The organism is Amycolatopsis sp. VC5-11, assembly GCF_037034185.1.
Classification (GTDB): Bacteria; Actinomycetota; Actinomycetes; order Mycobacteriales; family Pseudonocardiaceae; genus Amycolatopsis; species Amycolatopsis nivea.
Map to the genome: position 1 here is coordinate 1 of NZ_JBAGKF010000002.1, position 54,120 is coordinate 54,120.

Annotated in this window: 61 protein-coding genes and 1 tRNA gene (1 of these 62 only partly in view); 26 read left to right on the plus strand and 36 right to left on the minus strand. The window is 68.2% G+C overall.

Features of this window, described 5'->3' with window-relative positions:
• Positions 1 to 466: 466 nt before the first annotated feature.
• From WA670_RS07335 to WA670_RS07355, 5 genes are read left to right on the plus strand one after another with little or no spacing between them, the layout of a single operon-like run.
• Positions 467 to 1,021 (plus strand): RNA polymerase sigma factor, encoded by a 555-nt coding sequence (locus tag WA670_RS07335; protein ID WP_037820232.1) that lies wholly within the window; start codon positions 467 to 469, stop codon positions 1,019 to 1,021.
• A gap of 29 nt (positions 1,022 to 1,050) precedes the next feature.
• Positions 1,051 to 1,839, plus strand: coding sequence for a zf-HC2 domain-containing protein (locus WA670_RS07340; RefSeq protein ID WP_336157190.1), 789 nt, complete (start codon positions 1,051 to 1,053; stop codon positions 1,837 to 1,839).
• A 21-nt stretch (positions 1,840 to 1,860) separates the two neighbouring features.
• Complete coding sequence (locus WA670_RS07345) at positions 1,861 to 2,664, plus strand: ABC transporter ATP-binding protein (RefSeq protein WP_336157191.1); 804 nt, start codon at positions 1,861 to 1,863, stop codon at positions 2,662 to 2,664.
• Entirely contained in the window at positions 2,664 to 4,004 is a 1,341-nt protein-coding gene (locus tag WA670_RS07350; protein WP_336157192.1) for a hypothetical protein, read from the plus strand. The genes WA670_RS07345 and WA670_RS07350 overlap by 1 nt, the downstream gene beginning before the upstream one ends.
• The gene (locus WA670_RS07355; RefSeq protein WP_037820237.1) at positions 4,004 to 4,567 is read left to right on the plus strand and encodes a hypothetical protein; all 564 of its coding nucleotides are present in this window, start codon (positions 4,004 to 4,006) and stop codon (positions 4,565 to 4,567) included. The genes WA670_RS07350 and WA670_RS07355 overlap by 1 nt, the downstream gene beginning before the upstream one ends.
• 74 nt (positions 4,568 to 4,641) lie before the next feature.
• Here WA670_RS07355 and WA670_RS07360 read toward each other — a convergent pair whose 3' ends face one another.
• The 5 genes from WA670_RS07360 to efeU form a co-directional block, all read right to left on the minus strand.
• The gene (locus tag WA670_RS07360) at positions 4,642 to 5,052 is read right to left on the minus strand and encodes a PPOX class F420-dependent oxidoreductase (protein WP_037820238.1); all 411 of its coding nucleotides are present in this window, start codon (positions 5,050 to 5,052) and stop codon (positions 4,642 to 4,644) included.
• A gap of 4 nt (positions 5,053 to 5,056) precedes the next feature.
• Positions 5,057 to 6,121: an LLM class flavin-dependent oxidoreductase gene (locus WA670_RS07365; protein ID WP_336157193.1), complete on the minus strand. Its 1,065-nt coding sequence runs from the start codon at positions 6,119 to 6,121 to the stop codon at positions 5,057 to 5,059.
• Positions 6,122 to 6,226: 105 nt separating this feature from the next.
• The gene (gene efeB, locus WA670_RS07370) at positions 6,227 to 7,486 is read right to left on the minus strand and encodes an iron uptake transporter deferrochelatase/peroxidase subunit (protein WP_336157194.1); all 1,260 of its coding nucleotides are present in this window, start codon (positions 7,484 to 7,486) and stop codon (positions 6,227 to 6,229) included.
• The gene (gene efeO / locus WA670_RS07375; RefSeq protein WP_336157195.1) at positions 7,483 to 8,634 is read right to left on the minus strand and encodes an iron uptake system protein EfeO; all 1,152 of its coding nucleotides are present in this window, start codon (positions 8,632 to 8,634) and stop codon (positions 7,483 to 7,485) included. The genes efeB and efeO overlap by 4 nt, the downstream gene beginning before the upstream one ends.
• Positions 8,635 to 8,636: 2 nt before the next feature.
• A complete protein-coding gene (gene efeU / locus WA670_RS07380; RefSeq protein ID WP_037820241.1) occupies positions 8,637 to 9,488 on the minus strand; it encodes an iron uptake transporter permease EfeU in 852 nt (283 codons plus the stop codon).
• Positions 9,489 to 9,756: 268 nt separating this feature from the next.
• Between efeU and WA670_RS07385 the strand changes: the two genes are divergently transcribed.
• A complete protein-coding gene (locus WA670_RS07385; protein ID WP_134732347.1) occupies positions 9,757 to 10,557 on the plus strand; it encodes a murein transglycosylase in 801 nt (266 codons plus the stop codon).
• Positions 10,558 to 11,017: 460 nt separating this feature from the next.
• On the opposite strand, the gene WA670_RS07390 is transcribed toward WA670_RS07385, so the two are convergent.
• Positions 11,018 to 11,200 (minus strand): hypothetical protein, encoded by a 183-nt coding sequence (locus WA670_RS07390; protein ID WP_037820244.1) that lies wholly within the window; start codon positions 11,198 to 11,200, stop codon positions 11,018 to 11,020.
• 206 nt (positions 11,201 to 11,406) lie between these two features.
• Positions 11,407 to 11,811, minus strand: coding sequence for a tetratricopeptide repeat protein (locus tag WA670_RS07395; protein ID WP_037820246.1), 405 nt, complete (start codon positions 11,809 to 11,811; stop codon positions 11,407 to 11,409).
• A 70-nt stretch (positions 11,812 to 11,881) separates the two neighbouring features.
• Between WA670_RS07395 and WA670_RS07400 the strand changes: the two genes are divergently transcribed.
• The 6 genes from WA670_RS07400 to WA670_RS07425 all read left to right on the plus strand — a co-directional run bounded on the left by WA670_RS07400 (position 11,882) and on the right by WA670_RS07425 (position 18,042).
• Positions 11,882 to 12,373 carry a VOC family protein gene (locus WA670_RS07400; RefSeq protein ID WP_037820310.1) on the plus strand — a complete coding sequence of 164 codons (492 nt, stop codon included), beginning with the start codon at positions 11,882 to 11,884 and terminating at the stop codon, positions 12,371 to 12,373.
• A gap of 115 nt (positions 12,374 to 12,488) precedes the next feature.
• Entirely contained in the window at positions 12,489 to 13,775 is a 1,287-nt protein-coding gene (gene eno, locus WA670_RS07405) for a phosphopyruvate hydratase (RefSeq protein ID WP_037820247.1), read from the plus strand.
• Positions 13,776 to 13,968: 193 nt separating this feature from the next.
• Positions 13,969 to 14,334 (plus strand): septum formation initiator family protein, encoded by a 366-nt coding sequence (locus tag WA670_RS07410; RefSeq protein ID WP_078870811.1) that lies wholly within the window; start codon positions 13,969 to 13,971, stop codon positions 14,332 to 14,334.
• Between the two features lie 245 nt (positions 14,335 to 14,579).
• Positions 14,580 to 15,101 (plus strand): DUF501 domain-containing protein, encoded by a 522-nt coding sequence (locus WA670_RS07415; protein WP_183124805.1) that lies wholly within the window; start codon positions 14,580 to 14,582, stop codon positions 15,099 to 15,101.
• A gap of 367 nt (positions 15,102 to 15,468) precedes the next feature.
• Complete coding sequence (locus WA670_RS07420) at positions 15,469 to 17,100, plus strand: lytic transglycosylase domain-containing protein (RefSeq protein WP_336157196.1); 1,632 nt, start codon at positions 15,469 to 15,471, stop codon at positions 17,098 to 17,100.
• 48 nt (positions 17,101 to 17,148) lie between these two features.
• The gene (locus tag WA670_RS07425) at positions 17,149 to 18,042 is read left to right on the plus strand and encodes a LysR family transcriptional regulator (RefSeq protein ID WP_037820253.1); all 894 of its coding nucleotides are present in this window, start codon (positions 17,149 to 17,151) and stop codon (positions 18,040 to 18,042) included.
• A gap of 4 nt (positions 18,043 to 18,046) precedes the next feature.
• On the opposite strand, the gene WA670_RS07430 is transcribed toward WA670_RS07425, so the two are convergent.
• Both WA670_RS07430 and WA670_RS07435 read right to left on the minus strand, forming a co-directional pair.
• Positions 18,047 to 18,781 carry an SDR family oxidoreductase gene (locus tag WA670_RS07430; protein WP_037820256.1) on the minus strand — a complete coding sequence of 245 codons (735 nt, stop codon included), beginning with the start codon at positions 18,779 to 18,781 and terminating at the stop codon, positions 18,047 to 18,049.
• Positions 18,778 to 19,515, minus strand: a complete 738-nt coding sequence (locus WA670_RS07435) for an oxidoreductase (protein ID WP_336157197.1) — start codon at positions 19,513 to 19,515, stop codon at positions 18,778 to 18,780. Before WA670_RS07435 ends, WA670_RS07430 begins: the two co-directional genes overlap by 4 nt.
• Positions 19,516 to 19,695: 180 nt before the next feature.
• Here WA670_RS07435 and WA670_RS07440 point away from each other — a divergent pair, with 180 nt between their 5' ends.
• The 7 genes from WA670_RS07440 to WA670_RS07470 all read left to right on the plus strand — a co-directional run bounded on the left by WA670_RS07440 (position 19,696) and on the right by WA670_RS07470 (position 28,272).
• The gene (locus tag WA670_RS07440) at positions 19,696 to 20,649 is read left to right on the plus strand and encodes a Ppx/GppA phosphatase family protein (RefSeq protein WP_037820259.1); all 954 of its coding nucleotides are present in this window, start codon (positions 19,696 to 19,698) and stop codon (positions 20,647 to 20,649) included.
• A gap of 194 nt (positions 20,650 to 20,843) precedes the next feature.
• Positions 20,844 to 22,472 carry a peptide ABC transporter substrate-binding protein gene (locus WA670_RS07445; RefSeq protein WP_043836577.1) on the plus strand — a complete coding sequence of 543 codons (1,629 nt, stop codon included), beginning with the start codon at positions 20,844 to 20,846 and terminating at the stop codon, positions 22,470 to 22,472.
• 103 nt (positions 22,473 to 22,575) lie between these two features.
• Positions 22,576 to 23,502 (plus strand): ABC transporter permease, encoded by a 927-nt coding sequence (locus WA670_RS07450; RefSeq protein WP_238604232.1) that lies wholly within the window; start codon positions 22,576 to 22,578, stop codon positions 23,500 to 23,502.
• On the plus strand, positions 23,495 to 24,451 hold the full coding sequence (locus WA670_RS07455) for an ABC transporter permease (protein WP_336157198.1): 957 nt from the start codon (positions 23,495 to 23,497) through the stop codon (positions 24,449 to 24,451). The genes WA670_RS07450 and WA670_RS07455 overlap by 8 nt, the downstream gene beginning before the upstream one ends.
• Positions 24,452 to 24,456: 5 nt before the next feature.
• Entirely contained in the window at positions 24,457 to 25,482 is a 1,026-nt protein-coding gene (locus tag WA670_RS07460) for an ABC transporter ATP-binding protein (RefSeq protein WP_037820264.1), read from the plus strand.
• The gene (locus tag WA670_RS07465; protein WP_336157199.1) at positions 25,475 to 26,473 is read left to right on the plus strand and encodes an ABC transporter ATP-binding protein; all 999 of its coding nucleotides are present in this window, start codon (positions 25,475 to 25,477) and stop codon (positions 26,471 to 26,473) included. Before WA670_RS07460 ends, WA670_RS07465 begins: the two co-directional genes overlap by 8 nt.
• A gap of 83 nt (positions 26,474 to 26,556) precedes the next feature.
• A complete protein-coding gene (locus WA670_RS07470; protein WP_336157200.1) occupies positions 26,557 to 28,272 on the plus strand; it encodes a S8 family serine peptidase in 1,716 nt (571 codons plus the stop codon).
• A 41-nt stretch (positions 28,273 to 28,313) separates the two neighbouring features.
• On the opposite strand, the gene WA670_RS07475 is transcribed toward WA670_RS07470, so the two are convergent.
• The 4 genes from WA670_RS07475 to WA670_RS07490 all read right to left on the minus strand — a co-directional run bounded on the left by WA670_RS07475 (position 28,314) and on the right by WA670_RS07490 (position 33,167).
• A complete protein-coding gene (locus tag WA670_RS07475) occupies positions 28,314 to 29,822 on the minus strand; it encodes an alpha/beta hydrolase (protein WP_336157201.1) in 1,509 nt (502 codons plus the stop codon).
• Positions 29,823 to 29,987: 165 nt separating this feature from the next.
• The gene (locus tag WA670_RS07480) at positions 29,988 to 31,379 is read right to left on the minus strand and encodes an alpha/beta fold hydrolase (protein ID WP_336157202.1); all 1,392 of its coding nucleotides are present in this window, start codon (positions 31,377 to 31,379) and stop codon (positions 29,988 to 29,990) included.
• A 165-nt stretch (positions 31,380 to 31,544) separates the two neighbouring features.
• Positions 31,545 to 32,264 (minus strand): ABC transporter permease, encoded by a 720-nt coding sequence (locus WA670_RS07485; protein WP_275294530.1) that lies wholly within the window; start codon positions 32,262 to 32,264, stop codon positions 31,545 to 31,547.
• Positions 32,265 to 32,282: 18 nt separating this feature from the next.
• On the minus strand, positions 32,283 to 33,167 hold the full coding sequence (locus WA670_RS07490) for an ABC transporter ATP-binding protein (protein ID WP_336157203.1): 885 nt from the start codon (positions 33,165 to 33,167) through the stop codon (positions 32,283 to 32,285).
• Between the two features lie 135 nt (positions 33,168 to 33,302).
• Here WA670_RS07490 and WA670_RS07495 point away from each other — a divergent pair, with 135 nt between their 5' ends.
• Entirely contained in the window at positions 33,303 to 34,436 is a 1,134-nt protein-coding gene (locus WA670_RS07495; RefSeq protein WP_205673340.1) for a sensor histidine kinase, read from the plus strand.
• Entirely contained in the window at positions 34,433 to 35,035 is a 603-nt protein-coding gene (locus tag WA670_RS07500) for a response regulator transcription factor (protein WP_037820278.1), read from the plus strand. Before WA670_RS07495 ends, WA670_RS07500 begins: the two co-directional genes overlap by 4 nt.
• Before the next feature lie 41 nt (positions 35,036 to 35,076).
• Here the strand turns inward: WA670_RS07500 and WA670_RS07505 are convergent, their stop codons facing one another.
• The gene (locus tag WA670_RS07505) at positions 35,077 to 36,567 is read right to left on the minus strand and encodes a S10 family peptidase (RefSeq protein ID WP_043836594.1); all 1,491 of its coding nucleotides are present in this window, start codon (positions 36,565 to 36,567) and stop codon (positions 35,077 to 35,079) included.
• A 52-nt stretch (positions 36,568 to 36,619) separates the two neighbouring features.
• On the opposite strand from WA670_RS07505, the gene WA670_RS07510 reads away from it, so the two are divergent.
• The 3 genes from WA670_RS07510 (at position 36,620) to WA670_RS07520 (ending at position 38,870) form a co-directional block, all read left to right on the plus strand.
• Positions 36,620 to 37,303 carry a uracil-DNA glycosylase gene (locus WA670_RS07510; RefSeq protein ID WP_037820283.1) on the plus strand — a complete coding sequence of 228 codons (684 nt, stop codon included), beginning with the start codon at positions 36,620 to 36,622 and terminating at the stop codon, positions 37,301 to 37,303.
• Between the two features lie 84 nt (positions 37,304 to 37,387).
• On the plus strand, positions 37,388 to 38,716 hold the full coding sequence (locus WA670_RS07515; protein WP_043836597.1) for an NAD(P)/FAD-dependent oxidoreductase: 1,329 nt from the start codon (positions 37,388 to 37,390) through the stop codon (positions 38,714 to 38,716).
• A gap of 80 nt (positions 38,717 to 38,796) precedes the next feature.
• A tRNA-Leu gene (locus WA670_RS07520) sits at positions 38,797 to 38,870 on the plus strand.
• A 13-nt stretch (positions 38,871 to 38,883) separates the two neighbouring features.
• Here WA670_RS07520 and WA670_RS07525 read toward each other — a convergent pair.
• From WA670_RS07525 to WA670_RS07610, 18 genes are all read right to left on the minus strand, one after another.
• Positions 38,884 to 40,113, minus strand: a complete 1,230-nt coding sequence (locus tag WA670_RS07525) for a tyrosine-type recombinase/integrase (protein WP_336157672.1) — start codon at positions 40,111 to 40,113, stop codon at positions 38,884 to 38,886.
• The gene (locus WA670_RS07530) at positions 40,113 to 40,289 is read right to left on the minus strand and encodes a helix-turn-helix transcriptional regulator (protein ID WP_336157205.1); all 177 of its coding nucleotides are present in this window, start codon (positions 40,287 to 40,289) and stop codon (positions 40,113 to 40,115) included. The genes WA670_RS07525 and WA670_RS07530 overlap by 1 nt, the downstream gene beginning before the upstream one ends.
• The gene (locus tag WA670_RS07535) at positions 40,261 to 41,631 is read right to left on the minus strand and encodes a replication initiator (protein WP_336157206.1); all 1,371 of its coding nucleotides are present in this window, start codon (positions 41,629 to 41,631) and stop codon (positions 40,261 to 40,263) included. Before WA670_RS07535 ends, WA670_RS07530 begins: the two co-directional genes overlap by 29 nt.
• A gap of 93 nt (positions 41,632 to 41,724) precedes the next feature.
• Positions 41,725 to 41,958, minus strand: coding sequence for a hypothetical protein (locus WA670_RS07540; RefSeq protein ID WP_336157207.1), 234 nt, complete (start codon positions 41,956 to 41,958; stop codon positions 41,725 to 41,727).
• 21 nt (positions 41,959 to 41,979) lie between these two features.
• Positions 41,980 to 42,702: a DUF2637 domain-containing protein gene (locus WA670_RS07545; RefSeq protein ID WP_336157208.1), complete on the minus strand. Its 723-nt coding sequence runs from the start codon at positions 42,700 to 42,702 to the stop codon at positions 41,980 to 41,982.
• Between the two features lie 14 nt (positions 42,703 to 42,716).
• Positions 42,717 to 42,944, minus strand: a complete 228-nt coding sequence (locus tag WA670_RS07550) for a hypothetical protein (protein WP_336157209.1) — start codon at positions 42,942 to 42,944, stop codon at positions 42,717 to 42,719.
• 3 nt (positions 42,945 to 42,947) lie between these two features.
• A complete protein-coding gene (locus WA670_RS07555) occupies positions 42,948 to 43,370 on the minus strand; it encodes a hypothetical protein (protein ID WP_336157210.1) in 423 nt (140 codons plus the stop codon).
• The gene (locus WA670_RS07560; RefSeq protein WP_336157211.1) at positions 43,367 to 43,588 is read right to left on the minus strand and encodes a hypothetical protein; all 222 of its coding nucleotides are present in this window, start codon (positions 43,586 to 43,588) and stop codon (positions 43,367 to 43,369) included. The genes WA670_RS07555 and WA670_RS07560 overlap by 4 nt, the downstream gene beginning before the upstream one ends.
• A gap of 4 nt (positions 43,589 to 43,592) precedes the next feature.
• A complete protein-coding gene (locus WA670_RS07565) occupies positions 43,593 to 43,961 on the minus strand; it encodes a hypothetical protein (RefSeq protein WP_336157212.1) in 369 nt (122 codons plus the stop codon).
• 26 nt (positions 43,962 to 43,987) lie between these two features.
• Positions 43,988 to 44,209, minus strand: a complete 222-nt coding sequence (locus WA670_RS07570) for a hypothetical protein (RefSeq protein ID WP_336157213.1) — start codon at positions 44,207 to 44,209, stop codon at positions 43,988 to 43,990.
• Positions 44,206 to 45,579, minus strand: a complete 1,374-nt coding sequence (locus WA670_RS07575) for an FtsK/SpoIIIE domain-containing protein (RefSeq protein ID WP_336157214.1) — start codon at positions 45,577 to 45,579, stop codon at positions 44,206 to 44,208. Before WA670_RS07575 ends, WA670_RS07570 begins: the two co-directional genes overlap by 4 nt.
• A 100-nt stretch (positions 45,580 to 45,679) precedes the next feature.
• Positions 45,680 to 45,862 carry a hypothetical protein gene (locus tag WA670_RS07580; protein ID WP_336157215.1) on the minus strand — a complete coding sequence of 61 codons (183 nt, stop codon included), beginning with the start codon at positions 45,860 to 45,862 and terminating at the stop codon, positions 45,680 to 45,682.
• 3 nt (positions 45,863 to 45,865) lie between these two features.
• Positions 45,866 to 46,129, minus strand: a complete 264-nt coding sequence (locus WA670_RS07585; protein WP_336157216.1) for a hypothetical protein — start codon at positions 46,127 to 46,129, stop codon at positions 45,866 to 45,868.
• Between the two features lie 7 nt (positions 46,130 to 46,136).
• Positions 46,137 to 46,304: a hypothetical protein gene (locus WA670_RS07590; RefSeq protein WP_336157217.1), complete on the minus strand. Its 168-nt coding sequence runs from the start codon at positions 46,302 to 46,304 to the stop codon at positions 46,137 to 46,139.
• Position 46,305: 1 nt separating this feature from the next.
• Entirely contained in the window at positions 46,306 to 46,470 is a 165-nt protein-coding gene (locus tag WA670_RS07595; RefSeq protein WP_336157218.1) for a hypothetical protein, read from the minus strand.
• The gene (locus tag WA670_RS07600) at positions 46,467 to 46,601 is read right to left on the minus strand and encodes a hypothetical protein (protein WP_336157219.1); all 135 of its coding nucleotides are present in this window, start codon (positions 46,599 to 46,601) and stop codon (positions 46,467 to 46,469) included. The genes WA670_RS07595 and WA670_RS07600 overlap by 4 nt, the downstream gene beginning before the upstream one ends.
• Before the next feature lie 106 nt (positions 46,602 to 46,707).
• A complete protein-coding gene (locus tag WA670_RS07605; protein ID WP_336157220.1) occupies positions 46,708 to 46,878 on the minus strand; it encodes a hypothetical protein in 171 nt (56 codons plus the stop codon).
• A 341-nt stretch (positions 46,879 to 47,219) separates the two neighbouring features.
• A complete protein-coding gene (locus tag WA670_RS07610; RefSeq protein WP_336157221.1) occupies positions 47,220 to 47,603 on the minus strand; it encodes a hypothetical protein in 384 nt (127 codons plus the stop codon).
• A gap of 119 nt (positions 47,604 to 47,722) precedes the next feature.
• On the opposite strand from WA670_RS07610, the gene WA670_RS07615 reads away from it, so the two are divergent.
• Together WA670_RS07615 and WA670_RS07620 are read left to right on the plus strand one after the other, a co-directional pair.
• Positions 47,723 to 48,511: a GntR family transcriptional regulator gene (locus WA670_RS07615; RefSeq protein ID WP_336157222.1), complete on the plus strand. Its 789-nt coding sequence runs from the start codon at positions 47,723 to 47,725 to the stop codon at positions 48,509 to 48,511.
• Positions 48,512 to 49,571: 1,060 nt separating this feature from the next.
• Positions 49,572 to 50,009, plus strand: coding sequence for a type II toxin-antitoxin system VapC family toxin (locus tag WA670_RS07620; RefSeq protein WP_336157223.1), 438 nt, complete (start codon positions 49,572 to 49,574; stop codon positions 50,007 to 50,009).
• 549 nt (positions 50,010 to 50,558) lie between these two features.
• Here the strand turns inward: WA670_RS07620 and WA670_RS07625 are convergent.
• The 4 genes from WA670_RS07625 to WA670_RS07640 form a co-directional block, all read right to left on the minus strand.
• Entirely contained in the window at positions 50,559 to 51,104 is a 546-nt protein-coding gene (locus WA670_RS07625) for an LppA family lipoprotein (RefSeq protein ID WP_336157224.1), read from the minus strand.
• Between the two features lie 78 nt (positions 51,105 to 51,182).
• The gene (locus WA670_RS07630) at positions 51,183 to 51,449 is read right to left on the minus strand and encodes a hypothetical protein (protein ID WP_238604239.1); all 267 of its coding nucleotides are present in this window, start codon (positions 51,447 to 51,449) and stop codon (positions 51,183 to 51,185) included.
• A complete protein-coding gene (locus WA670_RS07635; protein ID WP_336157225.1) occupies positions 51,446 to 53,158 on the minus strand; it encodes a GMC family oxidoreductase in 1,713 nt (570 codons plus the stop codon). Before WA670_RS07635 ends, WA670_RS07630 begins: the two co-directional genes overlap by 4 nt.
• Before the next feature lie 120 nt (positions 53,159 to 53,278).
• Positions 53,279 to 54,120, minus strand: partial view of a PucR family transcriptional regulator gene (locus WA670_RS07640; RefSeq protein WP_238604241.1) — the 3' portion only. 400 nt of this gene lie beyond the right edge of the window; the window shows 842 of its 1,242 coding nt (coding positions 401-1,242); its start codon lies beyond the right edge, outside the window — the gene reads right to left on this strand; its stop codon occupies positions 53,279 to 53,281.

The window sequence follows — 54,120 nt, forward strand, 5'->3', positions numbered from 1 at the left end:
TGCCGTGCCGTGCCGTGCCGTGCCGTGCCGTGCCGTGCCGTGCCGTGCCGTGCCGTGCCCGCAACAGCTGCTCATGCCCCTTGCCCGGAGTCCGCGAATGCCGACGCGGCTTCCAGCCGGCATCAATACTCCCGAGAACCCAGCCGTGCGCTGCTAGCCCCTCAGCCCTGCGCGCCCTCTGCTCACGCGCATCCCACGCACCTGCGCCGTTGCGACCACCAGCCTTTCCCCAGCCACACCCCTCGTGCCAAAGCTCCCCGCCCAACCCCCCACGCCACTACGGCACCTCGCACCTCGGCCACCCCTCCGCCGAATATCCGCCTCACTCGAACGACGGAGCCCCGCCCATCCACCCACGCCCTCCACCACCCCCGCGCCACGATGATGTCCGGCAGCCCGATGAGAAATGTGACCCAGATCACTCATTTTAGAGAACCGTAAGCGCGGAGGTGGCGTCTTGCCGGGTGTGAAGCACAAGCCACCCAGGGAGCCGGACGAGGAACGCCTCCTCCGGCGCACCGCCCGCGGTGATCGTGCGGCGTTCGAAGAGCTCTACCGCCGCACCTCGCCGTGGCTCGCGATACGCCTGCGGCACCGCTGCTCCGATGACCAGATCATCGCGGAGGTGATGCAGGAGACCTACCTCGCCGTGTGGCGCGCCGCGGGTTCTTTCGCGGGCGTCGTCGCCGGCGGTTCCGCCGTGGGCTGGGTGTGGACGATCGCGGTACGCCGGCTCATCGACGCGTTCCGGCGGCGGGCGCATCACGCGCATCCGCCGCCCGGGGTGCACGAGTCGCTGTCCGCGCCCGCCGCCGAGGAGGAGGCGCTGGCGAGCACGGTCGGCGATTCGGTGGGCGACGCCTTGCGCAGTCTCGCGCCCGAACTGCGCGAGGTCTTGCAAGCCATGGCGCTCGACGGATTGTCGGTACGGGAAACCGCGATCCTGCTCGGCTTGCCCGAGGGCACGGTCAAAACCCGGGCCCGCCGCGCCCGGATCGCGATGCGGGAGGCGTTGTCGTGAAACCAGGACTGTCTGAAGGAGGTCAAGCCATGAACCACGTATCCGACCGGATGCTCGCCGGCTACGTCGCCGGCCAGGACCTGCCGGGCGACGAGGCATGGGCGATCGAAGGGCACCTGGAGAACTGCGCGCAGTGCCGGGCGCGGCTCGCCGGCGCGTCCACCGCCGAGGTGACCGGTCTGCTCGACACCGTGTGGGCCGGGCTGGAACCGGACCTCGCCCAGGCACCGCAGCCGATGCCGCGCCGGGCCGCGGCGTGGCTGCATTGCTGGGCGACTCCGGTGATGATGCCGTGGCTGTTGATGGTCCTCGTGGTCGGCGCGCTGTCGGTCTACCTCGACCGGTCATTGCACGACGGGCTGTCGTTCGTGCAGCTGCTTTCCCCGGTGCTGCCGGTCTTCGGGGTGGCGGCGGCGTGGACCCGCGGGCTCGATCCGTCGTACGAACTCACCGCGGCCACCCCGCGCGCCGGGCTGGAGCTGATCCTGCGCCGGACCACCGCGGTCGTGGTGCCGATGCTGGCGGTGCTGCTCGCCGCCGGCTGGCTGGTCGGCGCGCGGATGGGATTCGGGCTGCTGCCGAGTCTCGCGTTCACCACGGGGACTCTCGCGCTCGGCACGTTCATCGGCGTCGCCTGGGCGGCGTCGATCCTGGTCGGTCTGTGGCTCGGCGCGCTGGTGGTGCCGAGCGTCGCGTTCGGGAGCTCGGTCCTGCTGCAGGACGTCGCCTGGCCGGGCTGGCTGGCGGCCGCTGTCGTCGCGACCGTGTTCGTAGTGCTTCGCCGGAACACCTTCACGCAGCTTGCTGCGCATCACTGACGGAAACGAGAGGGGACACCGATGCGGGCTGTGGAAGCCGCCGAGGTCGCTCCGGCGACCTACGCCTGGGAAATCCAGGCACAGGGACTAAAAGTGCGGGTCGGCCGCAAAAAGATGGCGGTCGACGGCCTCGACCTCGCGCTCGGCACGGGCGTGCACGGGCTGCTCGGGCCGAACGGTGCGGGCAAGACCACCTTGATCCGCACCCTGGCCACGGTGCTGCGGCCGACGGAAGGCAAGCTGGCGCTGCTCGGAGAGCCCGTCGGGGGGCACTTCGACCAGCGCGGCCTGCGCCGCCGGATCGGCTATCTGCCGCAAACCTTCGGGTACTACAAGCGGTTCACCGTCCGCGAGTTCGTCGAATACATGGCGTGGCTCAAGGAAATGCCCAAGCACGAGGTGCCGGGCGCGGTCCAGCGCGCGATCGAACGGGTCGGTCTCGCCGAACGCGCCGGGGACAAAATGAAGACCCTGTCCGGCGGCATGATCCGCCGGGTCGGCATCGCGCAGGCGATCGTGAACGACCCGGTGGTCCTGCTGCTCGACGAACCGACCGCCGGGCTCGATCCGGCGCAGCGGCTGCGTTTCCGGGAGCTGCTGCAGGAAATCGGCAGGGACGCGTCCGTCGTCGTGTCCACCCACCTGGTCGAAGACGTCGCCGCGGCGTGCTCGGACGTCCTCCTGTTCGCCGACGGGAAGCTGGTTTTCCAAGGCACGCCAGCCGATCTGGCCTCGGCGGGCAGCGAGGCAGACGTCGGCGACAGCCCGATCGAGCGCGGCTATTCGGCGCTGCTCGGCCACGCACAGGGAAAGGGGTCCTGGTGATGAGCGTGTTCCGGATCGAACTCCGGCGCACCGTCGCGCCCTGGGTTCCCGTCGCGATGCTCGTGATCAGCCTGGGACTGCTGCTGTTCTCGCGCGGGCCGTGGAGCCACGGCTCCGCGGCCTGGAACGAGACCTGGCTGACCGCGGTGCGGTGGCCTCGCTATCTGCTGGTGCTGATGTGGCCGATCATCGTCGGAGCCGCGGCGATCCAGGGCATGCGAGATGCCCGCGCGGGTGTCGTCGAACTGTTCGGCTCCACGCCCCGGCCCGCCGGGCAGCGAGCCGCCAAGCTCGGCCTGGCCCTCGGTCTCGCCGCGGCCGGGGGCTATCTGGTGCTCGTCGCCGCCGGGGTCGGGCAGGTCGTGGCGACGGGCGGATTGTTCACCACGGCGTGGGTGATGCAACTGGCGCTCGGGGTGCTGTCCGTGCTCGCCGGTGTCGCGCTCGGGCTCGGCGTCGGGCGGCTTCTGCCGTATCCGATCACCGCGCCGGCGCTGGCCGTGCTCGTGCTGGCAGTCGGCCTCTTCACGCAGGTGTCGGGAGTGAACGGGATGGCACCGAACGCGGTGGCGTTGCTGGGGATCGGGCAAGTGGAGCCGCATGGCCCGTTCGATCTGCCGAAGCCCGCGGTGGAGATCGGGCAGCTGGCCTGGCTGCTCGGGATCACCGCGGCCGGGATCGTGCTGCTGCTGGCCCGTTCGGCGCGGATCCGGGTGCTCGCGCTGCTCCCAGTGGGGGCCGGGCTGGCGGTGGCTTTGCCGCTCTTCCCCGCGTCGTCGGCCGAAAACTACGTCGCGGACGAGACGGCAGCCGCTCTCGTCTGCGACGGTCCGGTGTGCGTGACGCGCTTGCACGAGGCCTGGTTGTCCACTGTGGCCGGTCCAGGCAAGGAAGTCTTGCAGCGCCTGGAGAAACTGCCGCAACACCCGACTCGGGTAGTGGAATCGACAGAGCCGTACCGGGACAACAAGGTGGGCCCGCGAGATCCGTCCGAGGTGCTGATGCAGAAGGACAACTACGTGTTCTACGGCAAAAGCGGCCCCAGCCTCACCATGACGCTGCTTCGCGGTGCCGGGACAACGCAATGTCACGCGGCGTCCTACGGAGGTGAGCGAAACGACCGGGAGGACGCCGCGCGCTGGGTAATGGCGCAGTGGCTGGCCGGCTCGTACTCTCCGCCGTCTTCGCGCGCAGAGTTTCAGGCCTGGACGGACCCAGCGTGGGCAGCCCTCAAAGCAGTACCAGAGCCGGAGCAGACCGCCCGCGTGGCCGCCGCTCGGCAACTGGAACTGACCTGCACCGGTGACCCATTGAAGGTCCTCATGGAAGGTGCCCGCTGATGCGGTGGACAGCGCTGTACGCGCGTTCGCGCCACCTCGCAGTGTCGCTGGCGGCGGTGTTGCTCTGTGCCGTCGTTCTCCCGCCGCTGCTGGGCGACAACTGGGCGACGCTCTTCGCGACCTTCACCCTCGGTGCCGCGGTCGCGGTGGCAGGCGTGGGTCTCAGCGGACAGGACATCGACCTGGACCGCACGGCCTCTTTCCGCTGGCCGCCCCGACGGCTCGGGCACCTGCTGCTGATCGGTGCGGTAGCCGGTGGAGTAATGATTGCGGCACAAGGCTTTGTCGACCATCCCATGGAATCCGGCTGGATCCTCCGCAACGCAGCCGGGCTCATCGGCCTGACCGGGCTGGCGGCCACGCTGTTCGGCGGCCAGTTCGGCTGGACGCTGCCCTTGGGCTGGGCGATGACGGCGATGTTCGTCCCGAGCGCCGTCGGCCAGGCCTACGACTTCGTGGCTTGGCCGATGGCGACGGCAGCCTCCGCCGCAGCGTGGTGGACGGCCGGGCTGCTGTTCGCGGCGGGAACGGCGGCGTACACGGTGGCGGGTGCGCGCAGATGAACCAGCGGAACGTCGAGCCGGGCGCAGTCCCGTCCCTCCCCCGGGCAGGGGCGGGACTGCGGACCGGCGCGGCGTCAGACGTTCCGGTTGTTCGGCTTCACCTCCAGCGGCTCGCGGTCGGGATCTTCGATGCCGAGGCTGATGATCCGTTGCGGGTGAATGCGGATGACGGCTCCGTCGAGGTGACCGTCCGGTTCGAAGGCGTCCGGCACCGCTTCCGCCCGGCCGCGGATCTCCAGGCAGCGGATGCGCATGGGGCTTGTCGAGGGCTGGTCGTCGATCACGATGGCGACCTGGCCGTTGTCCTCGACGTTGCGGTATTTCCGGCTTTTCGTGAGGTGGTACCCGGACACGTCGATCGTCTGCGTCTCCGGGTTCCAGGTGAACGCGACCGGGCTGACCTGCAGAGTTCCGTTCGGCTGCTGAGTGGCGACCCGGGCCAGCGGCTGGGTGGCCAGGTAGGTGAGTTCCGCTTCGGTGAACATGCACCTACCGTGCAAGTTCAAGCTTGCTTGAAGTCAAGCGCACGCGGGGAATCACGTGCTCGGCGAACCGCCGCATCTCCGCTTCGAAGGGCTGAAATTGCAGCATAAACGTCTCGATTCCCAGGTCAGCCCACTCGCGGATCCGCTGGGCGACGGTGTCGTAGCTGCCGACCAGGCCGGCCGCGGTGCCGCCGTTCGTGCCGATGTGCGGGTACTTCGCGAACGTCTGGAACATCACCGCCTTCGGATCGGCGTCCGCGACCAGCGCCTCCCACCGCGCCTTGCCCGCCTCGGCCAGTTCCCACAGCGCCGCCAGCTCCGCTTCCGCCTCGGTGTCGGTTTCGCGAGCCACCACGAAGGCGGACAGTCCAAATCGGACTGGCGCACCGGCGCGCGGTCGGGCGGCGACGTCCGCGATCAGTTCGGCGACGTTCTCCTTCGGCTGCCCGTTGATGAACCACACGTCGGCCTTGTCCGCGACCAGCGCCCGCGCCGGGTCGGATTCGCCGCCGACGTACACGGTCGGCGCCGAACCAGCGGGTCGCAGCTGATACCCGTCAACCTGGAAATGCTTGCCCTCGAACGAAACCCGTTCGCCGGCCAGCAGCCCGCGCACGACGCTGATCCATTCGCGGCCGTACTCGTACCGTTCGTCGTGCTCGGCGAACGGAATGCCCGCCCGCGCCAGCTCCGGCCTGTACCAGGCGTTGACGAGGTTCAACCCGAACCGGCCGCCGCTGATCTCCTGGATCTGCAGTGCCTGTTTCGCCAGCACCACCGGGTGCACGAGATACGGCTTGATCGCCGCGATGATCTCGATCCGCTCGGTGAGCGCGGCGAGCGCCGCCGCGGACGTCCACGTCTCCAGCTGGTCCAGTTCGTCGCCGAACGGGTTCACGACGTGCTGCGCGATGAGCGTCGAATCGAAGCCGAGCCGGTCGGCCTCGACGATCAGCCGCCGGTTGCGCTCCCAGCTGGCGTCCACCGGATCGTCCGGATGATCGAACGGGCCCCACGACCCGTAGACGACCGCCCACACCCCGAACCGCGGCTGTGCCACAGCGACCACGACCGAACTCCTCACCTCGCGCGGATGAACGCGGTCACCGTCGCCTGCCCGGAAGGCACCGGCAACCGGTCCCACGCAGTGGCGGGGCGGGGAGGTTTGTACTGGTCAGGCGAAGAGCCCGTCACCCCAGTTGCTGGTCGGGGTGAGGCCAGGCGGGATCGCGAAGTGTGCGGAACCGGTGTGCTGCAGGTACTCCATCATCGCGTCCTTCGACGACAGCACCTGCTGCATCGGGACGTACTGCGTGCGGGTGTCCCGGTTGAACGCGAGGAAGAACAGCCCCGCCTCGAGGTGCCCGACTCCGTCGGAGCCGTCGACGAAGTTGTAGCCGCGGCGCAGGATCTGCACGCCCTTGCGGGTCTGGCGCGAGGCCAGCCGGATGTGCGCGTCCTCGGCGATCAACGGGGTCCCGCCCGCGCCGCCGACCTGCAGATCGACCTGGTCGAACTCGCCGGTCTGCCCGAGCGGGGCACCGCTTCCCTTGGTGCGCCCGACAATCTGCTCCTGCCCGGCGAGCGTTTCGCGGTCCCAGGTTTCGATGTGCATCCGGATCCGGCGGGCGACGAGGTACGTGCCGCCCGCCATCCACGCCTGTCCGTCGCCGGCCTGCGCCCACACCTGGTCGCGGAGCACGTCGGTGTCCTCGGCCTTGATGTTGTTGGTGCCGTCCTTGAAACCGAACAGGTTGCGCGGCGTCTGCTGCGAGCGCGAGGTGGACGAACTGCGGCCGAACCCGAGCTGCGACCAGCGCACCTCGGTGACGCCGAAGCCCAGCCGCACCAGGTTGCGCACCGCGTGCACCGCCACCTGCGGATCGTTCGCGCAGGCCTGGATGCACAGGTCGCCGCCGCTGCGGGCCGGGTCGAGCTTGTCCTTCGGGAACGCGGGCAGGTCGATCAGCTGCGGCGGGCGCTTCGCGGCGAGGCCGAACCGGTCGTCGAAGAGCGAGGGGCCGAAGCCGATCGTCAGCGTGAGGTCGGACGCGGGCAGGTCGAGCGCCTCGCCGGTGTCGTCCGGCGGGGCCTGCGCGGACCCGGCGAGCGCGCCGTTCGGGCCGACGTCCTGGCCCGCGGTCATCCGCCGTGCCGCGGCCGTCCAGGTGCGCAGCAGTTCGCGGAGCTTCTTGACGTCCTTGGTGGTCACGTCGAGCGCGGCGAAGTGCAGGTTCTGCTGCGTCGGCGTGTCGATCCCGGCCTGGTGCTCGCCGTGGAAGTCCACAGTGGACGTCGCGGCGGCGGCCGGGGTGTCGCCGCCGAGCCGGTCGAAGCCCACGCCGGCCGCCGCGCCCGCGCCCGCCAGCGCGACCCCGGCGCCGGCGAGCCCGAACAGCTTCCGGCGGGAAACCTGCGTTCCCTCCTCGGTCACTTCGACACGACCTCCGCGACCTTGCTGAGCGGCTCGCTCAGCGCGTCGACCGCCGAGGCGAACGCCTTGATCTGGTCCTGGGAGAGTTCGTTGTAGTACTTGAAACCGTCCCCGGCACGGGTCTTGTCCAGCAGCCCCTGCACGTTCGCGAACTCCTTGTCCAGAGTGGACACCAGAGCCGCGTCGCGCTCCTGGATGATCGGCCGCAGCGCGGCGATCGCGCCCTTGGAACCGTCGAGGTTGGCCTGGAAGTCCCACAGGTCGGTGTGCGAGAAGGTCTCTTCCTCGCCGGTGATCTTGCCGGTGGCGACCTCGTCCATCAGGCCCTTCGCGCCGTTGGCCAGGTCCAGCACGCTCAGCTGCAGCGTCTTCGCCTTGGCGACCAGAGCCTTCACGTCGGTGAGCAGCTTGTCCGCGATCTGCGGGCTGTCCGGCTTCAGCCCGGTGCTCCACAGGTCCTTCTCCAGCCGGTGGAAGCCGGTGAACTGCTGGCCGGGTTCGAGGTCGGCCTCGCGCGCGTCGACGGCCGGGTCGAGGTCGCCGAACTTCTCGGCGACCGGCTCGATCCGCTCGTAGAACACGCGGGTGCGGGCGTACTCGGCCTTCGCCTCGTCGACCTTGCCCGCCTTGACCGCGGCAACGAACTTGGCCGTTTCGGTCTCCAGCGCCGAGCTGTTGTTCTCGACGTAGGTCGCGTAGCTCTTGGTGGCAGCGGCTTTCTGTGTGCTGGCGCTGTTCTGGCTCTGCGCGCCGCCGGTGACGGTGAAGTCGCCGCGGATGCCGTTGCCGACCATGCCCGGCTTGCACGCCGTCTGGTACTTGCCCGCGTCCGGGACCTCGACGATGAGTCGCCGGTTCAGCCCCGGCGCGATGTTCTCGACCTCGCCCATGATCCGGTCGCCCTCGGCGTAAAGGTAGAACTCGGTGACCTTGCTGCCCTTGTTGGCGATCTCGAAGGTCAGGTTGCCCGCGGCGGCGGTCGTCGCCGATACCGAGCAGGCGGTGTCGGACGCCTCGACCTTGATCGGCCCGCCCGCGGCCGCGCCGGAGGGACCGGACGCGGAGTTCGTGCTGTCGCAGGCGGTCAGCGCCACGAGGGCGCCGAGGCCGGTGAGCACAGCCGTCGAGGTTTTGCGGAACTGGGGCACGATCACTCCTTGGCGGCGGCCGGGGCGGCCGGAGCCGCCTCGGTCTTGTTCTTGCGGGCGGGCTTGAGGAACAGCGGCAGCACGATCGCCACGTAGGCGACCCACGCGATCGCTTGCAGCACAGTGGTTTGCTGCGAATAGTTGAAGATCCCCTTGAGCAGCGCGCCGTACCAGGAGGTTTCCGGCAGCGTGCTCGACGCGTCGAAGGCGAGCGTGGTCAGCCCGGGGATGAACCCGGCTTCCTGCAGGTCGTGCAGGCCGTAGCCGAGGACGCCGGCGGCGACGAACACCAGCAGCACGCCGGTGATGGTGAAGAACTTCGCCAGGTTGAACCGCACCGCGCCGCGGTAGAGCAGGTAGGCGAGCACGACCGCGGCGGCGATCCCGATCACGAACCCGATCAGCGGCTGCAGGGTGTCGGACTGCGCGGTCTGCACGGCCGAGTAGAAGAACACGGCGGTTTCGAGCCCCTCGCGACCCACCGCGAGGAACGACAGCAGCAGCACCGCCGCCGGACCGACCTTGAGCGCGTCCTCCATCTTGCCGCGCAACTCGGCCGCGATGTGCCGGGAAGCCTTGCGCATCCAGAAGATCATCGCGGTGACGAAGACGACCGCGACGATGGAAAGACTTCCGCCGAGCAGTTCCTGATGCTCGAAACTCAGCTGCGCGGTGCTGTAGGTGAGGATCGCGCCGACACCGACCGACAGCAGTACCGCCGCGCCGACGCCCGGCCACACGAACCGCAGCGCGTGCCGTCGTTCGGTCTTCACCAGGAAGGCGACCAGGATGCTGACCACAAGCGCGGCTTCGAGGCCTTCGCGCAGCCCGATGAGCGCGCTGGAAAACACCACTGTTCAGCCCTCCTTCGACTACCTGACCTGATGTTTTTAGGTAAGGCTTGCCTGTAAGTCCAGAGGGAAGTTCGCTGAGTGGGTCCGGCAAAATGCGCAAAACGGCGTTCTGATGGGAGTTAGGTTAGGGTAACCGCAGGTCAGAGCGTCGCCGACGGGTCACGTAACGAATTGTGTGACCTGGGCGGCTCAAGCGGGGAGTTAACCATCCGCTTGCCATTCGCCCAGTCCAGCGTCCCCCGGGCGGGTTCATCAGTAACCTGTCCGAGTGGCCGATACCACTCAGCCGACTATTACGCCGTCTCCGGCGGTTCCGCCGCGCCGCTACCCGAGCCGGATCGCGTTCGCGCTGGGTCTGGTGCTGACCGGGGTCGTGCTGGTGGTGACCATCGGGATCCGCAACCCGAACCCGCCCGCCCCTCCCGCCGCGGCCGCTCCGCCGCCGGTGGCGACCAAGGCGGAACCGCGCCCGCAACCCGGCTCCGAAGCCCCGCGAGTCGGCTTGGCGGCGCCGCCGGACCGCCCGCTCGTGTCCGACCAAGCGGAACTGGACGCGTGGGCGACCCGGGTCGCCGGAAAGACGCGACTGGACGCGCGGGTGCTCGCCGCGTACGGGCGCGCGGAAATGTGGATGCAGCGGCAGAAACCGTCGTGCCACCTGTCGTGGGCGACGCTCGCGGCGATCGGAAATCTGGCCTTCGGAGCGGAGAAACCCGGCCCGGACGGCACGTTGACGGTGAAGCCCGGTCCCGCGGAAGGCCCGGACACCGACACCGGAAAACTCGACGGCGACCGCACCGCCGACCACCGCGTCGGCCCGCTGCGGATCATGCCTGCCGCCTGGCACAAACACGCCCAGCGCGCGAACGGCGACGGCAAAGCCGCGGACCCCCGCAACCTCGACGACGCGGCGTTCACCGCCGCCCGCTACCTCTGCTCCGGCGACGACGACCTGGGCGCCCCGGCGGGCTGGTGGAAAGCGATGCTGCTCTACAACCCGGCGGTCAACTACGTGCAGGACGTCTTCACCGCGGCGGACTCGTACGCGGCCGAGAGCGTGGCGCCCTGAGCTGGCTGGGTGGGTCGGCGGAGGCTTGTTCGCTTCGGCCGGTTCCTTGTGCGGCGGCGCGTGTGGAGGATTGAGCTGGCTGGGTGGGTCGGCGGAGGCTTGTTCGCTTCGGCCGGTTCCTTGTGCGGCGGCGCGTGTGGAGGATTGAGCTGGCTGGGTGGGTCGGCGGAGGCTTGTTCACTTCGGCCGGTTCCCTGTGCGGCAGCGAGTGTGGAGCGTTGAGCTGCCTGGGTCGGTGGCGGTTCGGCCAGCCTGCCTCGATTCGGCACGGGCCGTCTGGCTGGCCGTCGCTGATCGGCGGCCGAAGCAGCTCGCCCGTGGCCTGTCTGCGCGCGGCACTCCGTGCTGGCACGCTCAGCGGTCGAGCGCGCCCCTGCCTCCGGGCCCGTCGCGTGCTTCCGCAGAACAATCCGGTCCCGGCGAACGGCCGAAACCGTGGCCTGCTCGGCAAAATCGGCAGTTAGTGCGTCGACAGAGCGGCGCTCACTCGCACCGGCTTCTGCGGCAGAGCCTCGGCGCGCACGGGCTGCTTGCGCGGCTGGACCGGGTGGCGTTCGTTGAATTCCACGAGCGCCGGCGCCAGCGCCATCAGCACCAGCACGAGCAGCCCGGCGGTCGCTCCGATCACGGTCAGCGCGGTCATGTCGGCCTCCTCTAATCGCTCTCTGTGATGACACCAAGGATCGCGCTTCGCCCGGTCTGCCCGGATCGGCCGACTGGCCGAGCCGGGTCGCCGGATGGCCAGGCTTCCCCGTTGCCCTGTTCACTTCAGAAGACGCGCCGGGGCCGTGCTGGATCCGGTGGTTGCACGCGAGTGCCTCCGCGGGTGCACGTTCGGGACACGCGGGCTCAGCGGTCGCTCAGCGTGATCCTCGCCCTGACCTCGCTGATCGCCTCGAGATACTCCGGCACCGGGTTCATCGCCGACGCCATCCGCAGTTGTGCGAGCGCCTCGGCCAAACGGCCGAGGCGCTGGAGGGTGCGGCCGAGCACGAACCGGGCGTAGTGATCGGTGGGGTCCAGTTCCAGGACGCGGGTGAAGGCGCGTTCGGCGCGGCGCAGCTGGGCGGAGTGGAAGTACGCGCGCCCGGCGAGCAGTTGCACGCTCGGCTTGTCCGGCTCGTCGGCGAGCAGGGGTTCCAGCTCTTTGAGCGCGTCGAGCGGACGTCGCCGCGCGACCAGATGCTCGGCGTTGCGGAACCTGCGGAAGCGCGATTCGCCGTCGGGTTCGGGGGCTGCTGCGGCGTCCGTCATGGTCGCTTCACGATACCGGCGCGGAGGGCGTTGCACGACCGTCAGACGAGTCGTGATGGACTGTTCCGCCATGAGCAGCGATCAGGAACCCGATTACGTGGGACTGGCGCCGTACCTCTACTACAGCGATGCGACCGCCGCGCTCGCGTGGCTGACCAGGGTGTTCGGCTTCACCGAGGAAGTCCGCTTCGAGGACGGGTCCGGCGAGGTTTTCCAGGCGACGCTGCGCGCCGGCGACGCGCGTCTGCAGCTGGCCGGGGTCGGTCCCGAATACTGGGAGGCCAAGGGCGTCGAGGGGCCGGTCGGGCAGTTGAACGTCGTGTACGTGACCGACGTCGACGCGCAGCACGAGCGCGTGTCCGCGGCGCTCGGCGAGGACGCCGCGCCGGAACCGCCCCAGGACCAGCCTTACGGTGCGCGGATCTTCACCGTGGCCGATCCGGGCGGCAACAGCTGGACGTTCTGGCAGCAGGTGACCGACCAGGTCGAGCTGCCGTCGGGGTGGCGCGAGGTCCGGCCGGAGGACCAGGAGGCCGAGGAGACCGGCGAAGTGCCCGGCTGAGCTGGAGAACACGCAGCGGAACGGCCCCGCACCGGCCTGGCCTCCAACGGGTGAACCCGCTGGGCGGTTACTCTGGGCGGCGTCACCGCAGGCACGACCCACCAAGGAGCAGAGCGTGGCTCTCATCGAGCAGGTAGGCGCGCGCGAGATTCTCGATTCGCGCGGGAACCCGACCGTCGAGGTGGAGGTGGCGCTCGACGACGGCACGCTGGCCCGAGCGGCGGTGCCGTCCGGGGCGTCGACCGGCGAGCACGAAGCGGTCGAGCTGCGCGACGGGGACACCGGCCGCTACAACGGCAAGGGCGTGGAGCGCGCGGTCGCCGCGGTGCTCGACGAGATCGGCCCGGACCTGGTCGGCGTCGACGCGGTCGACCAGCGGATCGTCGACCAGAAGCTGGTGGACCTCGACGGCACGCCCGCGAAGTCGCGGCTGGGCGCGAACGCGATCCTCGGCGTTTCGCTCGCCGTCGCGAAGGCCGCCTCGGAATCGTCCGAACTGGAGCTGTTCCGCTACCTCGGCGGGCCGAACGCGCACGTGCTGCCGGTGCCGATGCTGAACATCCTCAACGGCGGTGCGCACGCCGACACCGACGTCGACATCCAGGAATTCATGATCGCGCCGATCGGTGCGGAGTCGTTCCGCGAGGCGCTGCGCTGGGGCACCGAGGTGTACCACGCGCTGAAGGGCGTGCTGAAGAGCCGCGGCCTGGCCACCGGCCTCGGCGACGAGGGCGGTTTCGCGCCGAGCCTCTCCAACAACCGCGAGGCGCTCGACCTGATCCTCGCCGCGATCGAGAAGGCCGGCTACGCGCCGGGCCGCGACGTCGCGCTCGCGCTGGACGTCGCCGCGACCGAGTTCTACTCCGACGGCGCCTACACCTTCGAGGGTTCGAAGCGCAGCGCGGAGCAGATGTCCGCGTACTACGGCGAACTGCTGCGCGACTACCCGCTGGTGTCCATCGAGGACCCGCTGAGCGAGGACGACTGGGACGGCTGGGTCCAGCTGACCTCCGAGATCGGCGACAAGGTCCAGCTCGTCGGCGACGACCTGTTCGTCACCAACCCGGACCGGCTCGAGGAGGGCATCACCCGCCGCGCGGCGAACGCGCTGCTCGTGAAGGTCAACCAGATCGGCACGCTGTCGGAGACGCTGGACGCGGTGTCGCTGGCCACGTCGTACGGCTACAAGTCGATGATGAGCCACCGGTCCGGCGAGACCGAGGACACCTTCATCGCCGACCTCGCGGTCGCGACCGGCGTCGGCCAGATCAAGACCGGCGCCCCGGCCCGCGGCGAGCGGATCGCGAAGTACAACCAGCTCCTGCGCATCGAGGAAACCCTCGCGGACGCCGCGCGCTACGCCGGCGACCTCGCCTTCCCGCGGTTCAGCGCGGAGGCCTGAGGGGCACATGGCCGACCGGGGGAGGGCGCGCAGCCGCCGCGGCGGCCGGGCAGCGGGAAGCGGGTCCAGCAGGGCCCGCCGTCCCGCGTCGGCCCGGCGCCGCACCGGCGCGGGCACGACGGAGACGACCAGGGCCCGGCTACGCCGCGGCCTGGCGGCGAAACGCGCCTCCGGTGCGGCCAAAGTGCTCGGCATGTCGACCACCCGGCGCGCTGCCGTGGTGGCGATCGTGGTGTGCGCACTGGCGTTCACCGTCGCGGTCCCGTTGCGCACCTACCTCTCCCAGCGCTCCGAGGTCCGCGACCAGGAAGCGCAACTCGCCCAGCTCCAGCACGAGGTCGCCCAGCTGCGCGACCGCAAAGCCCAGCTGAGCGACCCGGCCCAGATCGAGGCGGAAGCCCGCCGCCGGCTCCGGTACGTGAAACCGGGCGAGACCCCGTGGATGGTCCAGCTGCCCGAGGACCAGCCCGGTTCGCCGACGGCTGCCCAGCCTGGGCAGCAGCCCGCTCCGCAGGCGCCTTGGTACGAGAACCTGTGGGCGCAGGTTTCCGGGGGCTGAGGTTTCTGGCCGGGTGCGGTTCTTGCACGCGGTGCTTGCGGCTCTGATCTTCGATCGGCGTTTCTGATTCTCCTTTCTCTCCGATGGCTTGATTTTGTGGCGAAGCTTCGACTGCCTTCCACGCTAACCACATCGGGAGGGCAGCGGAGGGCGATGCGGCGAGTTGTCCACACGGTGTGCCGGTTGTGGACAACTCGGCCGTTTCGGCGGAGGTCGCGAGGGGGTGGCCGGACGGCGGCATTAGCCTGGAGAGCGTGAACAGCAGCACGGAGACACCCCGATTCGAGCCCGTCACCGATGCCGACCGGGAGGTCATCGCGCAGCAGCTTGGACGCCCGCCGCGGGCTTTGCGGGCGGTGGCCGCGCGGTGTCCCAGCGGGCATCCTTCGGTGGTCCAGACCAGTCCGCGGTTGGAGAACGGGACGCCGTTCCCGACGTTGTATTACTTGACTTGCCCTCGGTTGACGTCGATGGTGGGCACGCTGGAAGCGTCCGGCGTGATGAAGGAGATGACCGAACGGCTCACCACCGATCCGGAACTCGCGGCGGCCTACCAGCGCACGCACGAGACGTACCTCGCTGAGCGGGATGCCATTGAGTCGCTCGGCACGCAGGTGACCGCGGGCGGGATGCCCGGGCGGGTGAAATGCCTGCACGTCCACCTCGCGCACACGCTCGCGGCCGGACCCGGGGTGAACCCGTTCGGCGACGAGACCCTCGCCTGGGTCCGCGAACAGGGCTGGCCGACGGGCGACTGCGCCGGGTAACGCTCCGGTCTCGGGCGCGGATAGGCACAGCAGAGGCCGGTGCCCGCCTGGGTGGGAATGCTTCGCGGCGCGCACCGGAGCTTCACACCGAGCAGGCGAGCCCGGGTGCACCGCCGGGCGGGCCGGGGAGGGGCGGAAAGTGCGGGTGCCACGCAGATCTCGGCGATCGGTGCGCACTGAGGGGTCTTCTGCTGCGGGCGGTCAGGTCGAGTCGGTCGCGGACGGTGGGGGCGGGCCGATCGCGCACGTAGCGGACGGGCCGATCGAGGAGGGTGCGGGCGAGCCGGCCGCGGACGGGGCGGGCGAGCGGGTTGCCGGTAGCGCGGGTGAGCGGATTGCCGACGGTGCGGCGGCTGCTGGTGCTGAGGTGGCTGGTGATGAAGTCGGTCTCGCCGAATCGGTTGGCGGCGGCGTTGCTGATGGCGAGGCAGTTGGCGGGAGAAGCCTCGGTGACGAGGCGGCTGGTCGCGAATTGGCTGGCGCGAGCGGCGGCGAGGTAGCGGCGGAATCAGCAATTGACGCTGCGGGCGGTGGCGCGGCAACTGGTGGAGCCGTTGCCGACAGTGTGGATGGCGCCGAGGTCGCGGGCGGAGCGGTTGCCGACAGTGCGGGGAGCACGGGCGCTGGCGTTGAGGTGGCAGTTGCCGACGGCGCGGGCAACGGCGGTGAACTAGCTGGCGAAGCGGTTGCCGCCGATGCATGGGGTGAAAGCAGCGACGGCGAGGTGGCTGCTGGAGCAATCGCCGACGCGGCGGATGGCGAAAGCACTGAACTAACCGCCGAAGAAACCGGCGAAGCGGCAGCCACTCAGGCGAACCCGGCCCGAACCAAAAGAACCCCACCCCTCATCGGACCCCCGCCGGAGAAGGCGCGGTTGATCGGCCGCGCGAGGATCCGGGCTCGGCGGGGGCGTTATCGCGCTCGGCGGGTGGCGTCGCGGCATCGCACGGCGGTCGCAGTGCTCACCGGGCTGCTGGGAGTGCTTCCGGCGACCGTAGGCGCGGGCGTGGTCGTAGGCTGGGTCGGGCGGATGCCCGTCGTGCACTCGGCGGACGTTATGCCTGATCAGGGGTACGACCCTGGCATTCGCGGCGTCGCCGTCGACGGGCGGTTGCCTGACGCGCCTGCACCGGTTCCACTGCCTGCGTATGACCTTCCAGACGGGCCGCTCGGGATTCCGGCTACTGCGCTTGCCGCGTATCGCCATGCGGGCGACGTCCTGGGGAAAGAGCAGCCGGCGTGTCATATCGACTGGGCGCTCGTCGCGAGTATCGGGCGGATCGAGTCGGATCACGCGCGTGGTGGGTATGTCGACGCGGCCGGGACCACACTTCAGCCGATTCTTGGGCCGCAGCTCAATGGCACGGGGCCGTTCGCGGCGATTCCCGATACCGATCATGGCGTTCTCGACCAGGATCCGGTGTGGGATCGCGCGGTGGGGCCGTTCCAGTTCATCCCGGCGACCTGGCGGACCTACGCCGCGGATGGCAACGGGGACGGCAAAGCCGACCCGGGCAATCTCTTCGACTCCTCGCTCGCGGCGGCGCGTTATCTCTGCTCCGGCGGGCTCGACCTGGCCAATCCGGATCAGCTCAGGACCGCGATCTACCGCTACAACAACTCCGACGCCTACGTCACCACGGTCATTCTCTGGGCCGAGGCCTACCGCAAGGGGGTCGCGCAGGTGCCGGACAGTCCGGGTCCGGCTACCGCCAGTTCCGCGCCGCCTGCGAGTCCGGGGGAGCGGCCGAGGACTACCGACTTGCCGCCGGTTGCGACGGGGGGTCCGTCGGTGACGCCTACTGGGTTGCCGCCGCAGAACAGTCCGAGCGGGACGCCTCCGGGCAGTACGTCCGGTGCGCCGAGTACCGACTCCAGCACTCCGACCTGCGGATCCAGTACCTCGACGACGCCAACCTCGACACCGCCGTCGACGACTTCGACCTGTACCTCGTCGTCGAACGGCAACCCGTCGAGCAGTGCCACCGCTCCTGGCTGACGAACAGGTAGCCTCGATGACAAACCTCGCCACACCGCAGGGGAGACGATGAGTCTTCGTCAGTTCGAGTACGCCTTGGCGGTCGCCGAGGCGGGGTCGGTGACCGCTGCGGCTGAAGTGCTGCACGTCGCTCAGCCGTCCGTTTCGCAGCAGATTCGGGGGCTCGAGCGGGAACTCGGCGTGCAGCTCTTCTCCCGCACGCCCACCGGGCTCGTGCCGACCGTCGTCGGGCGGGCGTTTCTTCGGGACGCGGAGGTCGCGGTGCGGGCCGCGCGGCGGGCGCAGGCTACCGCGCGGGCGGGGGCGGACGAGCTGGCCGGCGAGTTGCTCGTTTCGGCGCAGATGGGGTTGGGGACTCGGCAGTTGCCGGGGGCGCTGGCTGCGTTGCGGCGGAAGTATCCGCGGCTGGCGGTGACCGTGTTCGAGGAGCCGAATCCGGCTGAGCTGGAGCAGCTTGCCCGGCGCGGGGTGCTGGATCTCGCGTTGCTCGGCTCGGCGTGCGACGAGGGCCTGTACGAGGGACACCACCTCGGCGACGAGGAGTTCGTGGTCGTCCTCGGCGCCAGCCACCGGTTGCTCAAGAAGGACCGGATCGCGTTGCGGGAGCTGGAAGAAGAGCAATGGATCAGGTTCGACCCGGCCAGCGCGCTCGAGGGGTTCCTGACCGAAGTGTTGCGCGACAACGGGTTGAAGCCGACCGCGGTCGCGCGGGTGTCGCAGACCTCGACGGCGGTGCGGTGGGCCGCGCACGGGCTGGGAGTGACGCTCGTTCCGGCGTCGGCGGTGCCCGAAGGACATGAGCACCTCGTCCGGCCGGTGTTTCCGGTCGTGTCCCAGCCCGTCGTCGCGGCCGTCCGGCCCGGGGCGGGGCCCGCGGAGATGGCGTTGCTCGAGTTTCTGCGGCAGGAAACCTGGTATCAGCCGGTGTCTCCGGCCGCCTGAAAGCTCAGAGCTGCGTGTCGCCGCCGTCCACGACCAGTTCGATGCCGGTGGTGAAGGTGGCGTCGAAGGCCAGGAACGCGACGGCGCGGGCGATCTCTTCGGGGGTGCCCAGCCGTTTCATCGGGTTCGCGGCGGCTCGCGCGGCCTTGAACTGCGCGGCTTCCTCGGCCGACATCCCGGCTTCCAGGATCTCGGTGTCGATGGGACCGGGACTGAGCGCGTTGACCCGGATGCCGCGCGGGAGCAGTTCGGCGGCGAGCGTGCGGGCCATTGACCGCAGCGCCGCCTTGCCTGCCGAGTAGACGCTCGTTTCCGGCAGGCCCATGACGTTCGCCGTCGAGGTGGTCAGCACGACGCCCGCTCCCGAACGCAGCAGCGGCGCGAGCTTCTGCACGGTGAAGTACGCGCCCTTGACGTTCACCGCGAAGTCCGCATCGAACTGCTCCTCGGTGACCGACGTGAACGGTGCCGTCCGGGCCATCCCGGCGTTGACGAACAGCGCGTCGACCGGGCCGGGCACCTGGGCGGCCAGCGCGTCGAGATCGGAGAGCAACGCCACATCGCCGCGGACGGCCAGCGCGTCCTCGCCGAGTTGAGCCAAAGCCGCGTCGAGGCGGGATTGGGAACGGCCGGTGATGATTACCCGCGCTCCGCCGTCGGCGAACAATTTCGCGGTGGCGAAACCCATTCCGGTGCTGCCGCCGGTAATGACCGCGGTTTTGCCCTGATAAGCATTCATCGCGGGTATTCGCCTCCGTCGACGGCCAGTCCGCTTCCGGTCAGCCAGTTCGCCTGGTCGGACAGCAGGAACAGCACCGCGTTGGCGATGTCGTCGGGTTCGCCGTCGCGGCCCAGCGGGACGTCGGGGAGAGCGAAGCCGGACGACTGGCTCGCCCACTGCTCGCGCGTCGCCACACCGCCGGGAGTGGCGGTCCGGCCGGGGGACACGGTGTTGACGCGGACGCCGGACGGAGCCAGCTCAGCGGCCAGGCCCTGGCTGTAGGCCTCCAGCGCCGTTTTCGCCGCCACGTAGTGCAGGAACGGCGGGAACGGCGGACGGATCGCGGCGGTGGAGACGTGCACGATCGCGCCCGATCGGCGGTCGCGCATGCCCGGGGCGAGCAGCGCGTCCAGGCGGACCGCAGCCAGCAGGTTGACCGACAGCGCGTCCTGCCATTCGTCGTCGGGGATCGCCAGCGCGCTGGGGTGCGGACGCGCGCCGCCCGCGTTGTGCACCAGCAGGTCGACGCCGCCGAGGACCTCCTGGGCAGCGGTGGCGACCGTCTGGGCGCCGGCCTGCGTGCGGACGTCGGCTTCGATGAAGGACGCGCCTTCCGGCACCGGACCCGCCGACCGGGCGGTGGTGAGCACGGTCGCGCCCGCGGCCAGCAATTGCGCCACGATCGCCGCGCCGATTCCGCGGGAACCGCCGGTGACTACCGCGCGCTTTCCCACAATCCCGTAATCGGGCATGCCACTAAACCTTTCGATAAAAGAAGAAGAAAAACCGCCGTGAACAGAAATGCGGCGAACACGTCAACCGTACGGCCGGAAAAGAGAGAAAGGCAAAGACCAAATGTCGGCGAGGGGGCATAGGGCCCGCCTATGCCCGCCTCGCCTGCGAAGCGCCGGAGACCAAGTAAGGTCGGGGACATGCCTCGGGTAGCTGCGATCGACTGTGGGACCAACTCCATCCGTCTGCTCGTCGCCGAGTTGACGCCGCGCCACGACGGCACGGTCGACCTGCGCGACCTGCACCGCGAGATGCGCATCGTGCGGCTCGGCCAGGGCGTCGACGCCACCGGCAGGCTCGCGCCGGAAGCGCTCGAACGCACCCGTGCCGCGCTCGCGGACTACACCGTCGCCGCGCGGCGCAAGGGCGTCGAGAAGGTGCGCATGGTCGCCACCTCCGCGACCCGCGACGCGAGCAACCGCGACGAGTTCTTCGCGATGACCCGCGAAACGCTCGGCGTCGAGGCGGAGGTGATCAGCGGCGACGAGGAAGCCCGGCTGTCCTTCACCGGCGCGGTCGGCGAGCAGGACCCGGACGACGGGCCGTTCGTGGTCGTCGACGTCGGCGGCGGCTCCACCGAACTGGTCCTCGGCACCTGGAACGGCCGCGAGGCCGAGGTGATCGCCGCGAAATCCGTCGACATCGGCTGCGTCCGGATCACCGAGCGCGCGCTGAAGGGCGACCCGCCGACCGCCGACGAGATCGCCGCCGCCCGCGAATTGGCCCGCGGCATCCTCGCCGAGGCGTTCGACGTCGTGGACGTCGCGAAGGCCCGCACCTGGATCGGCGTCGCCGGCACCGTGACCACGTTGTCAGCGGTTTCGCTCGGCCTGCCCGAGTACGACTCCGAGCGCGTGCACCTGTCGAAACTGTCGCACAGCGAGATCGACCAGCTCGCCGGACAGCTGCTTGCGGCCGACCGCGCGACCCGTGCCGAGAACCCGGTGATCCACCCCGGACGGGTCGACGTCATCGGCGGCGGCGCGGTCGTCGTCCAGGTGCTCGCGGAGGAACTCGCCGCGCGCGGTGGTCCGGACCAGCTGGTGGTCAGCGAGCACGACATCCTGGACGGCATCGCTTTGTCGCTCGCCTGAACGCTCCGCAACGCCGGGGTCACCAGCCGCGCGCACCCGTACCAAAACCACCGAAAGTCATCAAGCGCAGTTAGTTGTGAGCTGACCGGGTGATGAACGGTGTTGTTATTCAGGTGCAACCCGGTGATCCGGTTACGAAGCGCTGATCCAGCTAGCCTCCATCTCGCTATTCGGACGCGAGAAACGGAGGGGACATGCGGGGTTCATCCAGGCTCTGGAGCGCGGCCGCAGTCGTGACAACCTTGTCACTGCTCCTGACCGCCTGTGGGGGCGGCGGATCCAGCAGCGGGTCGTCGGGAGAAGCGGATCCGAACGGGACCTTCACGGTCTACGGCACGGAACCGCAGAACACGCTGATCCCCACGAACACCAACGAGCTCGGCGGTTCCAAGGCCGTCGACCCGATGTTCTCCGGGCTCGTCGCGTACAAGGGCGACAGCGGCGAACCGTACAACCTGATGGCGGAGTCGATCACCACGACCGATTCCAAGGTCTTCGACATCAAGATCAAGCACGGCTGGAAGTTCCACGACGGCACCGAGGTCAAGGCGAAGAACTTCGTCGACGCCTGGAACTACGGGGCCAACTCGGCGAACGGCCAGATCAACAGCACGTTCTTCGAGAACATCGCGGGCTACGCCGACGTCCACCCGGCCGACAAGGCGGCGAAGCCGACCAAGGACAAGATGTCCGGCCTGGCGGTCAAGGGCGACTACGAGTTCCAGGTGACCCTGGACGCGCCGTTCTCCGTGTTCACCACCAAGATCGGCTACACCGCGTTCGCGCCGCTGCCGGACTCCTTCTTCAAGGACCCCGCCGCGTTCGCGAAGCACCCGATCGGCAACGGGCCGATGAAGTTCGTCAGCCGCACGCCGAACGTCGACATCAAGCTGACCCGGTTCGACGACTACCAGGGCCCGGACAAGGTCAAGTTCAAGGACCTGGACGTCAAGATCTACGCCAGCCAGGAAACCGCCTACCAGGACCTGCTGAGCAACAAGCTCGACTTCATCGAGACGTTGCCGCCGTCCGCGCTCACCGCGGACAAGTACAAGACCGACCTCAAGGACAACCTGGTCACCGGGCACCTGCTCGGCATCAGCACGATCGCGGTGCCGTACTACGTGCCCGGCTACAACAACCTCGACCTGCGCCGGGCGATCTCGATGGCGATCGACCGCGAGCAGATCACCAAGACGGTCATGCACGACACCTACGTTCCCGCCGACAGCTATGTCTCCCAGGGCATCGCGGGCTTCCGGCCGGGCGTGTGCGGCGAGTACTGCAAGTTCAACCCGGCGAAGGCGAAGGAACTGTTCGCGAAGTCCGGGTTCAAGGGCAAGCTCACCATCGCCTCGAACGCCGACGGCGGCCGCAAGGAACCGCTGGTGGCCGCGTGCAACAGCATCAAGAACACGCTCGGCGTCGAATGCGATTTCGTGCCCGCGACCGACTTCGGCCAGTGGCGCAGCATCGTGACCGGGCACAAGCTGACCGGCATGGGCCGTTCGGACTGGTCGGCGGACTATCCGTCCATTGAGGACTTCCTCAACCCGCTCTACCGGACCGGGGCCTCGTCGAACGACTCGACGTACTCCAACCCGCAGGTCGACGCTCTGCTGAAGCAGGCAGACTCGACGGCGGACAAGGACGCCGCGGTCAAGCTGTACCAGCAGGCCGAGGACTTGATCGCGAAGGACCTGCCCTCGATCCCGGTGTGGGACGAGAAGGGCGTCGCGGCCAAGTCGAAGCACACGAAGACCGTGGTCCTCGACTTCCGCCGCCGCGCGGACTACTCGTCGGTCGAGGTCCTCAAGAAGTGATGCGCTGACTCGTCCGTTTCCACCACGCGGCTCGTGAGCGTCCGCGCCCGCCACAAGCAGGCGGGGCGCTCACGAGCCCGGCGCGCACTCTGAGGAACCACGCATGATTCGCTACGTCCTGCGCCGCCTGCTCCAGTTGATCCCGGTGTTCTTCGGCACCACCTTCCTGATCTACGCACTGGTGTGGGCCGTGCCCGGGGACCCGTTCTCCGGCAAATGCGGTCAGCAAGCCTGCCCACAGGCCTATATCGACTTGATGACCGAGAAGTTCCACCTCAACGACAACCTGTTCGTCCAGTACTTCAAATACCTCGGGAGCCTGTTCAGCGGCGACTGGGGCGAGACGTTCAACGGCTCCTCGGTCGGCGAACTGATCTCCACCTCCTACCCGATCACGTTGCGCCTCGCGGTCGTCGCGGTGCTCATCGAAGCGGTCATCGGCCTGAGCGCCGGCGTGCTGACCGGCTTGCGCGGCAAGGGTTTCCTCGACAACCTGGTGCTGGTCTCGACCACGTTCCTGATCTCGCTGCCGGTGTTCGTCACCGCGATCGTGCTGCAGATCGTGCTCGGCGTGAACCTGGGCATCATCGACGCCAGCGTTTCGGACGATCCGAGCTTCGGCGAGCTGATCGTGCCGGGCATCGCGCTCGGCAGCCTCTCGATGGCTTACGTCGCGAGGCTGACGAGAACGTCGATCGCGGAGAACCGGCACGCCGACTACATCCGCACCGCCATCGCCAAGGGGCAGCCCAACAGCCGCGTCATCGGCATTCATCTGCTGCGCAACTCGGTGATCCCGGTGCTGACCTTCCTCGGCACCGACCTCGGCGCCCTGATGGGCGGTGCGATCGTGACCGAGGGCGTGTTCAACATCAACGGTCTCGGCGGGCTGATCTTCCGCGGCCTCCAGAACCGGGAAAGCGCGACCGTCGTCGGCGTCGTCGTGCTGCTGGTGCTGGTGTATCTGCTGATGAGCCTGATCGTGGACCTGCTCTACGCCGTTCTCGACCCGAGGATCCGTTATGACTGACCCGAATCTCGTCGGCGGCGGAGGGGTCGACGCGGCACAGCTGTCGCATGTGGACAGCTCGGCCGACGCCGGCCCGAAGAAGCCGCGCAGTCTGTGGGGCGACGCGTGGCGGCAACTGCGCCGCAAGCCGACGTTCGTCATCTCCGCGGTGATCATCCTGCTGATCGTGCTCATCGCGATCGCGCCGGGATTGTTTTCGCACCGTCCCGCCGGATACAACGATCTGGCCCACGCCAACGAAGGCCCGTCCGCGGACGCCTGGTTCGGTTACGACAACCAGGGTTACGACGTTTACGCGCGGACCATCTACGGAGCCAGGGCATCGCTCCTGGTCGGCGTTTTCGCGACGCTGCTGACTGTCCTTTTCGGATCGTTGATCGGCATCGTCGCGGGCTACTACGGCCGGATCGTCGACAGCCTGCTGTCCCGGCTCGGCGACATCTTCGCCGGTCTGCCGTTCGTGCTGGGCGCGATCGTCATTCTCACCACGTTCAACGCTCCCGGCACGAATCCCGGACAGGTCACCATCATCGTTCAGGTGGTGTGCTCGATCGCGGTGCTGACCTGGCCGGTGGCGATGCGGATCATGCGGTCCGCGACGCTGGTGGCCAAGCAGCTGGATTACGTGAAGGCGGCCCGTGCGCTCGGCGCGAGCACGCCGCGGATCGTGTTCCGGCACCTGCTGCCGAACACGCTCGCGCCGGTGCTCGTGTACGCCACGATCGCGCTCGGCGCGGCCATCGGCGCCGAGGCGACGCTGGCGTACCTCGGCATCGGCGTGCGGCCGCCCGTGGTGTCGTGGGGCGTCATGATCAGCGACGCGCGCGACTATTTCCGCGCGGTCCCGCACATGCTCCTGTTCCCCGGTGCGTTCGTCACCATCACCGTGCTCGCGTTCGTGATGCTCGGCGACGGTATCCGCGACGCGCTCGACCCGAAGTCGAGGTAGCCGCAATGTCCACAGTGTCCAGTTCACCTGGTCCGACGACGGAGCACGAGCTGCTGCTCGAGGTCGAAGACCTGCACGTGGAGTTCCGCACCTCCGACGGCGTGGCCAACGTGCTCAACGGCGTCGGCTATTCGGTGCACGCCGGGGAAACCCTTGCCGTGCTCGGCGAATCGGGCTCCGGCAAGAGCGTCACCGCGCAAACCATCATGGGAATCCTCGACACCCCGCCGGGCGTGATCACCGGCGGATCGATCCGGTATCGCGGCGAGGACCTGCTCACCGCGTCGGCGGACCGTCGCCGGCAGGTGCGCGGTGCGGAGATCGCGATGATCTTCCAGGACGCGCTTTCGGCGCTGAACCCGGTGTTCACCGTCGGGTTCCAGATCGAAGAGCAATTGCGCGTCCGGCTGGGCATGTCCAAAAAGGACGCGCGCAAGCGGGCGGTCGAACTGCTCGACCTGGTGCGGATCCCGGCCGCGGAACGGCGGGTGAAGGATTACCCGCACCAGTTCTCCGGCGGGATGCGGCAGCGTGCGATGATCGCGATGTCGCTCGCGCTCGACCCGGATCTGCTCATCGCGGACGAGCCGACGACCGCGCTGGACGTGACCGTGCAGGCGCAGATCATGGACCTGCTCGCGGACATCCAGCGGGAACGGCGGATGGGGCTGGTGCTCATCACGCACGACCTCGGCGTGGTCGCGGAGGTCGCGGACCGGATCGCGGTGATGTACGCCGGGCGGATCGTGGAACAGGCCGACGTGCGGGAATTGTTCAGTTCGCCAGGGCATCCCTACACCGCGGCGCTGATGGATTCGCTGCCCCGGCTGGACCTCAAAGGACAGACCCTGGAAACCATCAAGGGCCTGCCGCCGAGCCTGCTCGACATTCCGTCCGGCTGCCCGTTCCACCCGCGCTGCAAGCGAGCCGAGCAACGGTGCCGCGACGAGCGGCCGTCGTCGCACGCGCTCGGGTTCGGCCGGGTCAGTGCGTGTCACTTCGCCGAGGAGGTGGTGGAGAGCCGTGGGTGAGCCGATTCTCAGTGTGCGCGAACTGGTGAAGCATTTCCCGGTGCGCACCGGTGTGCTGTTCAAACGGACCATCGGACAGGTGAAGGCCGTCGACGGCGTTTCGTTCGACCTGCAGCCGGGTGAAACTCTCGGCGTGGTCGGGGAATCCGGGTGCGGCAAGTCGACGCTCGCCCAGGTGCTGATGCGCCTGGAGGAGCCGACCAGCGGCAGCGCGACCTTCGAGGGTCGCGACCTGTTCAAGGTGCGCGGTGCGGAACTGCGGCGAATGCGCCGGGAAATCCAGATCGTGCTGCAGGATCCGTACACGTCGCTGAATCCGCGGATGACCGTCGGCGACATCGTCGGCGAGCCGTTCGAGATCCACACCGACGTCGCGCCGAAGGGTTCGCGGGCGAAGAAGGTGCAGGAACTGCTGGAGGTGGTCGGGCTCAACCCCGAGCACGTGAACCGGTATCCGCACCAGTTCTCCGGCGGGCAGCGGCAGCGCATCGGCATCGCGCGGGCGCTGGCGTTGCGGCCCAAGGTGATCATCTGCGACGAGCCGGTGTCCGCTTTGGACGTTTCGATCCAGGCGCAGGTGATGAACCTGCTCGGGGAACTCCAGGGCGAGTTCGGACTGTCCTATGTGTTCATCGCGCACGACCTCTCGGTGGTGCGGCATCTGTCCACCCGGGTCGCGGTGATGTACCTGGGCAAGATCGTCGAAATCGGTACCGAGGACGAGATCTACGAGCGACCGTCTCACCCGTACACCCAGGCGTTGCTGTCCGCGGTGCCGGTCGCGGACCCCGCGGTGCGCGGGCAGCGGCAGGTGATCCGGTTGGAGGGCGACGTGCCGAGCCCGATCGATCCGCCGTCGGGCTGCCGTTTTCGCACGCGCTGCTGGAAGGCCGCGGATATTTGCGCGACCGAGGTGCCGAAGCTGGAACCGCGGACGGACGGGCATCTGTCGGCTTGTCACTTCGCCGAGGAGAAGTCGGTGGTTCCGTAACCTGGCGATTCCTCCGGTTTGCCGATTGCCGTGCGCAGTGTCCGCTATGTACGTTGCATTGTCGGTTTCGGTCAGGAGGACTCGTGAAAAGACCAAGATTGCTCGCTGTGGCACTCGCGGTGCCATTGTTCGGTGCGGTGTCCGGCGTCGCCGTTGGAGCGGCGTCGGCCCAACCGGCCGGACCGGTAACGGAATTCAGCGTGCTGGCGCGGGACGGCCAGAGCGTCGCCGCCGCGCAGCAGGCGGTGCGCGACGCCGGCGGCACGATCGTCGCGACCAACACGGCGGTCGGGCTCATCACCGCCACCGCGCCCGCTGTCGGCTTCACTGAGCGGGTTTCGGCGAACCGCGCGGTATTCGGCGCGGCGAAGGCGAAAGCGATCGGCAGCGCGCCGAAGGCGGGCAAGAAGGAGAAGCCGGACGCGGTCGAGAAGGAAGGCCGCGGCAGCGTTTCGCGCAAGGCCGCGGCGAAGAAGGCGGTCGGCACCGATCCGCTGGACGACCAGCTCTGGGGTCTCAAGTCCACTCGCTCCGACCTCGCGCGCACCAAGCAGGCTGGCGACAAGCGGGTGAAGGTCGGCATCATCGACACCGGCGTCGACGGCAGTCACCCGGACATCGCGCCGAACTTCGACAAAGCCGATTCGCGCAACTTCACCAAGGACATCGTCGCTGACGTCAACGGCACCGTCGTCGACGGCCCGTGCGAATACCGGGGCTGCGTCGACCCGGTGGACCACGACGACAACGGCCACGGCACGCACGTCGCCGGCACGATCGCCGCGGCCGCCAACGGATTCGGCGTGTCCGGGGTCGCACCGAACGTGACCCTGGTGAACGTCCGCGCCGGACAGGATTCCGGGTACTTCTTCCTCCAGCCGACGGTCGACGCGCTGACGTATTCCGGCGACGCCGGACTCGACGTCGTCAACATGAGCTTCTACGTGGACCCGTGGCTCTACAACTGCCGTTCGAACCCGGCGGATTCTTCTGCCGAGCAGGCGGAACAGCGCACGATCATCGAAGCGGCCACGCGGGCGTTGAACTACGCGCACCGCAAGGGCGTGACGATGGTGGTCGCGCTCGGCAACCAGCACGACGAAATGGCCGCGCCGCACGACGACGTCACGAGCCCGGACTATCCGGCGAACGGGACGCATCCGCGCAAGATCGACAATTCTTCGTGCTTCTCGCTGCCGGTCGAAGGCCCGCACACCATCGGTGTCGGTTCGTTCGGTCCGACGCAGGCGAAGGCGGACTACTCCAACTACGGGACCGAGCAGATCTCCGTTTCCGCGCCGGGCGGGTATTTCCGGGACGGCTACGGCACGCCGTGGTACCGGACGGTGGAGAACGAGATCCTGTCGACGTACCCGCGCAATGTGGGGGTCGCGGAAGGAAACATTGACGCAGCGGGCAATGTGACTCCGGCTGGCGTCGCGCTTGGCGTGCAGAAGGCGACGGCGGCGGACGGCCGGGTCGGCTATTACCAGTGGCTGCAAGGGACTTCGATGGCCGCTCCCCATGCGACTGGTGTCGCGGCGCTGATCGTTTCCCAGTACGGTAAGAAGACCGGGCATTCCGCGTCGATGGATCCGGACGCGGTGCAGCGGGTGCTGGAAGGCACGGCCGCGCCGATCGCGTGTCCCGTGCCGCGGACGGTCGATTACCTGAAGGAGGGCCGGGACGCTTCGTTCACGGCGACCTGCCTGGGTGACGCGTCGTTCAACGGTTTCTACGGACATGGTTCGGTGGACGCCTATTCCGCGGTGACGCGGGGTTCGGCGTACCTTCGCTGATAAAGCGGCGGTGGGGCGGGTGTTCCGCCCCACCGCCTGTTTCAGTACTTCCGCAGCCGGTCCATGATCTTGTCGGCTGCCTGTTGTTGTTGCGGGGTAAGCGACTTGACGGTCGCTTCGGCACCGCAGAATTTGTCCGTCGTCGGGCGGATTCCGTTGACCAGGTAATCGATGACGGCGTTGAAGCCGCAGCTGTTCAGGTACGGGAGTCCGACGCCGTGGCCGCCTTGGTCCACAGTGACCATTCGGGCCCGGTCGCCGAACGCCTCTCGGGTGTCCAGCGCGCCGGACAGTGGGGTCGCCGGGTCGCGCATGTTCTGGACCAGCAACAGGTTTGACGGTCCCTGGTCGCTGAATTGCACGGCCGGTTCCAGTGGTTGGTAGGGCCAGGATGCGCACGGCCAGACGTTCGCGGTCGCGCCGCCGAGCATCGGGTACGTGACCCGGTCGTGCGCGACGTTCCGCCGGTAGGTCGAGATCTGCCGCGGCCACGCGTTGTCGCCGCAGATCACCGAAAGCATGGTGGCGATCTCGCTTTGGTCCGAACCGGCCGTGCTCGGCAGTGAATCGGGTGCCTGGTCCGCGAGGGCTGATTGCCACAGCTGCGCCAGTCTCGGGAAGGCCGTGGTCTGATAGGTCAGGCCGTGTGTCACGTATCGGAAGGCCGATCCGTCCAGGGTCCCGATCGGATGCTGGTCGAGTTTGTCCGCGAGTTTGAAGAAGGTCGCGGTGACCTCGGCGGGAGTGCTGCCAAGGCCGTAGGAAGAATTGCGTGCTGCCGCCCATTTCGCGAAGTCCGGGAAGCGATCCTGCAATCCTTGGGCGAACCGCCGGGCTGCGGTGATGTCGTAGCCGCCGGGCCCGAGAATGCTGTCGAGCACCACGCGATCGGTGCGTTCCGGGAACAGCGACGTGTACACTCCGCCGAGATAGGTGCCGTAGGACAGGCCGAAGTAAGAGATCTTCGACTCGCCGAGCGCGGCGCGGATCTGATCCATGTCCCGCGCGGTGTTCGCGGTGGTGATGTACGGCAGAACCGCCGCGGATCCCGAGGCGGCGCATTGCTGCGCGACCTGCTTGGCATGCGCCGCGGCCTCGCTGACCTCGGCGGCGTTGTGCGCGTACTTCGGCCCGATCGACAGCTGAGGGTCGAGGTCGCAGGTGACCGGATTGCTGTGGTCGACGCCGCGCGGGTCGAAGCCGATCAGGTCGTATTCGGCGAGGAGGCTGGCCGGAAGTCCGAGCTGGGTGAGCTGGAGCGGGAAGGCCAGGCCCGGACCGCCGGGTCCGCCTGGGTTGAACAGCAGGACTCCGCGCCGTTTCGCCGGGTCGGTGCTCGGCAACCGGGAGATTTCGACGCTGATCTTCTTGCCGTCCGGATTGCGGTAGTCCAGCGGTACTTCGACGGCCGCGCATTGCAATCCCGGAGAAGCGACGTCGGCTGGACACGCGCCCCAGTTCACCGTGGATTTCGCCGGGGAGGCGTGCGCCGGAACGGAAGTTGCTGTGAGCGCGGCGGCCGCCAGTACGGCGAGCAATTGTTTTCGCACGTTTTCCTTCCTCCTGTCGTGCGCCGGTGATCGGCGGTTCAGTACTGCCGCAGCCGCTCTGCCAGCTTGCTCGCGGCCTCCTGTTGCTGCGGAGTAAGTGACTTGACACTCGCCTCGGCACCGCAGAATTTGTCCGTCGCCGGGCGGATTCCGTTTACCAGGTAGTCAGCGACGGCGTTGAAACCGCAGCCATTCAGGTACGGGAGTCCGACGCCATGGCCGCCTGTGGTCCACAGTGACCATTCGAGCCCGGTCGCCGAACGCCTCGCGGGTTTCGAGGGCACCGGACAGCGGGGTCGCCGGATCGCGCATGTTCTGGACCAGCAACAGGTTCGACGGTCCCTGGTCGCTGAACTGCACTGCCGGTTCGACGGGCTGGTATGGCCAGGCCGCGCACGGCCAGACGTTCGCGGTCGCGCCGCCGAGCATCGGATAAGCGGCCCGGTCCGCCACGACATTCCGCTGGTAGGTCGAAATCGTCCGGGGCCAGGAGTTGTCGCCGCACAGGACCGACAGCATGGTCGCCCGCTCGCTCTGTTCCTGCCCCGTGGCGGGCGGCAGCAGCGAGCCGGGCGGGGACTGGTCGTTGAGGAGGGCTTGCCACGTCTGGGCCAGCCTGGGGAAGGTCAGCGTCTGGTAGGTGAGGCTGTGCGTGCCCAGGCGGAAGAGCGAGCCGTCGAGGCCGGCGGCCGGGTGCTGGTCGAGTTTGTCCGCGAGTTTGAAGAAGGTCGCGGTGACCTCGGCGGGAGTGCTGCCGAGTCCGTAGGTCGAATCGCGCATCGCGGCCCATTTCGCGAAGTCCGGGAAGCGGTCCTGCATTCCCTCGGCGAACCGGCGGGCGGTGGTGAGGTCGACGCCGGTCGGCCCGGCGACGCTGTCGAGCACGACGCGGTCGGTCTGGTCCGGGAACAGCGAGGCGTAGACCCCGCCGAGGTAGGTGCCGTACGACAGGCCGAAGTAGGAGATCTTCTGCTCGCCGAGCGCGGCGCGGATCCGGTCCATGTCGCGGGCGGTGTTCGCGGTGGTGACGTAGGGCAGGATCGCCGCGGACGCCGAAGCGGCGCATTGCCGGGCGATCTGCTTGGCGGCCGTCGAGGCCTGCACGACTTCTTCGCGGTTGTGCGCGTATTTCGGGGTGAAGGCGAGTTGCTCCGGAGCGAGATCGCAGCTCACCGGCGTGCTGTGGGCGACCCCGCGCGGATCGAAGCCGATCAGGTCGTACTCGGCGAGCAGGCTCGCGGGCACTCCGATCCGCGCCCAGGTCGGCGGGAAGGCGAGCCCGGGTTCGCCGGGGCCGCCCGGGTTGAACAGCAGTACTCCGCGCCGTTTGGCCGGGTCGGTGCTCGGCAGGCGGGAAATCGCGAGGCTGATCTTCTTCCCGTCGGGATGCCGGTAGTCCAGCGGCACTTCCAGCGACGCGCACTGCAAGCCGGGCGACGCGACGTCGGCCAGGCACGCGCCCCAGTTCACCGTGGATTTCGCCGGGGAGGCGTGGGCGGGAACGGCGGTCGCTGTGAGCGTGGCGGCCGCCACTACGGCGAGCAATTGTTTTCGCACGGGTTTCCGTCCTTTGCTGAGAACAAGCGAACTCAGGAAACTGAAGGGAAATGCACGAAAGCTGTGTTCGCGGACGGTTCGACCGCTGGTCAGGCCGACCCCCGGCCGCGTCGATGATCGAGAACGCCGCCGACGTTACTCCGATCTCCTCGGCACCGGAAGGGGTCAGCGGCGCGGTTCCCAGCGGAATAGCCGGGTCGCCAGCGTGACGCTGAGAATCAGCCACGCCGCGATCGGGCCGAACAGGACTAGCGAGTCGGTTGCCGAGCTTCCGCCATTCCAGGAATTCAATACGAGTTCGGTGGCCGCGCCGCCGGGAAGAAGGCGTTTCAGCAGGGACAGCTGTTCGGTTCCGGTGATTCCGATCCAACTTGCTACCGCGAGAACCGCGACCGTGATGGGCAGCGTGGTGACCTGGGCGTGCTCCGGGGAGTTCGTGAGGCCGGCGGTGGCCAGGCCGAGCGCGACCATCATGCCGATGGTGGCGACGACCGCGACGACCAGCAGCAGCGGGTTTTTCGGTGCGCCGGTGACCGCGCCGAGCACGGCGAGGATGACGCCGACCTGGATGGTGGTGATCGCGGTGATCGGCAGGAGCAGGCCGACGAGAATGCCGGAGTCGCTCGCCGCGGTGGAGCGCAGGCGTTTGAGGAAGAGGTTCTGCCGTCGAGCGGCGAGAGTAGTGACGGTGGTGGTGTACAGGCCGATCGCGGTAATGAAGAAAAGCGTCAGTGCTGCGATATAACCGAGGCTGCCGAGTTTAGCGAAGGTTTCGTGCCGGGAGATGAAGAAAGCGCTGAACGCGACGGGCAGGATCAATGAGGTGACCAGCACCAGACGATTCCGGAAGAGCTGGATCAGTTCGCCGCGGGCAATGGAGAGCATCGGAAAGCCTTTCGGTGATTACGCGTTGCTGATGGCGCGGAAGACGTCGTCCAGCCGCGTCGGTCCGGCTTCTAGTTCGGCTAGTTCCACGGCGTAGTCCGCTGCCCAGCCGAGCAGGGTGTGCAGGTCTTTCTGCAGGCCGAAGGTTTCGATGAGGAATCGGCCGTCCTCTTCGCGGGTCGCTTGCAGCGGCGGCACCGGGGCATGCGGCGGAAGTCCGAAGCGGATGGTCGCGGGCAGCGTCCGGGTCAGTTCGGCGACGGTGCCTTCGCGGTTGAGCGTGCCCTGGTGCATCAGGCCGATGCGATCGGCGCGCTGCTGTGCTTCCTCGAGGTAATGCGTGGTCAGGACGATGGTGGTGCCGTCCTCGCGGAGCCGGTCCACGGCGTCCCAGAGCGCGTCGCGCGACTGGATGTCCAGACCAGTGGTCGGCTCGTCGAGGAAGACCAGGTCCGGTGTCCCGTACACAGCGGTCGCGAAGTCGAGCCGTCGCTTCTCACCGCCGGACAGCTGCGACACCCTGGTGGTGGCTTTGCGGGTGAGGTCGGTGATGCCGAGCAGCCGCTCGACGTTGTCGTCGCGCTGGGTCAGGCTGCCGATCAGCCGGATCGACTCGCGCACGGTCAGGTCCGGCGAGAAGCCGCTTTCCTGCAGCATGATCCCCATCCGGGGACGCACCGAAGCGCGGTCGCGCGGGTCTTTGCCGAACACCCGCACGGAGCCGGAGCTGGGTTTGCGGTGGCCTTCGACGGTCTCCAGCGTCGAGGTCTTCCCGGCGCCGTTCGTGCCGAGCAGCGCGTACAGTTCGCCGCGGGCGACCTGGAACGACAGATCGCGCACGGCCTGGAAGTCGCCGTAAGTGAGATTCAGGCGGTCGACTTCGATGACTGGGGTCGTGGACATGCTCCGATTCCAGCCGGATCCGCTGGTCGGGAGTAGTGCGGCCACGTCAGCCGAAAACATGACGCTGCGTCACTGGTGGGCCCTTGGCGGCTGCGGCATGCTGGGACCGAATTCCGTGGCCGAAGCTGGAGCACCATGATCGAGATCCGTCCTCCGTGGACTCGCCGCACGGCCTGGGCCAGCAGCGTGGTCCAGGACCGGTTGCGACGGCTCAACCTCATCACGGTGATGCCGCCGCTGGTGTTCGTCGGGCTGCTGCTGGTGGTGTTCGCGTCGAAGACCTGGTGGCACGTCGTCATCCAGGTGATCGGGCTGCTGGCCGCCGTGGTGACCGCGGAACGCTGGACCGCCGGCGACTTCCTCCGCGTCGCGCGTCCGTGTCTGGTGCTCACCGCGTTCGTCTGGCTCGCCGGCGCGCTCAGCGACAAGAGCGCGGCGTTCTACGGACTGACCATGGTCGGGTCGTTCCTGATCCCGCCGCTGGTGCGGCACCGGTTCGCCGCACTGGTCGGCCTCGCGGTGCTGACCGGCGCGATCGGCGCGACGAACCTGCTGGTGTACGACGACAAGGTCGGCGGGCGGCTGCTCGCTTTTGTCGTCGCCCCGGCCCTGGCCGCGGCGTTGTCGACCGTGTTCATGTTCGCCAGCCAGAAGCTTTACGACCTCGTCGTGGAACTGGAGGAGTCGCGGGAGAAGGAAGCCGAGCTGGCGGTGGTCCGGGAGCGCGTCCGGTTCGCCAGCGAGCTGCACGACATCCAGGGGCACACGCTGCACGTGGTCAAGCTGAAGGTCGCGCTCGCGGAGAAGCTGCTCCACCGGGATCTCGGACGCGCGCAAGAGGAATTGCGCGAGGTGCACACCCTGGTCGGCGAAACCATCGTGCAGACCAAGGAACTCGCTTACGCCCAGCGCAGGCTCAATCTGTCCGCGGAGCTGGAGAACGCGAAGAACCTCTTCGAGGCGGCGGGAATCCACGTGCGGGTCGAACGGCTCGCGGAGGCCGGTTCGGGGGCGGACGAACTGCTTGGCCAGGTGTTGCGCGAGACCACCACGAACATCCTCCGGCACGCACAAGCCCGGCAGGTGCGGATCACGTTGACCGAAACGGGGATCAGCATCGTCAACGACGGCGTTCCGGACCGCGAGGAGCCGGTACTGAGTGGACTGTCCACTTTGGCGGACCGGCTGGCGGATGAGGGCGGAGAATTGACCGTGGAGCAGAAGGACGGCCGATTCGTGACGGCCGCGGCCTTCCCGGAGAAGCGATGACGACGGTAGTGCTAGCTGACGACGAGGCCCTGCTCCGCAAGGCGATGGCCGCGTTGCTGCCGATGGAGGACGAGATCACCGTGCTCGCCGAGGCGGAAGACGGCGAGGCGGCGGTGCGGGCCACTGTGGAGCATCGGCCGGACGTGCTGGTGATCGACCTGGAGATGCCCAATGTGGACGGTCTGGGCGCGGTCGCGCGGATCCGGCGGGAGCGGCCGGAGCAGGTGATCCTGATGCTGACCCGGCACGCGCGGCCGGGCGTGCTGCGCAAGGCGTTGAAGCTCGGTGTGCAGGGGTTCGTCAGCAAATCGGCGGAACCGGCGCACATCGCGGCGGTGATCCGGACGCTGGACGAGGGCAAACGCTGGATCGACCCGGACGTCTCGGCGCTCGCGGTGGTGGACGATTGTCCGTTGACCGTGCGGGAAATCGACGTGCTGCGGGCGACGCGGGAGGGGTATTCGGTCGCGGACATCGCGACGCAGCTGCACCTGGCGGAGGGGACGGTGCGGAATTACCTGTCGAACGCGATGCAGAAGACGCAGACGCGAACGCGGCACGAGGCGGCGCGGTATGCGCGGGAGCACGACTGGTTGTGAGTGCCTATGCCGGTGAGCACCGGCATAGGCACTTCACCAGGTCAGCGGTTGGACGCCTTCTTCACGAACTTGCCCAAGTCCTTCGACTGCTGCACCCGCGACGGTTCGTGCACGTACATCATGTGCCCGGCCGGGTAGTAAGCCGTGTCGATGTTCTCCCGCAGCTCCTCCGGGATCTTCAGCTGCGAAAGCACGTACTCGGACGCGTAGTACGCCGTCGCGCCGTCGTAGTGTCCGAACGCGACGTGGACCTGCAGGTGCGGGTTGGCCCGCATCGCCGCGCTCAAGGTGTCCACAACGGACACCGAACGGCCCTCGAACTCCTTGTAGGACCAGGCCTTGAACACCTCGGTGGACAGGATCTCGTACGGCAGGTCGTTCTCGTAGCCGAGTTCGGCGCGCACGTAGTGGTTGAACCCGGCGGAGTAGGCGCCGATGATCCGCGACACCGAGGGGTCGTCGCTCATGTGCTCGACGCCGCCGTCCGGTTCCCACGTGGTGAACCGGCCGTCCATCCGGCCGACGGTCTTGCCCTGGTCGCGCAGCAGTTCGGTGAAGAACCGGACGTGCTCGATCCGCAGGTTCACCCGGTCCACATAGGACTCGCTGAGCCCGGTGAGCGACGCCAGCGTCTGCACCGCCTCGGTACGGTCCTGAGTGGACAGCCGCGCGCCGCGGGAAAGCGCCCACGGCAGTTCCTTCGAGGCGAAGTCCTCGGCGTCGGCGAGCACGTCGTCGAGCGGCCGTTCGCCGTGCCGGCCGTGGTAGTGCGCGATCGCCGCGTACGTGGGCAGGAACAGCGAGTACGGCAGGTCGTTGCCCTCGTGGAACCGCAGCGTGCCGAGGTCCAAAACGGACGAGATGAGCATCAGGCCGTTGAGGTACAGGCCGTAGCGCTCCTGCAGGTGCCCGGCCAGCGCGGCCGCGCGCAGCGTGCCGTACGACTCGCCGGCCAGGAACTTCGGCGACAGCCAGCGCTGGTTGCGCGAAACCCACAGCCGGATGATCTCCGCGACCGATTCGACGTCGCCCTGGAAACCGGTGTACGGCTGGGATTCGCCGCCCTCGGTCACCCGCGAGTAGCCGGTCTGGACCGGGTCGATGAACACCAGGTCGCTGTGCGCGAGCAGGCTTTCCGGGTTGTCCTCGAGCCCGTACGGCGGCGGCACCGGGTCGTTGACGTCGCCGGACAGCACCCGGCGCGGTCCGAGCAGGCCCATGTGGAGCCAGATGCTGGAGGAACCGGGGCCGCCGTTGAAGGCGAAGGTGACCGGTCGCGTGCCGGGGTCGGCGTCGTCGAGGGTGTAGGCGGTGAGGAAAACCTCGGCCTTGGCCTGGTGGCCCTCGGACTTGCCGTCCTTCTTGACCTCTTGGCGGAGCACGATCCGGCCGGTCTGGGCGGTGTAGGCGAGCTTGCGCCGCTTGACGGTGAGCGTGTGCTGCGTCGTGACGAGGTCGTCGACGGGCTCCGCCGCCTTCGTCTCCTCGTCCTTGGTCTTCTCGGCGGTCTCGTCCGCGGTGGTGTCGGCCATGGCCCCAACCTATCCCGCGTTACCGTGGCAGCACACCAAGCGGAGGAGATCGATGCGCACGTTCGCCGAGCTCGACGCGGAACTGGTGCGGTGCCGCGCGTGCCCGCGGCTCGTCGAATGGCGCGAGGGCGTGGCGGGGACGAAGGCCGCGTTCGCCGGGCAGGAGTACTGGGCGCGGCCGGTGCCCGGTTTCGGCGCGGAGGACGCCGCGCTGGCCGTCGTCGGGCTCGCGCCGTCCGCGCACGGGGCCAACCGCACCGGCCGGATGTTCACCGGCGATCCGTCCGGCGACTTCCTCTTCCGCGTGCTGTACGAGGTCGGCCTGGCGTCTCAGCCGGTGTCCGCCGCCATCGGCGACGGCCTCACGCTGCGCGGCACCCGGCTCGTGTCGCCGGTCCGCTGCGCGCCGCCGGAGAACCGGCCGACCCCCGCCGAACGGGACAACTGCCGGCACTGGCTGGCCGACGAGCTGGACCTGCTGCGCCCGACCCTGCGCTCGATCGTCGTGCTCGGCGCGTTCGGCTGGCAGGCGCTGCTGCCCGTGCTTTCCGCCGCCGGCTGGCCGGTGCCGAAACCGCGTCCGGCCTTCGCACACGGCGCCCGGATGCAGGTCGGCGACCTTGCGGTGTTCGGCTGCTACCACGTGTCACCGCGCAATGTCCAGACCGGTCGTGTGACACAGCCCATGGTGGTGAGCGCGTTCACCGCCGCGGCCTCGGCGGCCGGGCTCATCTGAATCGTGACAACCAGCGTGGCGATGCTGGTCACAGCGGGGTGGGGTACCCGAGCGGAGCCGCTTCGGAAGTGCGACTATAGGTACATGGCTGCTGCGAAGTCGGAACCGACTCGGATCCTCGTCCTCGGTGGTGGATACGTCGGCCTGTACACCGCGTACGGGCTTCAGAAGATGCTGCGCGCCAACGAGGCCTCCGTGACCGTCGTTGACCCGCAGCCGCACATGACCTATGCCCCGTTCCTGCCCGAGGCGGCGGCCGGCGCGATCGAGCCGCGGCACGTGGTCGTGCCGCTGCGCCGCGTGCTGAAGCGCTGCCACGTGCTGACCGCGCGGGTCACGAAGATCGAGAACGAGCGCAAGGCCGTCACGGTCGAAGCGGCCGACGGCCACATCGAGACGCTGAACTACGACGTGCTCGTGGTCGCGCTCGGCGCCGTCGCGCGGATCCTGCCGATCCCCGGCCTCGCCGAGGAGGGCATCGCCTTCAAGACCATCGGCGAAGCGATCTACCTGCGCAACCACATCATGACCAAGCTGGACGAGGCCGCCAGCACGCTCGACCCCGAGCTGCGCAAGCGCCTGCTCACGTTCACCGTGGTCGGCGGCGGGTTCGCGGGCATCGAGGCGCTGGCCGAGCTCGAGGACATGACCCGCTTCGCGGTCGAGAACTACTACCCGAACATCAAGCCGGCGGACATCCGCTGGGTGATGGTCGAGGCGGCCGGGCGGATCCTGCCCGAGGTGCGCGAGACGCTGGGTGTGTACACGGTGCAGCAGCTGGAGAAGCGCGGCATCGAGGTCTACCTGTCGACCGCGGCGAAGTCGTTCGAAAACGGCCACGTCGTGCTCTCGGACGGCACCGAGTTCGACACCGACACGATCATCTGGACCGCGGGCGTGAAGGCCAACCCGGTCCTCGCCGGCTCGGACCTGCCGCTCGACAAGCGCGGCCGCGTCGAGGCCACCGCCGCGATGCAGGTGGTCGGCCACCCGGACGTCTGGACCGCGGGCGACAACGCGGCCATCCCGGACCTGTCGCGCACCGAACAGGACCCGACGGCGACCTGCCCGCCGAACGCCCAGCACGCGGTCCGCCAGGCCCGCCTGCTGGCGAAGAACATCATCAAGGTGATCCGCGGCGGACAGCCGAAGGACTACTTCCACAAGAACCTGGGCGCGGTCGCGAGCCTCGGCCTGCACAAGGGCGTGGCGGACGCGCTGAACCTGAAGATCAAGGGCTTCCCGGCGTGGCTCTTCCACCGCGCCTACCACCTCAAGGCGATGCCCACGTGGAACCGCAAGATCCGCATCCTGTTCGACTGGATGCTGGGCGGCCTGTTCCGGCGCGAGGTCATCTCGCTGGGGCAGATCAACAACCCGAAGGAAGAGTTCAACCGGGCCAGCAAGGGCTGAGCGGTTTTCCGGTGAAGCCGGGTCGTCTTCGGGCGGCCCGGCTTTGTCGTGTCCGGGGGCGGGTTCGCTAGGGTGGGTGGGCCCCCGTAGCCCAATTGGCAGAGGCAGTCGACTTAAAATCGACCCAGTGCGGGTTCGAACCCCGTCGGGGGCACCGTTTCTGCTGGTCAGGACGACTCTTCCGAGGCTCGTTCAAGATCAACCCCCGGTTTATCCCCGGAATTGCCGGAGCCCGGGTCGAGCCACATGCTTTCCAACGCGACCGCGTTCTCCGGCGAGACCGTGGTGCGGTCCATGTACACGTCCTGCGTCATCGACGGCTTGCTGTGCCCGAGCTGATCCGCGATCTGCCGGGAACTGGCCTTCGCATCGTCCAGCACGGTAGCAGTGGTCTTCCGGAACGCGTGCGACTTGACCCAGGCGAACTCGTCAGTGCCACGGGCATTGCGAATGTCCCGCCGGGTGTTCGAGGGATCGCGGAGTCCGCCCAACGAGTCCGGGAACACCGCGCTGGCGCGTTCGCGCCCGTCCTCCTGCGCTATCCGCCACCGCTCCCGCAGCATCGACACTGCCCATTCGGGCAGAGGCAGCTTGCGGTCCCCGTCGTCCGTCTTGAGCTGCTGCACGCGCCGCAAGCCGACTCCCCGAATGCGGACGACCTTCCAATCCACCAGGACGGTGCGCCGCTCCAGGTCGACGTCCTCCCAGAAGACCGCGAGAGCCTCACCGATCCGCACGCCGGTGGCCAGCATGAAGCGCATCAGGTCCGGCAGATCCTTCGCTGCCGCCTTCTTGTCCGCCTCGAACTTCTCCAGCAGAGCCTTTCGCTCGGCCGGGGCAAGCCCGCGCGGTTTCTTCCGCTTTCCGCCTTCAATCCGGCCAGCATCGCGGATCGGGTTGGCACCGATAGCGCCCTCCTGAGCCGCGTACGCCAGGACTCCACCCACCACCGCGCGTGCCGTCCGAGCGTGCGCCGCGCTTGATTTCGCCTGAACCGCAGGCAGAAACGCACTCAGCCGCGGCACCGTCACCTCGTAAAGGCGAAGCTCGCCGAACGCGGGCAACACGTGGTTCTTGAGCATGCTCCGGTAGTTGTCGAGCGTCCCGGGTGCCCGTTCACCTGCGTCCACGCGCTGTTCCTGGCGAACGAGCCACTTCTCCGCCGCTACGGAGAACTTGGTGTTGCGGTCGATGTCGCCGCCACCCGGTGCCTTCAGCGCCTCGTTAACCGCCTTCTTGAGCGCCCGTTCTGCTTTCGGACGGGACGGCCCAGTGCGCTCGATATCGCGCACCTTCCCGTCGTAGCCCCGGTAGCTGGTGCGGGCACGCACACCCTTGGCAGTGTCCTCGAATCGGATCTTGCCGTGCGTCCCGATCTCCAGCGGTGGCCGGGCCATCAGGCGCTCGCCTGTTCTGCGATCCAGGCGTCGACCTCGTCGGCGCGGAAGCGGACGTATTTGCCGATGCGGTAGCCGTTCGGGCCTTTGCCGGTCTTGCGCCATTGGTAGACGGTGTTGACCGGGACGCTGAGGTAGTCGGCGAGGTCAGTGACGGTGAGCAGTTTGTTGTCCATGGTCGTTTTCCTTGCTGTATTTGTGTTTGCGGTCGTCGCGGATGCGGTAGGCGATGGCAGCGGCGAGTTCGCGTTCGGCGTCGTCGCTGTAGCCCGCGCCGTCGAAGGTCCAGTTGTTGACCACGGCGACGGTGTCGGCGCGGTCGGTGAGGCCGAGGCGTTCCAGGGTTTCCTCGAGCCGGAAGCGGCGGCGGTCGCCGCGGATGTCCTTGAAGGTGGTGGAGTAGGCGCGGGACTTGGTGAGGAAGTGGCCCCGGAAGGCGAGCATGTGCGCCCAGCGGCGCAGGTTCAGGTCCTCGTAGGGTTCGAGCGCGCCAAGGTCCCAGGCGGTCTGGATGATGCGGCGGTGGTGGTCGGAGACCCGCAGGTGCGCGATGTCGCGTTCGGAGCGGATAGGCCGGTCCGCGGCTTCGCTTTTGCCGGTGCCTTTGGTCGCGTACTTGGCGATGTAGGCGGCGAGGCGGGCTTCGCTGATTCGGCCGGCATCGTCCTCCAGCTCGGCCGAGCCCATGGGTTCGATGCGGCGGACGTCGACCTGGTCGCCCCAGGTCAGCACGAGCGGCGTGCCGTCGGGGAGGTGGGTGGTGGCGTAGGCGGCTCCGGCGGCGGCGTAGACGGCGTCTTCCAGGAGGTCCGGGTGCGCCCAGGCCGGGGCGGGGTCGGCTGCGCCGTCCGGGCCGTCGATACGGACCACGGCGTGGAAGTGGACGAGCCCGCGCCGCTGGTATTCCGCGACCTTCCCGTAGGAGAGCCGGGCTTGTTCGGCGAACTCGCGGGCTTTGAGCCCGGCGCGTTTGGCGATCTCGCGGCGCAGCCGGGTGGTGAACCGCTGCCACAGCACCCCGGCGTGTGCCTGCCACAGCACCGATCCGGTGTAGTCGTAGGTGTCCGGGTCGAGCGGGGTGCCGACGCGCGGGTCGGCGTCGAGGTGGTATTCCCCGCAGCCGCAAGGGATGCGCTTGCCGCGCGCGCTGGTGCGGGCGTGGTGCACCGGCCCGAACGAGGGCGCGGTGAGGGTGACGAACGCGCGGGGGCGGTCGGTGACGTGCTCGGGGACGCCTTTGTGGCCGCCGATCAGTCCGGCGCGGACGAGGTGGAAGGCGTCGGCGGCGTAGCGGTCGGAGCAGGACGGACAGACCGATTCGCGGCGGTTGCCGCACGGGACGAAGATGTCGCCGCCGTGGTGGTGCAGCACCTGCCCGCTGGCCGCGTCCTGGAGCTGGTGCGCGCCTCCGAGACGGATCGGGCGGGCGCAGCCGTTGACGGCGTGCACTTTGGCGCGCCATTCGTCGTAGTCGCGCATCCGGACCCGGTAGGCGATGCGGTCGTCCAACGTGTGCATGTCGGTGGCCCTTTCCGTGGGCGGGCATGGAAAACGGCGCGGGAACCAGCCGGTGAGGGCCAGCTCCCGCGCCGTCGGTCGGTGCGGGGTGGTTCAGCTCTCCAGTTCGCGCCGGTTTCGCAGGCGCGGCGTGTCGTCGGCGCGTTCGGCCGTGGCGCGCAGCGGACCGGGGTCCGTGGGCACGGCGACGGTCAGGTAGACGCGGCCGAGGGTCGACGTGCCGCGGTTGGGGTAAAAGTCGCTGGCTTCCTGGACTTCCACCACGGTCGCGATGCGCGCCGCGACGGCGGCGATCTCGGCTTCGGTGCCCATCAGGCGGATGCGCATGGTCGGTTTTCCCTTGTCTCGTCAGGCGGATGCGGTGACCGGGTGTCCGTTGTGGCTGGTCAGGTCGGCGACGATGCGGGCGGCCATGGCGTCGGGGACGCGGGCGGCGCGGCGGATGTCGTCGGCGGTGAGGTCGCGGCCTTCGTCGCGGGCGGCGTCGGCGGCGGCGTGGACGCGGCTGGCGATCTCCGGCGGGAGCTTCAGCCGGGCAGCCGGGCGCACGGCCGGTGCGGCTGGTGCCGGTGGTGCGGGCGCGGTCTCCGGTTCTGCCGGCATTGCCGCCGGAGCCGTTGCGTCGGCGGGTTCGGCCGGTGCCGGGATCGGTGGTGCGGCCGGGGCGGGCTCGGCGGGGGCGCGGCGCATGAGGAGCTTGACGACCACGAGGAACCCGAGGGCGGGCATCGCGGCCACCAGCCACCCGGCCGGGGTGGGTTCGGCGAGCGCGACTTGCGCGGTCATCTGCACGCCGAACCCGGCGACCAGGACGCCGAGGGGGAAGCTGAACCGGCGGTGTCGGCCGGTGCGGTGGTCGCGCTGGACCTCGAACCCGGCCACGATCACGATGCCCTCGATGACCACGGCGTCGGCCCAGGCGATCCAGCCGGTCTGTCCGTGGTGGACGGCCCAGTCGTGGGTGTGGGTGAACCCGGCCGCCGCGCCGATCAGGCCGAGCGTCGCGGCGACCAGCAGACGGACGATGTCCACCAGCCGACGAGCCGCGTGCGCACTGTCCGCAGTGGACATGAGGTTTCCTCCTTCTACTCGCGGCCGGTGCGGAAGCGTTCCGCGGAGCGGTGGAACACCCCGGCGTAGGTGTCGAGCCAGCGGGCCAGCTCGCCGGACAGCTCGGCCAGGCGGGGCTGGACGAACCACGGTTCGCCGTCGTGCATGCCGCGCTCCAGCGTGTAGAGCTCGTGGAACTCGTCGACGACCGCCTGTATCTGGCGGAACGCGTCGGCGATGTTCTCGCCGAAGTGGTGCTCCATCGGTCAGATCCCTTCCGTGCGGGCGAGGTTGGACCAGCGCTGCAGCGTCGTGCGGCCGCGCGCGGTGAGCTTGAGCGGTGTGACCGGCCGTCGGATCGCGCCGTGCATCGCCGACACCACGTCGCGCGAGCCGCCCCGGGCGACGTAGCCGCCGGAGATCAGGTGGTGCACGACGTCTTCGTCCAGGGCGGCGCGGACGCGGTCGGTGTCCTCGAACACCAGCACCCGGTCCGTGTCGTCCAGCAACGCGAAACGCCCGTCGCGGACTTCGGCGAGCACGTCCTTCGCGACCGACGGGTTCGTGCCCCCGCCGGTGTTCTTGCGGCGGGAGGCCCGGGCAGGCGGGCACTGGCGGCCGGACTGCGGAGCCGGGGCGGTGTCGACGGTGCCGAAGAGGCCGAGCTGTGCCGGGTCGCGGCGGGTCACCGGACGCGCTCCCGGCCGACCGGCCCGAACTCCCGGTTGCGGAAGTCCGCGACCGCGATCCCGACGCCGAGCCCGATGCACCCGAACACCACCAGCGTGCTCCAGAACAGCGCCGACGGGCCTTGTGCCGCGTAGATGACGATCAGGACGAGCAGGGCGGGTGCGCCAAGCTTGAGCCACAGCCACGCCCGCCACACGTAAAAGCCGATGCGCCACATGGGTTTACTCCTCTGCGTTTTCGGGTCGGTGGTGCGGGCAGAACACGAGCTGTTCGGAGGTGGCCGCCCAGGCGGGCTCGAAATAGATCGCCTGGAGCACCGCGTCCCAGGACAGTTCCGGCCGGGTCGCCGAGGCCCCGTACGGGCGCTCGCCGCACACCCCGCAGCGCGGGAAGAACACCTCGTCGTAGCGGCTCAGATCCGGAGTCAGGCCCTCGTCTGCGAGACGGTCGAACGCGGCGCGCGCCTCGCCCTCGTCGGTGGTGCGCGCCGCGATCTGCGTGAAGTTCTGCCGTCGGAGGCCGGAGCGTTGGTAGCTGACCACCCAGTAGGTCTCGTGCACCAGGCACGGGTAGTAGACGAGCTGCTGCATCGCTTCTCCTTGTCCGATGGGGACAGTCATGCGCCGACCCGGCGGGCGAGGCTCAGCACGTCGGAGAGGGCGCCGAACACGTCCAGCGCGGCGGAGTACTCCGGATCGTCGACGAGCGTGTCGGTGTCGACGGCCCCGAGGTGCCGTTCCCGTTCCTGGCGCACGGCGTCGCACCAGAGCCCCGCCCGGTCCGACGTGACCGACAGGCAGGCCAGGAAGTCCTGGTGCCGGTCTTCGCGGTAGCTCATGCGACCACCGACAGCGCGGGACCGGCGTGGTAGCCGCGGAGGATGAACGCGACCAGTTCGTCCAGCTCCCGGTCAGAGACGTACGCGGCGCGGACGCGCTGCGGGACCCGCGAACGCGGCCGGATCACGAACCCGATTCCGGCGGTGTCCTCGCTTTCGGGGATCTCGTCGGCGAGAGCCCCGCGCAGCCGGGCACCGTCCCCGAGCACCATGTCCACATGCGACTGCGAGGTCACCCGCAGGCAGATCCGGACCGGGAACAGGTCCCGCACCGGCACGGTGTCCTTGGTCGGTTCCTGCACCAGGGCCATCGTGGAATGCCCGGTCGCCCGGCCCTGCGACACGGCGATCGCAAGGTCCTTGCGCAGCGTGCGGGCGATCGTGCCGTCGCCGTAGGCCAGCAGAGCGCCGATCTCGTCCACGACCAGCAGGTTCAGCGGCGTCTCCCGCGACATCGTGATCTTGCGCTTGCCGGTCGCGGCGAAGTCCCGCTGCACCCGGCGCAAGTCCTCGATGAACTCCCGCACCAGCTCCGCACAGGCCGCCTCGTCGTGCTCGTAACGGTGCGCGACCCCTTCCAGCTTGCGGAACTCCATCTGCTTCGGGTCGCAGATCCACAGCCGGACCAGGCCGTCCCGGATCAGCGGAGCCAGCCCGCGCAGCAGTGACAGCGGGATCGAGTTCTTGCCCGCCCCGGTCGCCCCGGCGATGAAGGTGTGCTTGCCCAGGACCGACAGCCGCCAGTCGGTGCCGTACTCGGTGTCGCCGACGTAGATGTCGCCCGGGTCGACCGCGCCGGATTCCTCGGGCATGTCCGGGGCCGGGATGGTCTCGGTGAACGGCTCGCGGCGTTCGATGATCAGCGACACCTGGCCGGGCTTGACCCGCTCCAGCGCGATCCGCTCCACCCGCAGCGTGTCCGCGAGGTCTTCGAGCTTGTCGTTGAACGCGCGCCGTCCCATGCCCGGGGGCAGCAGGAGCGTCACCGTGTCCACCGACGGCGAGAACGACTGCACCCGAACCACCCGGGGGAAGTCGGCCTTGCCGGTTCGGCGGTTGGTGACGTACAGGTCGCACGCCTGCAGCGCCTTGTTCAGCTTCGGCCCGCAGTACTTCGACCAGCGGCGACGCCAAGCCCGGATCCGCGGAGCGGCGTAGTGGTCGAACGTGTCCGGGTGCGCCCGGTACCAGGTGCACAGCCCCAGCGTCGCCCCGCCGACCATCCCGCCGGTCGCGGTCCACCCCAGCTCCAGCCCCGAGGTCGCCAATCCGGCCGGCATAAGCACCGAACCGGGGTGCCGGGCGGTCCACTTGAGACCCCGGAACTCGAAACCCGCCCGGCGGTCCGACTTCGGAATGCGGTTCTTCATCGCGGTGTACTCCCTTCCTGCAGCACGAAAACGGCCCCGCACGCCTCGTCCGGCAAGGACAGAGGGCGGGGCCGGTCTCGTGCGAAAATGCGTGTTCGGTCTAGTGCGTCAGCGCGGGGCGCGCGTCCAGCAGCTCCGTGGACAGCGTGCCCATCGCGCGGGCGGCCTTGTCGTGCGCGGCCTTGAACCCGTGCTGGTGCACCGGCATGCCGCGCATCGCGTCCTTGAGCGTGCTCATCGCCGAATGCAGGTCGTCCACGACCCGGTCAACCTGATGCGCCATGGCTCAGAGCCTCCAATCCCGCGAAACGAGTTCCGCCTCGTGCTTCTTGCCCAGCGTCCGCAACCGGTCCAACTCGTCGAACGCCTTGGTGCGGAACGCTTTCAGCTCGTCCCGCGTCGAGATCGTCCACGACTCCGCCTCGTGCCCGTCGTCGTAGGCGTCGATGAGCTTGTCGACCTCGGCCAGCACCTCGGCCACAAGGTCCAGAGCCGCGGTGAACGTGCCGTAGCGCTGCTGCGCCCGGCGATTCAGGTAACCCACCTGCATGGGTCCGTCACCCTTCCCGTGTTGCGGCGGTCAGTTCGGCCGCCGTGGTGAGATCCGCAGTCAGGAACCCGACCGCGTTGCCGACCGCGACCCGGATGTCCCGGTCGGGCTCCGCCGCGACGAACCGCCGGTAAGCGGTCTGTGCGGCCTCGATGATGGCGACGATTTCCGGCATGTCAGGAGTCCTTCCGGATCACGGACTGCGCGTCCTTGAGGCCCTCGCAGTAGCCCGCCTGCCATGCCAGGTCGTCCGCCGGTTCCGCCAGCGCCAGCGCCCGCTGCGCTTCCAGCCGGGCCGCGAGCATCCGAATCACGACTCCGACGCGCACCGGGCGGCTCATCGCTTGCTCCGGTGCACCAGCGTCGCCACCGCAGCCGCGACCGTCAGCCCGGCCAGCACCGGCGACACGATCGCCAAGCAGCCGGTCAGCACCAGCCAGAACAGAAACGGACTGAAATTCGCCACCATCACTGAACCTCCTATTTCTCGAAGTAATGCCACTGCCGGGAACAGACCTGACAGGTCGCGATTCCCGTTGCCGACAAGAAAAATTTCGCCGTGCACGCGTGCGCGGCCATCAGGAGCCCCGCTCGTCGATCCGTTCGCAGTCCTGACAGCGGGGCACGCCCCACGCGAAGAACCACACCCGCTCGTGCTGCCCCGGCCCGAACACCAGCCCGCACAGACTCGTGCGAACACCCTTCAACCACTGGTGTTCAGCCTCGATGTGCACCATGTCCTCGGACATCACAAGCCCCGCTTCGGGCCGTACGGGTCGAACGTCGACAGCCCGTCCCGAGCCGCGAAAACCGTGTGCATGCCGTTCTCCCTTCCGCAATGCGAATCCGTGGTGAAACCCCAGGACCCCCGGACAAAAAGCACCCGGGAATCGAGGCGCGCCACCACAAAAGGCGCGTATTTTTGGCATGGATCGGCCCACTCTGAATTTGTCAATGAACGAAAAGCGCCCTCGCCCGACTCGAAAACGGGCAGCCAACCGACTTGGGAAGGGCTCCAGGGTGGTGTTATCCGCGCACGGCCGGGGAGGCAGCCGCCGAGGGACCGGACACCCGCCGGTCGCGAAACCGGTCAGGCAGCGTCGCGGACCGCGCCAGCACCGGCAGGCTTCAACCCCTCAGCCTTGAACCACAGACCCGACCCCGTGATCCGCCCCTCGTCGTTCGTCGTCTGCCACGTGTTCAGCACCGGATCGACCAGCTCCACATAGGTGCCCTCGTCGAACCCCTCACCCGGGTCCGTCGCCAGCGTCACCTTGATCTCCTCGCCCTTGCCGATCCGACCGTTGCGACCAGCCTGGCGCGGCTTCGCGAACAGCATCACCACGAACGACGCCTCACCGCTCTGCTTGTCCACCGCAGGGACCATCTCGCCCTTGACCTCCCGCATCTTCATCACGGGCGCTTCGGTGACCAGGAACTTGTAACCGCCGCTGTAGAACGGGATGTCTTGCATGTCTAACCTCCAGGTGCAGGCCGGGCTGGTATCGTGTGACATACCCAGTATGCAAGTCCATACCTGGTATGTCAAAGCATACCCGGTCGTTCACCTGAACGGACTAAGGACACTGACCAATGACCAGTAACGACCTACCCCGTCAGAAGGCCCTGCCTCAGTACATGCAGATCGCCGAGGACCTCCGGCACAAGATTCGCGAGGGCATCCTCGCCGTCGACGACCCGATCCCCAGTGCAAAGGCTCTGTGCGACCAGTACGGCGTCAGCATGATCACGAGCAAGAAGGCGCTGCAGGTTCTCCAGAGCGAAGGTCTCGTCTACACGATCAACGGCAAGGGCACCTACGTCGCGCAGATGAACGTCATGCTGCGCACCATGCCCTATCGCCACTTCGAGCAGGACGAGCGAACCTACGTTCGCGAAGCGGGCCGCGCCGGGCGGACGCCTACCGCGGACCACCACACCACTGTCGAAGCAGCTACAGACTGGGTGGCCCAAAGGCTGGACATTCCAACCGGCGAAGACGTTACGAAGACGCGGTACAAGATCTCTGCCGACGGGCAGCCGATGAGCACCTCCGTCTCGTGGGAACCTCGCCGCATCACCGGTGGCACTGCCATCGAGCACCCGCACGAAGGTCCACATGGCACGCATGGGCTGAATGCAAGGTTCCGCGCGATCGGGTGGACGCTGTCCCAGATCGAAGAACGCCTGATCGTTCGGCAGCCCACTTCCGCAGAAAGCGTCGAACTCGCGATCCCGCCTGGTGTGCCCGTCATGGAGATTCGCCAGACGGTCCGTGCTACGCAAGGTGACTCTGACGACCTCGTCCCCATCGAAGCCGCCGACATCGTCTTCCCGACTGATCGCTACGAGTTCGTGTACATGATGGACCGTCCTAAGTAGGGAGTTGGCCACCCGATGCCGCATCATGCCGAAACAGACGATGCACCTATCGCCACGAACACCGACGGAACCGTCGATCACGAGCACCCCTACGGTGCCGAGACTCCGACTCTTCTCATTGACTTCGGCGAAGTGACGCCAGCCCGGTTGCACGGTTGCCCCGAGTGTGGCAGCACAGAGGTCTCCTACTCCGCGTCGAAGTGCTACCGCTGCGGTTCCGAGTTCACCCCTGCGTACGAGTTGCCGCCCCGCACGGCGTGACCACTGTGTTCAGAGTTTCTTTTCTTGTTCAAGGCGGCCCCTGCGGGGCCGCGCCGCTTTCGGGCCGGGCACGCGGGACCCGCCTCCGGCACCCACGCACCCGGCCCGGCGGCTGCACCTGGGGCCGCGTCCAAGAAGAAAAGAATGTCCTCGCCGGACGGGCAGGTCTCCGAGATGGTCGGGACCGCGCGCACGTTGCGTCCGTGAGTGACCTGCCGCCATCCCGCCGACCTCCCCGAGGGCTATCACGCCGCGTCAAGGGGGCAGTTCGGCCGGCATGCTGCGGACCGCAGGAAGGTGCCCCCTTGACCCGGCGTGATCGGGCTGCGCCAGGTCGACGAGATGGCGGAGAGGTCACCCACTAGTAGGTGGTTGCGAGAATGACCCCGGCTTAAGCCCCTGACCTGCGGTTTCCGGGGGCGCATTCGATCCCGTAGAATGTCTGCATGAGTCCTCGCAAGGCGAAGCCGGATGCACTCTCGGGTCGCGCGCCCGATGAGTCGATCATGCGCGGACTTCGAAAGGGTGTTCGAAAGAGGGATATGGGCATCTCTAAGCCTGCACCCGTCACCGGCGTGTACGCGCTGCGGAGCAGGACGTCTGCGCCGATCGCGAGGGGCACCGCGCTCCCCCCGAGCCCGCAACCCACTCCTCGTGCGCCGAAGAAACCTGTACCGGCGGCGAGAAACTACCCTGTTCCGGGAATTATTGGGCTTTTGTCAAGCGGTCGCGAAGACATTTCAGAGCTGGCTACCAAGACGCGAAGAGGGACACCTAGAAGCAAGGAATCATAATCGCTGTGCGGAATCCTGTGATTATCGATACTGGTGTTCTTTACGCGGCGTTGGACCGCACTGATAAGTATCACGAAATTTGCGCAGAGTGGCTTACCTCTGTCCGCACGCGACCATTCGTGGTGTCGAGTCTGGTTGTTGCTGAAGTATGCTACTGGCTGCACGAAAGCCCTCTAGGCGATGAGGGCGAGGCCCAATTTCTCAGTCAGCTAGGCGTAGATCAGCAGTTCAAGCTATATACCCCGAGTCGCTCTGACCTGGAGCGTATGAGCCACCTTGTGCGCAAGTACAAAGGGCTCGGCGGCACTGATGCATCAGTGGTTGCGGCTGCGGAAAACTATCGGACAAAAGATATTGCGACGGTTGATAGACGTCATTTCGCGCAGATAATTCCGCGATATGTTGAATGGTTCAATCTTCATCCTGAAGGTCTCGTTCCCTAGGTTGTGAGCCGTCTGCGCCGCGTCTTCGCTCAGGCTCCGTTCGCAGCTTCAGCTAGTTTGTGGCAACCTGCTCACGCTCTACCCTCGCCAAACGAGTGCCAGTGACCAACAAAGTTGCCCGGCGACACTCAATCGCATTTGCAAACAATGCTGGCAGTGGCCCAGGTTGATCACTGTCGCCTAGCGTCAACCAATATGATCCACAAAAGCCGGTGTCGCAGGTCGGGTCCGCATCCGAGCGGTACGCCGTCCTGTTCGGCCGAGTGCGTCGCGGCGGCAAGATCAATCCACGGTTTACCCCTGGATTTTGACGCCACGCGATGACCGGCAACACCGATCAACCAGTAGTTGCGTTTGCTAATGTCGCAGGTAGTAGACAAGGACGGCAGTGGACGATCAACGTCGCCCACTGCCGTCCGGAAATCGACCCAGTGCGGGTTCGAACCCCGTCGGGGGCACCGTTTATCGCCGCGCCCGGGTGTGCGCCGCCTGGTCGGTAAAGGTATGGACCACCCGGTTGGTGCGTTCGGTCGCCGGGCGGGTTTGCTGCTAATCGGGCTTGGGGCCGCCGCGGCGGTGTGCTTCGGCCGTCAAATGGCAGCCGGTCTCCACACGTAGAGTGGTGTACTTGCCGGTGCCGAAGTGCAGGAGTGCGCCGTCGGGCTTGCCGTAGGCCACGGTGTGGGTGCCGGGTTGGTTGGTGAAGACCTTGGGCGTGGAGTTGAAGCCGTAGCCCGCGGCGATCTGGCCGACCAGAGCCTGGGCGCGGGACCAGTCGTTGTCGGGCAGGTTGCCGGGCGAGTCCCAGCGGGGCAGGCGCAACTCGCGATCGTCGGCGTCGAGACCGGGGTAGTCGTTGCCGCAGGTTCCTCCGCTGAGCTCGCCTCCTTGTTCCCAGGTGCGGCCGAAATCGGCGGTGAGCCGGTCACGGATGGCGGCGGTCATGGCGGCATAGGTGGCTTTGGCCTGGTCGATGTCGGGGAGCTTCATCAGTTGGGCGTAACCCTCGGGGGCTGTCTGGCCGCAGCCGCCGGTCAGGGCTAGTGCGAGGGCCAATGCCGCGAGGCGGGCGGCGGATCGAGGGCGTAGGGGCACGAGACGTTTCTACCGTCTTTCGGGCCGTTGATAGTCGGGCCGAGCCACGAGCAGCGGTTCCGGCCGGGGATCGTGCGGTTACCGGGCGCGGCGGCCCCGCAGTTCGACCAGCCAATCCCGTACCTGGCGGTCGTCGTGCAGGTAGGCGTCGCCGGGGCCGTGGCGCAGGTCGATTCCGCAAAGAATGTCCAAGGCCCACCAGCTCAGCTCATCCCACGACAGACTGTCGTCGGTCAGCCAGCGGCAGGCCCATCGATCGACAGCGTCGCGGGTCATGCGTCCTTCGAGAAGCGCGACGAAATGTGCCTCGATCTCGTCGAGGTCCGGCTGCTTGCCAGCGGTCACTCGACAACCGTATGCGAGGGCATCAGTGCACCGGGAGCACCAGCCGGAACCACAGGATTCCGTGGTGCCACCGGCTCGACGCGTGCATACGGTGCGCCCAGCGGAGGACGCCGGTCCTCCTCGCCGCGGTTGGGCCACAGGGACATCGCGCGTTCGGCTTGGGCGGTGATCGTCAGGGATGGGTTGACGCCCAGGTTCGCGGAGATTGCCGAGCCGTCGACGACGTGGAGGCCTGGGTGGCCGTGGATGCGGTGGTATGGGTCCAGGACACCGGTTGCCGGGTCGGTGGAGATGGTGCAGCCGCCGATGAAGTGGGCGGTCATGGGGATGTTCAGGATTTCTCCGGTGGTGCCGCCGGCGATGCCGTCGATTTTCTCGGCTACGCGGCGGGCCGCATCGTTTCCGGCGGGGATCCAGGTGGGGTTCGGTTCTCCGTGGCCGGGGCTGGACGTCAGTTTGTGCCGTCCGGTGCGGGTGCGTTTGTTCGAGACCGTGATGGAATTGTCGAGGGTTTGCATCACCAGCAGGATGATGGTGCGTTCGGACCAGCGGCGCGGCGAGAACCAGGTGAGGTTGCGCGGGTTTTTGGCGAACGTGCCGAGCCAGGTGAGCCAGCGCGGGACTGGTTTGCCGCCGTCGGTGAGGGCGGTTTGCAGCAGCGACATCGCGTTGCTGCCTTTGCCGTAGCGGCACGGTTCGATGTGCGTGTGCTCGTCGGGGTGGATGGACGAGGTGATCGCGACGCCGTGGGTGAAGTCGACGTCCTTGCGTTTCGATTTCGCGCCCAGGATGGATTCCGAGTTCGTCCTGGTCAATCGGCCTAGGCTGGCGGAGATCCGGGGCAGTGCGCCGGTTTCGCGAGCTTGGTGGAGTAGTTTCTGCGTGTTGTAGGTGCCTGCGCTGAAGATCACGTCGCGGGCGAAGAAGGTGCGCACGTTTTTGCGGCGGCGCGGCGATTTTCCGGTGCGTACTGCGGTGACGAGGTAGCCGCCGTCTGTGGGGCGGACGTCGATCGCTGTGGTCATGGGGATGATGTTCGCGCCGCGTTTTTCGGCTAGGTAGAGGTAATTGCGGTCTAGCGTGTTCTTCGCGCCGACGCGGCAGCCGGTCATGCAGGAACCGCATTCGGTGCAGGTTTTGCGGGCTGGTCCGGCGCCGCCGAAGAATGGGTCTGGTACGGCGGTTCCGGCGGGGGTGTTCTTGTCGCCGAAGAAAACGCCGACTGGGGTGAGCCGGAAGGACGAGCCGACGCCCAGGTCGTCCGCGACTTCGCGGAGTACCTCGTCAGCTTTGGTGACAGTGGGGTTCTGGGTGACGCCGAGCATCCGGCGGGCCTGGTCGTAGTGCGGTTTCAGTTCGGCTTGCCAGTCGGTGACGTGCGCCCATTGCGGGTCCTCGAAAAACGGTGCGGGCGGTTCGTAGAGGGTGTTGGCGTAGTTGAGGGAACCCCCGCCGACGCCTGCGCCGCCGAGGATGACGACGTCTCGGAGCAGGTGGATGCGCTGGATTCCGTAGCAGCCGAGCCGCGGTGCCCACAGGAAATTCCGGACATCCCAAGAGGTTTTGGGCAGCGTCTCCTCGGTACGGCGGGGGCCGGCTTCCAATACGGTGACTCGATAGTCCTTTTCGGACAGTCGCAGTGCGGCCACCGAGCCGCCGAAGCCGGAGCCGATCACGAGGACGTCGGTTTCTTCGCGGGGGTCGTTCATCATTGTCCTCGCAGACGCGGTGGCGAACTCGTCGCCCCGGAGTCTTCTCGCCAGGTCAGGCGCGGGGCATCGGTCCGCGGACCGGGAGGTCGGGACGCGACTGGTCCCGCGGCACAAAAATCAGTCGACCGGCCGGAGCACTGCCGGACCGAGCAGCCGGCACGCCAGCAGCGCGACTTCGACGTCGATCCGTCCCTCGGACAGGGGACGGCCGCGTTCCTGCTCGGCCTTGCGCAGCCGGTACTGGATGGTGTTCTTGTGCAGGTGGAGCTCCTGCGCGGCGACCATCAGGCTGCTCCCGCTCGACAGGTACGCCCACACCGTCTCGCGCATCCGGTGGTGTCCCTCATCGTCGTCGGCCAGCGCGCCGAGAACCGACTGGACCCAGCCCGCGACCGCTGACGGATCCGCCGCGACCAGCGCCAACGGTCCGAGTTGCGCCGCCGCGGTGACCGGGCGCGGCTGGGTTCGCTCGGTCATCTGCGCGACGGCTTCGGCTTGCCGGGCCTGCTGGTGGGTCGTGCGGAACCCGGCCAGCCCGCTCGCCGGGTCGCCCAGCGCGACGCGCACCGGATCGGGTGAGCCGGCGAGCGCGGCGGACACCGCGTCGAGGTCGAGCGTCGCGGCCGGGAACCATGCCCACACGGTCGAGGCATCCGGGGCGACGACCAGCGGCGTGGCGCCGAGGGCGTTCGCGAGCAGGGCCGCGTGTCGTTCGAGGGTGGTCAGCCGGGTGCTTTCGTCCAGCTCAGGGCCGCACCACAGCACCGCGCCGACGTGCCGGTCCGAGAGCGCGTAGCCGAGGGTTTTCTCGACGTCGGCGGTGTCGACGGGCTTGCCGGACAGTGCTGCCTGCACCTTCGCGAGCCGGGCCGCGTTGCGGTGGCGCAGCCAGGTGTCGCGTTCCAGCTGGTAGGCCTCGACGACCTCTTCGGAGATCTTGTCGATGTAGGTGAAGGCGA

What these genes read in the sequence shown, in the direction of transcription:
- WA670_RS07340 (WP_336157190.1), top strand. Translation starts at nt 1,051, where the DNA reads ATGAACCACGTATCCGACCGGATGCTCGCCGGCTACGTCGCCGGCCAG.
- WA670_RS07345 (WP_336157191.1), top strand. Translation starts at nt 1,861, where the DNA reads ATGCGGGCTGTGGAAGCCGCCGAGGTCGCTCCGGCGACCTACGCCTGG.
- WA670_RS07350 (WP_336157192.1), top strand. Translation starts at nt 2,664, where the DNA reads ATGAGCGTGTTCCGGATCGAACTCCGGCGCACCGTCGCGCCCTGGGTT.
- WA670_RS07355 (WP_037820237.1), top strand. Translation starts at nt 4,004, where the DNA reads ATGCGGTGGACAGCGCTGTACGCGCGTTCGCGCCACCTCGCAGTGTCG.
- WA670_RS07360 (WP_037820238.1), bottom strand. Translation starts at nt 5,052, where the DNA reads ATGTTCACCGAAGCGGAACTCACCTACCTGGCCACCCAGCCGCTGGCC.
- WA670_RS07390 (WP_037820244.1), bottom strand. Translation starts at nt 11,200, where the DNA reads ATGACCGCGCTGACCGTGATCGGAGCGACCGCCGGGCTGCTCGTGCTG.
- WA670_RS07395 (WP_037820246.1), bottom strand. Translation starts at nt 11,811, where the DNA reads ATGACGGACGCCGCAGCAGCCCCCGAACCCGACGGCGAATCGCGCTTC.
- WA670_RS07400 (WP_037820310.1), top strand. Translation starts at nt 11,882, where the DNA reads ATGAGCAGCGATCAGGAACCCGATTACGTGGGACTGGCGCCGTACCTC.
- WA670_RS07410 (WP_078870811.1), top strand. Translation starts at nt 13,969, where the DNA reads ATGTCGACCACCCGGCGCGCTGCCGTGGTGGCGATCGTGGTGTGCGCA.
- WA670_RS07425 (WP_037820253.1), top strand. Translation starts at nt 17,149, where the DNA reads ATGAGTCTTCGTCAGTTCGAGTACGCCTTGGCGGTCGCCGAGGCGGGG.
- WA670_RS07430 (WP_037820256.1), bottom strand. Translation starts at nt 18,781, where the DNA reads ATGAATGCTTATCAGGGCAAAACCGCGGTCATTACCGGCGGCAGCACC.
- WA670_RS07435 (WP_336157197.1), bottom strand. Translation starts at nt 19,515, where the DNA reads ATGCCCGATTACGGGATTGTGGGAAAGCGCGCGGTAGTCACCGGCGGT.
- WA670_RS07440 (WP_037820259.1), top strand. Translation starts at nt 19,696, where the DNA reads ATGCCTCGGGTAGCTGCGATCGACTGTGGGACCAACTCCATCCGTCTG.
- WA670_RS07445 (WP_043836577.1), top strand. Translation starts at nt 20,844, where the DNA reads ATGCGGGGTTCATCCAGGCTCTGGAGCGCGGCCGCAGTCGTGACAACC.
- WA670_RS07450 (WP_238604232.1), top strand. Translation starts at nt 22,576, where the DNA reads ATGATTCGCTACGTCCTGCGCCGCCTGCTCCAGTTGATCCCGGTGTTC.
- WA670_RS07455 (WP_336157198.1), top strand. Translation starts at nt 23,495, where the DNA reads ATGACTGACCCGAATCTCGTCGGCGGCGGAGGGGTCGACGCGGCACAG.
- WA670_RS07460 (WP_037820264.1), top strand. Translation starts at nt 24,457, where the DNA reads ATGTCCACAGTGTCCAGTTCACCTGGTCCGACGACGGAGCACGAGCTG.
- WA670_RS07485 (WP_275294530.1), bottom strand. Translation starts at nt 32,264, where the DNA reads ATGCTCTCCATTGCCCGCGGCGAACTGATCCAGCTCTTCCGGAATCGT.
- WA670_RS07490 (WP_336157203.1), bottom strand. Translation starts at nt 33,167, where the DNA reads ATGTCCACGACCCCAGTCATCGAAGTCGACCGCCTGAATCTCACTTAC.
- WA670_RS07495 (WP_205673340.1), top strand. Translation starts at nt 33,303, where the DNA reads ATGATCGAGATCCGTCCTCCGTGGACTCGCCGCACGGCCTGGGCCAGC.
- WA670_RS07500 (WP_037820278.1), top strand. Translation starts at nt 34,433, where the DNA reads ATGACGACGGTAGTGCTAGCTGACGACGAGGCCCTGCTCCGCAAGGCG.
- WA670_RS07505 (WP_043836594.1), bottom strand. Translation starts at nt 36,567, where the DNA reads ATGGCCGACACCACCGCGGACGAGACCGCCGAGAAGACCAAGGACGAG.
- WA670_RS07510 (WP_037820283.1), top strand. Translation starts at nt 36,620, where the DNA reads ATGCGCACGTTCGCCGAGCTCGACGCGGAACTGGTGCGGTGCCGCGCG.
- WA670_RS07515 (WP_043836597.1), top strand. Translation starts at nt 37,388, where the DNA reads ATGGCTGCTGCGAAGTCGGAACCGACTCGGATCCTCGTCCTCGGTGGT.
- WA670_RS07525 (WP_336157672.1), bottom strand. Translation starts at nt 40,113, where the DNA reads ATGGCCCGGCCACCGCTGGAGATCGGGACGCACGGCAAGATCCGATTC.
- WA670_RS07530 (WP_336157205.1), bottom strand. Translation starts at nt 40,289, where the DNA reads ATGGACAACAAACTGCTCACCGTCACTGACCTCGCCGACTACCTCAGC.
- WA670_RS07535 (WP_336157206.1), bottom strand. Translation starts at nt 41,631, where the DNA reads ATGCACACGTTGGACGACCGCATCGCCTACCGGGTCCGGATGCGCGAC.
- WA670_RS07540 (WP_336157207.1), bottom strand. Translation starts at nt 41,958, where the DNA reads ATGCGCATCCGCCTGATGGGCACCGAAGCCGAGATCGCCGCCGTCGCG.
- WA670_RS07545 (WP_336157208.1), bottom strand. Translation starts at nt 42,702, where the DNA reads ATGTCCACTGCGGACAGTGCGCACGCGGCTCGTCGGCTGGTGGACATC.
- WA670_RS07550 (WP_336157209.1), bottom strand. Translation starts at nt 42,944, where the DNA reads ATGGAGCACCACTTCGGCGAGAACATCGCCGACGCGTTCCGCCAGATA.
- WA670_RS07560 (WP_336157211.1), bottom strand. Translation starts at nt 43,588, where the DNA reads ATGTGGCGCATCGGCTTTTACGTGTGGCGGGCGTGGCTGTGGCTCAAG.
- WA670_RS07565 (WP_336157212.1), bottom strand. Translation starts at nt 43,961, where the DNA reads ATGCAGCAGCTCGTCTACTACCCGTGCCTGGTGCACGAGACCTACTGG.
- WA670_RS07570 (WP_336157213.1), bottom strand. Translation starts at nt 44,209, where the DNA reads ATGAGCTACCGCGAAGACCGGCACCAGGACTTCCTGGCCTGCCTGTCG.
- WA670_RS07575 (WP_336157214.1), bottom strand. Translation starts at nt 45,579, where the DNA reads ATGAAGAACCGCATTCCGAAGTCGGACCGCCGGGCGGGTTTCGAGTTC.
- WA670_RS07580 (WP_336157215.1), bottom strand. Translation starts at nt 45,862, where the DNA reads ATGGCGCATCAGGTTGACCGGGTCGTGGACGACCTGCATTCGGCGATG.
- WA670_RS07585 (WP_336157216.1), bottom strand. Translation starts at nt 46,129, where the DNA reads ATGCAGGTGGGTTACCTGAATCGCCGGGCGCAGCAGCGCTACGGCACG.
- WA670_RS07590 (WP_336157217.1), bottom strand. Translation starts at nt 46,304, where the DNA reads ATGCCGGAAATCGTCGCCATCATCGAGGCCGCACAGACCGCTTACCGG.
- WA670_RS07595 (WP_336157218.1), bottom strand. Translation starts at nt 46,470, where the DNA reads ATGAGCCGCCCGGTGCGCGTCGGAGTCGTGATTCGGATGCTCGCGGCC.
- WA670_RS07605 (WP_336157220.1), bottom strand. Translation starts at nt 46,878, where the DNA reads ATGTCCGAGGACATGGTGCACATCGAGGCTGAACACCAGTGGTTGAAG.
- WA670_RS07610 (WP_336157221.1), bottom strand. Translation starts at nt 47,603, where the DNA reads ATGCAAGACATCCCGTTCTACAGCGGCGGTTACAAGTTCCTGGTCACC.
- WA670_RS07615 (WP_336157222.1), top strand. Translation starts at nt 47,723, where the DNA reads ATGACCAGTAACGACCTACCCCGTCAGAAGGCCCTGCCTCAGTACATG.
- WA670_RS07635 (WP_336157225.1), bottom strand. Translation starts at nt 53,158, where the DNA reads ATGAACGACCCCCGCGAAGAAACCGACGTCCTCGTGATCGGCTCCGGC.